The following is a 57,671-nucleotide window of genomic DNA, read 5'->3' as shown; positions in this document are numbered from 1 at the left end:
ACTTACCCCGAAACAGTTAGGATCTTTTTTCATATCCATAGCCGGGATCGTATTCCTTTTCTTAATGAATGGAGATGCCGGGGATTTCAATTCCTCAGGCGTGGTTTTCACCCTTCTGTCCGTGGTCTCCACTTCTCTTTACATAATTACGGGCCGGAAGCTTTCAAAAAGTTTTGATCCCATGACCCTTACCTTCGGGATGATGGCAAACGGGGCTTTCGTGTTCTTGCTGCTGGCCCTCGGGCTTGAACATTTGACACTTCAAGATACATTATCCCTGCTGTACAATTCGGAGTTCATTTTCGGGATACTTTATCTGGGTCTCTTTACCTCGGTTGGAACATCTTTCCTGACCATTTACAGCCTTGGGGAACTGGAAGCTTCTAGGTCAGCCGTGTTCATGAACCTCTGCCCGGTTATAGCAGTTGTTGCAGGGGTCTTTGTGCTGCATGAGGAATTCGGGTATTACCATCTTATAGGGAGCTTCCTCATTATTTCCGGGGTCCTGATAGCCAGTTTTTCGGAGAAAAACAATTAGGGAGATATGGAAAAAAGAGCTGAAAAAAGAGCTGAAAAAGAGGACATTAAATTTGTTGAATAACAGGTTCAAATAAATGGAAGTACACACAGCACTTTCATGATTAAGAAGTTCACTGCAATAACTGAACACAAATGGATTTGATCCAGGAAATAGCAAATGGGTTAAGGAGTTGCGAGGTGAATGCATTAAATGGTGACTTACTTTTCCCATCGCTATTTCTTGATTTCAAGGTCAACTAAGGAATTTTCTGGTCCGGTCTGAAGTTTTGGTCAACTAAGGAATCTTTTGTCAGATCTGAAGTTTTGATCAGGTCTGATTTTTGGTTAGGGGCTTCTTACTCTTCGTCTCCTGCACAGCCGCAGGAAACGTTTCCTTTCAAAATTTCTTTCCAGTCCCCGATAACGTCATGGGTCCAGCAGTCGTCGGCGCCTGCGGCTTCCCGCATGACCAGGGCAAAGATGTAGGAAAGTTCCTTGACCGTGGCCCCGGCTTCGAGGGCACCTTTGAAGTGCTTCAGGACGCAGGGTTTTGACCTGCCCTTAATCGAGAGGGCAAAGCAGATGAACTGGTAGGTCTTTTCGTCAATCGTCCGTTTTTCTGTGTAGAGCTGATCGATTTCGTCAAGTTTCTCGGTGAATTCCGGGAAAAATTCTTCCAGCATTCTCATTGGGTTCGCTCCTTTTTTATGTTGGCTGCTCTGATGTTAACGGTGTTAAGTAGGTTTCTTATTCACTATGGCATTTTTGCTATTTAAGTTTATTTCAAATATTTTTGAAATATCTTTTTTTCAAACAGTTTGAATTTGCAAAGATAATATTATATTTCTTTTTGTATTTCCTTCTCAGTTTTTTTTTCAATTTGTAAATATCTGCATATCTTACTTGAATATATTTGCCCATAGTTTTAATTTTTTTATGATTTTTCTGTGCATCTGTAGTTATGTTTAAATTATATAACTTGTTTTTTTTATATCAAAAGTCATCTTGGATAATTTCTGGGTGAATGGGTAAGATCGTGGTAGACGGACGGCAGGCAGAAGACTATAAGGTGAGGAAGTAAACCGGACATGTTGATAAATGGAAATTTTGTCTTTTCAAATCTAAGCAATATCTCTCTCACCCGGCCCTGTTATTGTTTGGAAATGCCGCTGTTTCTTTGCTTTTCATCCAGAATAGGTATTGTGACTATTAAGAGGCGATTCTTCTTGGAAAACAGAAAAAAGCATAACTTTTTAAAAATTTCTATTGCAATTTCTTTACTAATGTTTTTCATTTGTACCGCTGCGGCAGAAGCTTCAATCGAGTTTGCTGCTGAAGATTCCCTGACTCATTACGTTAATGAAAGTGGATCCATTCAGGAGACCATCAACGCCGCCAGTCCCGGCGATACGATCATTGTGGAGAGCGGGACATATTATGAAAATGTGGATGTGAACAAAACCGGGATTATCCTGCAGGGCATGGATACGGATTCTGGCCTTCCTGTGGTTAACGGAACTGGAGGAGATTTCTGCATCAAATTGAGCGAAGATACCTGTACGCTTGAGGGGTTCAATGTGACCGGTGCGGACGAAGTCGGGGTCTGGGTGGCGTCGAGTGGTAATACGGTTTCAGACAATATCGTATGTTCCGAAACCTATGGTTTTTATGTGGATGCCTCTGGGTATGACTTTTTTGAAGGCTATGATTCCGGTCTCGAATACAACGCTTCCGACAATACGTTTACCGACAACAAGGTGTATAATAACGGTGATTCCGATTACGACTGTTACGGAATTTTCCTGTATAAATCAGGATTTAATGAGTTTACCGGCAACATGGTAAGTAATGATGGGAATTCCGATTACGACTGTTACGGAATTTACCTTTACGATGATTGCAACTCCAACGTGTTTACCGGCAACACTTTGAGCAATGCCGGTGATTCCGATGAAGATTGTTATGGAATTTACCTTTACGAAGATTGCGATTCCAACGTGTTTACCGGCAACATGGTAAGTAATGATGGAAATTCCGATGCCGAATGTTGTGGAATTTACCTTGATGATTATTGCAACTCCAACGAGTTTACAGGCAACATGGTAAGTAATTATGGGAATTCCGATTACGACTGTTACGGAATTTACCTTTACTATGAATGCAATTCCAACGTGTTTACTGACAACACTTTGAGCAACGACGGTGATTATGATGCCGAATGTTGTGGAATTTACCTTGATGATTATTGCAACTCCAACAAGTTTACAGGCAACATGGTAAGTAATTATGGGAATTCCGATTACGACTGTTACGGAATTTACCTTTACTATGAATGCAATTCCAACGTGTTTACTGACAACACTTTGAGCAACGACGGTGATTATGATGCCGAATGTTGTGGAATTTACCTTGATGATTATTGCAACTCCAACGAGTTTACAGGCAACACTTTGATCAATAACGGTAATTCGGATTCCTATTGTTATGGAATTATCCTTTACGATTATTGTGAGATGAACACTTTCTCCGGAAACGTTATTTGTGGAAACCTCACCTTACCCGTTTACGGCGGTGATTCGGACAACTCCTGGTGTATATCCGATCAATACTGCCTCAATGAAGCCGATTACCAGTGGATCAACATCACGCAGGAGGACCTGGACTGGAGTAATTCGAATGATGATTATTGTTCGGAAAGCGTTTCCATAGGTTTTGACTTCACTCTTGACGGAATGACCTATACCCGGATGGAAGTCGTGAGCAACGGTGTTATTCATCTCATCCCCGAAGGCGGGGTGGAACTGGATGATGACGATTATGATTACGCTTCGCAGTGGGCAGATTGGTACCCTGAAGAAACGTTCATATTCGCCCTTTCCGACGACCTTTATGCAGGAGATGATGGTTGGTACGGTTATAAGAGCTATTTAACAGGAGATACTGATTCCGGGGGCATTGCGATCCCTTGCAACATGACGGTGATAGATTATCATGTTTCTACCTATGACGACTACGGTTACAGTGAATACCCCAATGATTTCCAGGTAGTGCTGTATGAAGACGGGACCTTAAGGTTCAATTTTAAGAGGATTGACTATCTTTCTTTCGACTACTCCCTGGACAGCGGTTTGTATCTCGGGAACGATTCCTCCGAACATTCAAAGGAGCTTATGTATGTAGCCAGGGCCGGAGACTATGAAAATGAGACGTCTTTTAGCACTCCCATCTCCCTTGTTTCCAGCGCTCACATCGGAAACTACTACGGGGATGTTTACCGTGAATACTCTTTGACTGAATCCGCTTATCAGTGGTTCAACACTACCAGGAACGATGCAACCTGGAATGATACGTCAGATGACGATTATTCAGAAAAGGTTCCCATAGGCTTTAATCTCACTCTTGATGGGGTTAACTATACCCACATGCAGGTAGTGAGCAACGGCGTGATCCAGCTGATTTCGGCAGGGTCCGGGGAACTTAATGATTCTTCCTATGACGGTCACAAATACTGGGTTGAAACATATCCCGACGAAACGTTCATATTTGCTCTCTGTGATGACCTTAGCGCAGAAGGATCTGAAGAAGACTTACATCAATATACAGCCGCTTCAGAAAAACATGGGGTTGAAAGTACCTTCGTAGTTAACTCTGAAGAACTTGAAACTCTGAATGAAAAAGCTGTAACAGAAAAAGACAAGGACAAGGACAAGGACAAGGACAAGGTAAAGGATGTTCAGGTTACCATGGAATCCGGTCCAATTGAAACTGCCCTCATGGAAAGTACTTTCCCGGATGTTCAGTGGTATGGGTACACGAGGTATTTGGCAGGAGACAATGATTCCGAAGGAAATGAAATCCCCGTTAACCTGACGGTGATCGATTATCACTTGGCTACATACGAGGATTCGTATTATAACGGTGGTTATGGCGAATCCCCCCTCGAATTCCAGGTGTTGCTGTATGAAAACGGTACCATCAGGTTTAATTTTAAGAGGATTGAATATTCTTACTTTGATGCTTCCCTCTACAGTGGTTTGTATCTGGGCAACAACTCGTCCGTACACGCAAAGGAGCTTGTCCATGCTGCAAGGGCAGGACAGTACGTGAACGGAATCTCGTTCGGCACTCCGGTTATCCGAACTCTTTCGAGCAGTTATGATGCTAACGGGGACGGCATTGCCGACAGTGCATATGACATTGCCAGCTATGATGAAGACAGTGAATACGGCATTGCCAGCTATATTTCCTCCATTTCCAGTTCTTATTCGGGAGATCGGCAGACCGATTCCTACCCGCTTGTTCTTCTTTCCGAGGCAAATGCCCCGTCCAAAGCCAGCAGTGAGGGCACGGTCTCATTTACTGTAAGTACCAGGTTTACCAACCCGGCAAGTGTCGGTGTAGACATGGTTGAGCTCTATTACAGACAGGACAGTGGGGACTGGAGCAAGTACGGAGAGTGCAGCACTGGCACTTTCAAGTTCTCTACCAGTGAAGCAGGTGACTACTATTTCTACACCGTCGCCACGGACGTCTACGGAAACGTTGAAGGACTGCCTGATGACTACGATTCCCACACAGCAGTGAGCATCAGCAGCAGAAGTAACAGTAACGGCCCTTCACATTACCAGCCTCAGCCTTCCGAATGGGAAGAAAAGGGTGTTACCTTCAGGGAACCGGCTGATTCAGCAAACGTCAAGTTCGATAAAGAACCCATCTATGCTATTGAGGTCAATTCCAAAAACCCCTTCTCCAATGCCCGTTTCAGGACAAAGAACCATGCAGGTCAGCCTTCAGGGGTCCCACAGCCGGAAGGCACTGTCTACAAATACATGGATATGGAGTTCGTTTCAGGGGACTGTGACATTGAAGGAGCAAGTATCTTCTTTAAAGTCGATAAAGCCTGGTTCGAAGAAAATGGTCTGGACGCCGAGGACGTAAAACTCCTGCGCTACCACGACGGGGAATGGGTGGAACTCGAAACCACAGTTGAAGACGAAGACGCAGATTACTTCTACTTCAGTGCTCTGACGCCCGGCTTCTCCACTTTTGCCATTGTCGCAGAAGGCGGGTCCGGTACGCTTGATCTCGAGCCCTCAGTCAATGGTGAAGTTCCTGCGGAAGAAACCGCATCAGAAGTTGAAAAACCCGAAGAAAATAAGGAAAAATCTCCCGGCTTCGGCATCTTTGCAGGTGTTATCGGGCTTGCAGTCGGTTTTTTCATGAGAAGAGACTGAATGCCGGATGAGGGTGTTTCCCTCTTCTTTTTCCCTTTTTTTTCTTTTTTCTTTTTTGTGAATTTTTTCAGGATCAACTGGTGACGGGTTCACTGGTGACGGATTAATTTTTCCCGGGCAATTCTCTTTTAAGCTCTGCAGAAAGTAACTTCTCTTTTGAAGTATAGATAACCAGTTCGACTACTCGGGAAACCTGTTCTGGCGGCTTTTGAAAACTCCTTCTGCATCAGGATGGGTTTCAAAGATCAGGTTTTTTCCTGGAGTTTTCCTGATCTTCATTTTCTTCACCTTATAAAGTGTGTCATCGGTTCAAATGAATAAGAAATAAAAATGATGAGCTATTTTAAGGGATGGATTCAGTAAGAAATGGATTTAGCTTTGTTAATTTTTATTGAATTAGGTTGCAAAGTACATATCATTCTTTGATACGCAATATCATTCTCTGGTACGAAGCTTTGGTTCTTAAATAAATCCCAAATGAATTCCCAAATGAATTCCCAAATGAATTCCCAAATGAATTCTTTAATAACACATTTGATTCACCCCATTCGGAGACGAAAAATGAAACGAATTGTCTTAGGTTTTCAACACGTCCTGGCGATGTTCGGGGCTACCATCACCGTTCCCCTGGTGGTAGGCTCTGCCATTGGGCTGCCTATTTCGGACATAGCGTTCCTTATACAGGCGGTGCTGCTTGCTATGGGCGTTGCCACACTTTTACAAACAGGTATCGGTTCAAAGTTCCCAATCGTTCAGGGTTCGAGTTTTGCCTTTATTCCGGGGCTGATTTCCATCGGTTCCGGGGCTGCAGGGCTTGCTGCGGTTGAGGGGGCTCTGATCGTCGGAGGTATTCTTGAAGGTTTGACCGGGGCTCTTGGCCTGATCGGAAAATTAAAAAAGCTGTTCTCTCCCCTCGTGACCGGGATTACCATCATGCTTGTCGGGTTTTCTCTGGCCAACGTTGCTGTTATGTATACGTTCAACTTTTTTGCGGATGCCGCCGGGACCACCCTTCTTCCCTCTTCCATTGTCGCACTTATTACTTTTGTCACGACGATTCTTGTTGCCCTGAAGGCTAAGGGCACTTTCAAGGCAATGCCTGTGATTGCCGGGGCTGCTGTCGGGTATCTTGTAAGCATCGGGTTTGGGCTTGTGGACTTCGGGCTGGTGAATGAAATGAAATTCTTCAGCCTTCCGCATCTGCTTCCCTGGGGCACTCCGGTCTTTGACGCAAACGCTATCATCATTATCCTTTTTGCCTTCATGGTCAGCATAATTGAGAGTGTGGGAGACTACCATGCAATCACAGCTATTGCAAACCTCCCCATTGACAACGAGAAGATCAACAGGGGCATTGCCTCCGAAGGGTTTTCCTGTTCTATTGCAGGACTCTTCGGGGCTTGTGGCACCACCAGTTATTCTGAAAATATCGGGCTTGTGGCTCTTACCAGGGTTGCAAGTGTCCAGGTGGTCCAGATCGGGGCCGCTATCCTTATCTGCATGTCCATGATCCCCAAGTTTGCCGGGCTTCTTGCTTCTATCCCCGCCCCTGTGCTGGGTGGGCTTACAACTGCTCTCTACGGCATGATCGGGGTCACCGGACTCAAGCTGATCAAGGACAAGGTTGAATTAAATGACCGGAACACATTAATCCTTGCGAGTTCCCTGGTGCTGGGGCTTGGTGCCCCGCAGCTGTCCCCCGAACTTCTGGCTCATTTCCCCCAGATCATTGCGAGCATCCTTGAATCAGGGATGGCAGTCGGCGCGATTTCGGCCATTATCATGGATCAGTTACTGAAATAAATAAGAACGGTTATTTTGTGTTTATTATTTACAATTTAGCTCGACAAAAAAGGCTATTTGAAGAAATAAATTTGAAAAAAAGGCTATTTGAGGTATAATACATGATCAAAGATGAACGGTGGGAAGGGGTGTACTCCTTTGAAGATTCCCCTTACCTTATGGAAATTTTATCTAATCTCAGGGACAAGGAAACAGGCACTATCAAGTTCAGAAAAGGGCTCGTAAAGCTCGGGCGCTACATGGGCTACGAATTCACCCGGACTATGGACTACGATAAGTTAAGAGTCGAGACCCCCCTGGAAACGACCGAAGGGGTCGCAGCCGGGGACCGAAAGCATGTCCTGATCATTACCGTGCTCAGGGTTGCAATCCCGCTGATGGAAGGGCTGATCAAGACTCTGGAATGTTCGCGTGTCGGGATCGTCTCGGCATCCAGAGGACATGCCCCCGAGTTTAACATTGAGATGAAATACATAAAAGTCCCTCAGATCAAGCCTGAAGATACTCTTATCATTGCCGACCCCATGATTGCAACGGGTTCCACCCTGATCAGGACAATCGAAGGGATCAAGCAGTGCGGGAAACCCAAACGTGTGGTGATCATGGGCGTCCTTGCAGCTCCCGAAGGGATCGATTCAATCAAGGAACTTCACCCGGATGTGGAAATCTTTGTGGCAAAGATCGACCGGGAACTGAATAAAAAAGGTTACATCCTGCCTGGTCTGGGCGATGCCGGAGACCGGGCTTTCGGGGAGCCTTTGAATTTTTCCATGCTCCCTTTAATGCATAATCTGGAATAAAATTCGAATTTGCATCAAAAAAATATTTCAGGAAGTAATCCGCAGAAAAATGTGTTTTTACTTCCTGAACTTTTATTAAGGAAGGATATTTTGTCAAAAGGCTTATTTTATTGAAACGATTTCTCGTTTTTTCATTTAGAGGATTACTGGAATTAATAGAAAATTTTCTAAACGTTTCCCCGGAAGTCTTTTACTTTTTGAATTTCAGGAAGCAAAATTCCTGGAGCACGGAATTTTAACTCCCTTTTCATATATGGCTTTTTGATGAGATCTTTGCTTTTTGATGTGAGTCGGGTGGTTTGTTCGGTCAGAAATTTTTGGTTAGAAATCCAGAGAAGCGTCTAAATAATTTTCTATGCACTCCCTGTTTTTTATTTGCATGAGGGTATTCCAGGAAGGAATACTCAGGAATTAGGGATCCTTTCACTTCCTGGAATTTTATTGGGTGGAGATGTTTATTAGAATTTTTCCGTGGTTGTTTCAGAGTAGAGAGGCTGTTTTTTTAGGGGTTGTTCCGGGGGATGTTTTTACCCCGGTTTTTGAGAGAACGTCTTTACTTTACCATTATTGTGGATTTTATTTCCGGCTTGTCTTTGAGGCTGATTGTGTAGGTTCCCGGCTCTTCGAATGTGTATGAGAAGCTTCCTCCGTAGTGAAGGAACGTTTCTTCCCACAGGCTGTCTTCACTTACCAGTTCCGCAGGAGCTTTCGGCCTCCTGAAGTTGATCCATGTAACAGTGTCGCCTGCCTTTATCTCGGTGACTTCCGGTACGAATGTGCCGTATATTACCAGCTTTTTCTCGTCATTCCGGCCGTTTTCTTCATTCTCATTGTTTTTCACGAGCTTTTCCCCGGCTGACGTTTCTGCTCCTCGGGGCTGGGGTTCGGCTGCAGAAATCCCGGTTTCCGTTGCAGTTTCATAACCGGTCTTTTGTGTTTTAGCGGAATTTACGTTGACCGTGAGTTTTATTTCGGGGGTCTCTTCAAGGGTGAAGGTATAGGTCCCGGTCTCTTCGAATGTGTATGAGAAGCTTCCTCCGTAGTGAAGGACCTCTTCTTCCCACAGACCGTCCTCGCTAACCAGTGTTACAGGCCCTTTAGGTCTCTGGTAATTGATCCAGGTAATACTTTCTCCGGCGTTGATGTCGACTGTCTCAGGAGTAAATGTATTGTAAATAACTATTTTGTTTGTGGGGTTTGCGGCATTAACGGAATGTACCGCCGGCCCTTTTGCTGCTGCCAAACCTGTTGACATTAGCAGGATTGACACCATAAGCAGGGCCAGAATTATGGGTTTATTATAGTTTTTCATTTCAAGCCTCCAGTTTTCTGCATTAGGGATATAGGGGGATATAGGTCCACAAGTTTGGAATACCAGTATATATCTTAGGTCATGTCTGTATATAGCCCAACCGTTGCCTGTTTTTCTCCTTCCTACTGGAATGTTTCAAAGAGTTTTGCTGCGGCAAATATCTTTGGAATCTTCAAAAAGTAATGGCTTTTTTGAGCAGTCCGGGAACTTTATTTTTCTGGCTTTTTCCCTCTGTATTTGGGATTTTTGCTGAGGTTTCCAGTTTTTCAAGGACCTGATCATTTCTTTGAGCAGAAGATTGAAAACAAAATTCCGGGATGAATTGAACTCTCACAGGATAGGTTTCACTTTTAGAAATGAGGAATAAACCCTGTTTTTCGAAGGGAAGTGTCAAAAAATTTGGGGGCATCCAATCAAAAAGTTGAAAATCGTTAGCAAAAGAGTTGAAAACCGTTTGCAAAAAAGTTGAAAACCGTTTGCAAAAAAGTTGAAAACCGTTTGCAAAAAAGTTGAAAACCGTTTGCAAAAAAGTTGAAAAATATTTATGACCGGGTAGAAATATATTCCCGGAAAAATGAGGAATACTCTCCGGGATATATTCCAGAAAGCCTGGAACTTCATGCGCGCCGAAGTTTGCTTCCTGGAATATTTTTTTTGATGGAGCTGTTTCATTGTATGGAATTCTTTTGGAGCTGTTTTTCGGGACTCCCGACAAACAGGCTCTTTTTATTCATTATATTTTGATAATACATAGCCAAACCGATGGTGTTCTTTTACATTTTGCCTGGAATATTCCAGCAGCTTTTGCCCGGGCAAACACCGTTAGAACATTCCAGGGGCTTTCCAAGGTTTCAAACGATCGGGATTTTTCCAGTGGGTTTATATACATCCCTTTAAAGTATAATTTTAGTGAGATGAATTCCAGAGCAGGCAGTAAATCTTCTCTTCTTGATACGATTTTCCTTTCCGATAAAAGAAAGAACCTTCTCCTCCTCCTGAAAGAAGAAGGGCCAAAAAGCAGTGAAGAAATTAAAAGTGCATTTGATTTTCCCTGGAAATCGATGATCCCCCAGATCAGGAAGCTGATGGACTGGGACCTAGTGGTTCAGAAAGATGATATGTACGCACTTTCAGATATGGGGGGAGTGATTGCCACAAACGCCCGCTTTTTGCTGGAAAGCCTGGCGGTATACGAAGAAAACCGGGAGTTCTGGTCCGAACACGATCTGAGTTCGATTCCCTTCCACCTTCTGACCAGAGTCGGGGAGCTTGGTTGTTGCAAGGTCCTGGAGCAAGACCTTTCCCAGGCTTTCAGAATCCCGGAAGATATTTTGCGGAACATTCTGGATTCGAACCGGGTTATGACTTTTGTTTCGGTATTTCATCCTTCTTCTCCTCTCCTCTTTTCCGAATACCTGGAATGCGGGACTGATGTTACAGTGATTCTTACGAACCCCGTTCTGGAAATGCTTCAGGAGGAGTGCGGTTCCGGCCTTCCTCTTCTCAAAAGCAGTAATCCTATTTTTAAAAAGGCCCTGCTGGAGTATAAAAATGAAATCAAGCATATGTTAACAAGTGAGAATTCGAATCTTTTCGTGTACGAGGGCGATAAGATGCCAATGTCGATGATCGTGACTGATAAGGTCTTTTTCCTCTCCCTGCTTGACAAAAAGGGGCGGTCAACCAACAGGGTCCTTATGGCATCCGAAGCTCGGGCATTAAAATGGGGTGAGGAACTGTTCCTCTATTATAAGGAGAGGTCCAGGCAGTTGTCTACCTCTGAAACTCCCCTTTGAAACTTTTTTCCTTCAATCTTCTTTTCTTATTGTTACCAGGTACAGTTTCCTCGGCAGTTCTCCTTCCTCAAACTCCTCTACTTCGAAGCTCTCATACCCTGCGGCAAGCTGTTCAACCTTTTCCCTGCTGAAGAAGTGCACGATAAAACCGCCCTTGATCTCGTACATGTCCTCTCCCCGGAGGGTCCCTGTCCCGTAGTGGGCGTCCCCGGTGTGCCTTGCGGTGTAGATGTTCACACCCCTGGGGTTGAGCACTCTTTTGACCTCGCTGGAGAGGAACTCCAGTTCTTCGGTGGTAAGTGCCATGCAGTAGAGCATGTGGGAATAGCAGGCGTCAAATGTTTCGTCTTCGAAGGGGAGGGGGTCTCGGACGTCGTGCCTGAGGGCTTTAACGAACCCTGATAAGCCGGTTTCTTCAGCTTTCTCTTTTATCGACCTGACCCCGCTTTCGGTATAATCGAGCACGTGGACGGAAAAACCTTCATTTGCAAAAAAACAGCTGTCTCTACCCTGGCCGCCTCCAAGTTCCAGGATTTTTGTTTTTCCTTCCTTTTTGAAAAGTTCGGCTGCTCTCCGGGCCGGGTAGCTTGCTTCATCCCCAAACCTGGAAGAGCTGTTCGAAAAAACATTTTCCCAGTGCGGCTGCTGGCTGTTCAGGACCGTTTTTTCCATATTTTCAGTAGCTTCTTTATTCACGGCTTCACTTCCTTTTTTTACCTGCGTTAAAATACGTTCTTCTCTTCCGTCTTTAAATATATCCTGAAGTGTTTTTATGCGTTGTGGGCGGGGAATAAAGGTAGGGATAAGTAAAATGTAAGTGAAACTGCCGAGGGATAGGTGACTAATGCTGTAGCTAATTGGTAGAATCGCTGAATATGTAAAATTGTTGATTGATAAAATAGCTGAATAAGAAAGTTGCTGGTTGGTGGAGGAGCTGCATAAGTAAAATTGCTGATTAAAGTAGAATCCCAGAATAAGTCTAATTGATAGTAGCACAATTATTGGTTATAGCACAATTGCTGAATAAGCAGTAAGTTTGATTGGAGGTTCGCCCGGGAAGATGCTTCCCAGGCTTAGTTTTTGAACAGGGTCCTGTTCGTTTTTAATTTTCTGTTTATCAGATAATTAATTTTTATTCATCATCTATTGCACTGTCATACTTGGGAAACAGGAGCATGTAGTTCTCACAATATGTTTTCCCGTCTTCTTTGATGTCAACTGCCCACACGACTTCGGGCTTTCTGCCAACTTCTTTTGCTTGAATCATGTTTAGTTCTCCCAATTCTTCTTTCATTTTGTTCGGTTTGTTTTTCAGGGATATTTATAGGTCCCTGGAGCGATGTTGGATTTGAAAAGTGCCTTTTGTATCAAAGGTCGGAGGTCTCGGGAATTCTATCCCATTTAAATAAAAATTGAAAATTATGTAAGGTTGTGGATTCGGATAACGGATCTTAGTTTACGAGCTAATATGGAGTTGACATGTTGGTTATCCTGGCTGAATAACAGGGATCTTTTTCTCTTCTTATTTATGCAAGTTTTTTCGATTTTTTACTCTATTCATTTCTTTGGTGTTCCACTCTATCTATTCCTTTTACTTTGACTTTTTGAATTCCGCTGTTTTTATTATTTGCTCATACTTCCTGGCAGATTTATCCCGTTATATTTTTTTTTATTTTTTTCTTGTTTGAATTTCTCATACGATTGGCTTTTTATGTAAGAATTCGTAAAACTGGAGTTAAAAAATTTATTGAAAATTCAAATTTTGATGCAGAAATAAAGCTGATGTATATTCTCTCCAACTTTTTTCTTGTAAAAAACCCTGCCATTAGCCTGTTTTATATAGATGGGGTCGTGCAGGAAACCTTCATAGTAATAAAAATACTTTTTTTTTGACTCTTCCCGGTAATTTCCAGCTTATAGCGGGGAGATATTTTTTCATTCCATGCTATAATCCTGAAATGATGTATGAATGGATGCATAATAAATTATTTTTTAAAGATAACTACCTATTTATAAAATAGCTTCCAAGTTTGGCTTAAGAACAGAATGAAATTCAAGGGAGGCAGCATGTCCAAAAAGTTGTCTGAAATACATATTCATAATTATTCTCATGAAAATGACAGTAACATTGATTCAGAACATGCCGGTGAAACTAAATCCCACAAACACGGGCTTTTCCATTTCCACAAACATTCCGATCATTCCAATGAGCACTCTGGCAGCTCCTCTCAAGGGACTTCCAAAGGGCACAGTCATACCCACGGATCTGTGGACCCTTCCATCCTTGCTACTGAAAAAGGTATATGGGCAGTAAAGTGGTCTTTTGTCGGGCTGATGATTACAGCCATTATGCAGATCTTCATCGTTTACATCTCGGGCAGTGTTGCCCTCCTTGCCGATACCATTCACAACTTCGGGGATGCATCAACGGCAATTCCGCTTGCAATCGCTTTTTCTTTAGCCCGGAGAAAACCGAGTAAAAGCTTTTCCTACGGTTACGGCAGGGTAGAAGACCTTGCAGGCGTGATCATTGTTCTGCTGATCCTTTTCAGTGCCGCAGTGGCGGGCTATGAGTCAGTTCACCGCTTCTTTAACCCGCAGCCCATCGGGCATGTAGGAGCCGTGGCAATCGCCGCGATTATAGGTTGTATCGGAAACGAAGTCGTGGCCCAGTTCCGGATGAAGGTGGGAAAGGAAATCGGGAGTGCGGCTCTTGTTGCTGATGGATATCACGCCAGGGTAGACGGTTTCACCAGCCTTGCGGTCCTCATCGGGGCTCTCGGGGTCTGGTTTGGGTACCCGATCGTTGACCCGTTGATAGGGATTATTATCACTGTCGCCATCCTGAAGATTGTCCTTGATTCGAGTAAGCTGGTCTTCACCCGTCTCCTGGACGGAGTCGAGCCTGAGATTCTCGATAAGGTCAAAGACGTGGCCCAGTGTGCCGATGGGGTCTGTGAAGTGACGGATGTGAGGGTCCGCTGGATTGGGCATCGGATCCATGCGGAAATCAACGCTGCAGTTGACCCTTCCCTTTCGGTCGAGGACGGCCATGTGATTGCCGACGGAATCAGGCAGAGGCTTCTGGAAAATTTCTCCTACATCTCGGGAACTACCATTCATGTGGACCCCGCGACAGCCTCGGGAGAGTGCTGTCATATCAGACCTGAAAACGTGGGAAAAGACCGAACTATGGAGCAAAAGCAAAAACAGAAGCAAAAACTAAATGCTCAGCCTGGCTGAGGATCTCAACCCGGCTGAGGATCTCAACCCGGCTGAGGATCTCAACCCGGCTGAGGATCTCAACCCGGCTGAGGATCTCAACCCGGCTGAGGATCTCAACCCGGCTGAGGCCTCTGACCGTTTTCAGGCTTTTTTCCTGTTTTTCCATTTTCCATTTTTCATTTTTTAGTTCTTTCATTTTTCATTCTGTGAACACTACGTCAACCTTTTTCACGTCCCACAAAGACTCCAGTTTTTCTGTGATGTCCTCTTTGATTGCGGAGGCGAACTGATGATCCGAGGGCAGGTCAACCACCACTCTTACCACTCCGTCTTCCACGGTTGTTTTCAGGATCAGGTTTGTCCTTACGACGTCCAGGCCCGTAAGTGGGTTCATTACGTGTTTTAACCTTCTGCGGACCACTTCTTCGGTGGTCTCTTCCTGTTCTGTCACAAGCCCGTGCTTTTCTTCGTAGTCGCGGATTGCAGCCCTGAGACCTTCTACGGCAAGCACGGAACAGTGGGCTTTTATTGGGGGCAGTCCCCCCAGTTCTTCCGAAGCCTGTTTCCAGGTTATTTTCTTGGCTTCTTCCAGGGTCCTGCCCTTTGCAAGTTCGGTTATCACGGACCCTGTGGCTATGTTTGAGGCGCAGCCGTAGGACTCGAATTTTACGTCCTCGATAACTTTTGTTTCGGGTTCTACCTTAATGTAAACGGCAACCATATCCCCGCAGGCGGGACTCCCTTCCAGCCCTTTCCCATCCGGATCTTCGATTTTTCCCACATTTCTGGGATTTCTGAAGTGCTCAAGCACCTTTTCACTATACGGAAACTTCATTTTCTCACCTTTTCTCTCCGCCCTTCTTCCTCATTTTTCCTCTCATTTTTCCTTTCTTCCTTTTTCCCTATTCCTCTTTCCGATCTTCTTTTCCCGGCTTATTTCTCAGCCAGGGGGCTGATTTCGCGCAGCCTCGTTACCACTTCACTCATGGCATCAACTACGGAATCCGCATCTTTCATGCTGTTGTAGCGCCCGAAAGTAAAGCGCACCGAACCGTGTGCCCTCTCGTGGTCTCCTCCTATGCCCATGATTACGTGGCTGGCTTCCAGGGAGCGGGAAAAACAGGCAGAACCCGTGCTCAGGGCAAAGCCCCTCATGTCCATGTGCAGGGTAATAGATTCCCCTTCCACGTAGTGAAAGGTCAGGTTCGCGTTCTGGGGCAGGCGTCTCTCCCTGCTCCCGTTCAGGGTGACTCTGGGGATTTCGGCAAGTGCCCGCTCGATAACCCTGTCCCGCATAGCTTCGAGCTTTCGGGTTTCTTCCGGGGTTACCAGTTCGTCGGCTTTTGCAAAGCCAACGGCTCCCGGGATGTTCTCAACTCCAGCCCTCCTGTTCGACTCCTGGAACCCGCCGTCCATGAACTTGTGGATGGGGGTCCCTTCCCGTATGTAAAGGGCCCCCACTCCTCTCGGGCCGTGGATGGTGTGGGCGGCTGTGGTGACAAGGTCCACAGGTAATTCCTTTAAGTCCAGGGGAAGCCGCTTAAAGCTGTGTGTAGCGTCGGTGTGCAGGAGCACGTCCTTTGTTTCACATATTTCGGAAACGGCTTTCAGGTCCTGAACGGTCCCGATTTCCTGGTTGCCCTGCTGGACCGAGACAAGGATCGTTTCGTCAGTGATCGCCTTTTCCAGCTCTTCCGGGTTTACGAAACCCTCCGAGTCCACTTCCAGGAAGGTTACATCAAACCCCTGCTTTGTCAGGGCTTTTGCCGTGTTCAGCACCGGGAAGTCCTCGATCTTTGAGACGATGATGTGCTTCCCTTTTTTCTCCTTCAGGGCCGATGCCACTCCTTTTAGAGCCATGTTGCTCGATTCCGTAGACCCTGAGGTAAAGATAATTTCCCCAGGATCCGCACCCAGTCCGGAAGCGATGCCTTCCCTGGCCTGTTCAAGTCCTTCTTTTGCTTCAATTCCCATCGAGTACCCGAATTCGGACGTTGCCACCGCATAAGTATCAAAAAAGTACGGTTTCATTACCTCAAGCACCCTTTCGTCCAGCCGGGTGCAGGCGGAATTGTCAAGATAGGTTATTTCTTCAAATATTTTTACCCCTCCTCGGATATGATAAAGTTCGGATAAAATTAAGGTTAAGAGTAAATCTCAGATATTACCGGGATTATCGGAATACCGGAATTATTGGAATACCGGGATTATCGGAATACCGGGATTATTGGAATACCGGAATTATTGGAATGCCGGGACTATTGGAATACCGGAATTATCGGAAATTCAGGTTCCGGCTTCAGAGGCCCAAAGCTTCAGATAAAGAGCGTTATGCTGGCATCCCTTGCTTCATAGACATAGGAACCCACAGCCCCCCATTCATCTATCCAGTCCGTTCGAAGCTCTTCTTTCTTTATACCCATGATCTCCATGGTCATCTCACAGGCGATGATCTTTCCCCCGAGTTCCTTGAAGTCGTTCATGAGTTTTTCAAGGGGAGCTACGTTGGCTTTGTCCATCCTCTGTTTGACCATCCACTTCCCCAGGCCCAGCATGTGCATCTTGGAAAGTGGGCCTTTTTCAAGCCCTCCTTTTTTCAGCCGCATGAGCCCCCAGAAGGTGAAGTATATGGAAGCTTCCATGCCCATAGCCAGGGCTCCGTTTCCTATTATGAGTGCACTGTACACCTTGTCCATATCCCCGCTGTGCAGGACAAGGACTGCCTTTCCCCCCATGCTCACTCCCTATCCGGTTTTATCTCCGGATCTTTATCTCCCACTCTTTTCCTTTTTCCTTGTCTTCGATCCCCAGCACCTCAAGCCCCATTGCCTCGCAGGCCATGGGTATTTCTTTTTTGGATGCGGGATGCGTGCCTTTTACAATCACAAGGTCTCCGGGCGAGGCCTTTTTGAGCGCTTTTCGGCACTCTACCAACGGGACCGGGCAGGTCTCCCCCCTGACGTCGATTTCCATTTCTGCCATGCTCTTTCCCCAAAAGCAATGAAAAAAGGAAGGTTTGCAATAAGAATTCAGTTCCTCCCCTACATTCATTATATTTCAAAAAATATATTATGGTTTCGTAGTCAAAATCTTGCCAGTGAACAGACTGTCATACTTTCTAATGGATCATCTCCTCCGGAAAGCGGAAACATTCTAAAATAAGTTGTAGTTTTTCAGAACTCTTCCTGGTTCAATATGTTTTCTATTTCAGAACTCTTCCGATCTCAGAATGCTTTCCTTATTTTTTCAGCCATTCCTTCAAGATTGGCGGTATCTGGCTCTGTCCAGACGATGGATTTGATCCCTCTTCCTCCGTCTCCCTTCTTTCTGGGGATCACGTGGACGTGGACATGGGGGACTTCCTGTCCGGCAACCTCCCCGTTGTTGACCCCTATATTCATCCCGTTAGCCGAAAAAGCCTTCTCAAGGGCAAGCGTTACTTTTTTTGCAGCTTCAAAAAGTGCTGCAATGTCTTCCACTCCCAGGTCCGTGAAACTGTTAAAGTGCTTCTTTGGGGCAACCAGCGTGTGCCCTTCGCTTGCAGGATTTATGTCAAGAAATGCGTACACGGCTTCGTCTTCATAGACTCTGTATGAAGGTATTTCTCCTGATACGATTTTGCAAAAAAGGCAGTCTTCTGTCATGAATTGTACCCCCATAGAGTTTTGTGGGCTTCGTTTATATCAGGCTTCGGTTTCCTGGTAGGGTTCCTGCTAAAAGCTCTTTTTCAGCTCCTTTTGTAAGAAATAGATTTAACACATTGTGGCCAAAAATACCTATATCCGGAAAATAATGTCCGTACCCGGAGAATGAATCTGAAGATTGAGATAAATCTGGAGATTGAGAATAAATGGGTGAAAGCATAAAAGGTGCACTTGTCGGCCTAGTCTGTACCACTATCTTTTATTTCATTCCTGGCGTGAATGTAATCGCTCCTTTCCTCGGAGGTCTTCTTGGCGGCTATGTGGCCGACGGGGGCTTTGGAGGGGGGCTTAAATCAGGGGTACTGATGACTGTTTTTATGGTGATCCCGGGTTTCCTTCTGGCAGGGTTTCTCGGAGCCGTGCTCAGTGATATTCCCGTTCTGGGGGGATTTGTAGCGGTATCCGGCGTTATAATTACGTTGATTCTGGTGGCCCATACTGCCATAATAGGTATCATCGGTTCGGCAATCGGGGCAATTCTTGCAGAAAGAAAACTGGTTTGAGACAACAACCGTTTTAAATTGGTGAACAGGTTTAATTGGTAAACAGGTTTAATTGGTAAACAGGTTTAATTGGTAAACAGGTTTAATTGGTGAACAGGTTAAAAATGGTAAGCCTATTTGAAAGGATAAACTGGTTAAAGCCCCTGTACGGGAGGTCTTCAAATCAGTATTTTGTCCTTCTCTATCCCGAAAAGTTCTCCTTTTTTGTTCTCAAGTTCAGCGTTCCCCTCGTAATTCATCCCTGGTTTCCAGGCTCTTTTCTGAGAGGAGGGTCGTAAAGCGGGTTACCTTTTCCGGGTATGCTTTCAGCTAGTTTTAATTATTATTAAAATAATACTATAAGTCACTTGATGTTGATGATCAGTTTATGTTGATGATCAGTTTATGTTGATTATTTATACCCTCTGCATCCGGATTGCCTGCTATATAGGATTGGATACCGGATTTTGGGGGAAGGTGTTTACATGAGTAATTCCGCCACCAAAGAGCTGGCTTTTACCCATGCGGTTCTCGAAGGCACTTCTTACGAAGTCGGGTACCTGCAGGGAGCAGCGATCAAAGATTACCCGCAGGCTGTGGAGTTTTTCACTTCGGGGGAGGGTCTATTTTCCGACCTCGAGTTTGCAGGTGTAATTGATCTTTTTGATGATTTTTGTCCCGGGTTGAACGAAGAAATCGAAGGCTTTGCTGACTGCCTGGATGTGTCTCCCGAACAGGCCATTTACTATGCGAGTACTTACCTGAAAGCAGGACCTTCTCCCGAAGAAAGTGGGAACTGCAGCCATATGGCGGTCTTGCCTTCAATCTCCGAAAACGAGCATGTTCTGGTCGGAAGGAGTTACGAATTCAGCGACAGGATAGACGACTTGCGGCTCTGCACCACCCGCATAAAGGGAAAGGCTGATCATATAGGTTTTTCGACCTTCTTTTTCGGGCGGAGTGAGGGCATGAATGAGCACGGACTTTCCACGACCATGTCCTCGGCAAGAGTTCCGGTCGGGGTGGGGGAGGGGATGCAGCCGCTCCCACAAAGCGGTTTCCAGTCCTGGGCAGTTCTGAGGGCAGTGCTTGATTACTGCAAGAATGTGGAAGAGGCGCTTGCGCTTATGGATGAAATGCCTCTCTGTTGCAACCTTAACCTGATTGTGGCTGACCGGAGGGGAAAGGCGGCCCTGATTGAAATCTCGGGGACAGAGAAGGCTGTTAAGCTTCTCGACGCTTCTTCTGAAGAACAGTTCCTGTGCTCAACCAACCATCTTACTATCCCCAGCATGGTCCCGCACATCCCCTATGCGATGAAAAATTCTGCTTTAAGGCAGGAGATTCTCGAATCAAGCCTTCAGGAGGCATCCCCTGAAATCGGGCCGGGAACATTGAGCAGAATATTTACGCAAAAGTACCCTGATGGAGTCTGCTGTTCCTATTATGACGAATTTTTCGGAACCCTCAGGTCCCTTATCTTTGATCTGACCACAGGGGAAACCAGGATATGTTTCGGGCCTCCGGCGCTGAACAAATGGAACATTTTCAACCTTGAAAACCCTTCCACCTCCGGTGTATACCAGGCAAAAATCGTTAAGGAAAAGGCTGAACCCGATTTCTGGAAAATTGTAGCTCTCGATTGATTTAACTTAAGTTTTTCTTCGCTTTAAAATGAAAAAATTGAAAAGAGAATGGCTTTAGTCTCTTTTCTTCAAAACCAGGAATTGGACAAGGATCATGAATATGGGCAGGGAAATTGCCACAAGCACTTTTTTCATCCCGACTGGTTTCTTTTCTTCAGCATTTTCTTCTATTTCCGCACTCCCGTTAACGACTCCGTCTTCTCCTAATCCTCCGAGACTGCTGGGAACTCCTTTCAGCTCTCCTTCAGGGTCTCCGATTGTTTCTTCCTCTTCCCCCGTATACTCGGTTATTGCAAAGGGAGAGAAACCGGGAGTTGTAGCCTTAAAGTAGACGTATTGCTCGTTTTCTCCCATTTTCTCGGTTTCCAGAGGGTTCCATTTTTTGTCGTAGTGGAGCAGGGTTATCAGGGATTCGTTGATCCCTTTCTTTTCAATCCAGCTTTTTTCCACTCTGAACTCGATATATGCGTTATCGAGATATTCCGGAAGTCCGGCTCCTTTGTCCCCTACCCATATGTTCAGGTTTTTGTATATCCTTCCGGGTGGAAGGTTTGAGGCGAAGGCTGACTTTTCCTTAAGTACTTCTACAGTGGTGGTTGTCTTTTTAAAAGTCCTCTTTGGATCGAATTCTATAATGGTAATGCATGTGACGTTCTCAGGGAACTCATACCTTACATGGTAGCCGTTGATTATGTGCCTGGTGGAAAGTTCTTTTACTTCAACGTTCCGTGCAGGTTCTTTTGAGCCTCCTGAACTGCTTGAACTCGAAGAGCTTGAAGACCCTCCACCTCCTCCGCCTCCTCCGCCTGAACTAACTACGGTTTCTTTGGCGACAGTAATGGTCTTTGTGATTTCGTTGTTTGTTTCACTTCCTTCAAGCACCTCATTTCCGGTGTCTACAACTGCTCTGACTTCTATTTTTCCTTCCTCTCCTGCTACCCAGGAAAAAGTTCCTCCAAAAGTCTCCCCCGCAGAAAGTGCCGGTACTGTCAGATTCCCTTCACTTGCCCCGTCAATCTCGTATTCAAGAACGTTTTCTTCCGATCCTGCAGTGCCCGTATTTTTCACCGTTACCGTGAAAGTTACGCTCTCATTGGGTTCGGGCTTTTCCGGTGTCCAGGTAAGTGAATCTATAACCAGGTCAGGGTACTCAACAAGCGTTGTTTTCACGCTTACTTCTTTTGTAAATTCGTTGTTTGTATCATCGCCTTCAGGCACCTTATCCTCAAAGTCTAAGTGCACCTTTACCTCCATCACTCCTTCTTTGTCGGGGGTCAGGGAAAATTCTGCGTTTGTTTCCGACCCTGCGAGAAGTAGTGGGATGGAGATTTCTCCCACGGGAGTCCCGTTGATATAATATTTTGCAATGCTTTCCGGGGAAACTGCCAGCCCCTGGTTTTTCACCTTCAGGGTGAAATTTAACGGTTTTCCGGTTTCAGGGTCAGAAGGTTCCCAGGAGAGGTCTTCGACTACAAGGTCCGGATAATTCTGTCCTTCTACTCTTATCGATACCGTTTCTTCATTGTTCCCTTCGTCACTTTCGGTAACTTGCCCCTCTGCATCTGCCTGTACCCGTATATTCACTGTTTCTTCCGTCTCCGGTGTCCATGAAAATGATATTTCTGAACTCGATTCGGGTTCAAGATCCGGTATTATTCTCTCTCCAATATCACTTTCTGCAATATAGTACTCCAGGTCTGTCTCTGGGGATTTTTCTGTTCCCTGGTTTTTTACAATTGTTGTTAGAATTACCGTCTCTCCAGGTTCCGGATTGGGCAGGTCTGCTACGAAATCTTCGATTACCAGGTCCGGGAATGTTTGTTTTATTACATCGATTGATACTGTTTTTTCGTTGTTTTCTTCATTGCTTTCTTCAACCTGATTCCCCGCGTCTGCCTTTGCAAGGATATTCACTGGTTCTTCAGTAGCTGGGATCCATGCAAATGATATTTCTGAACTTGATCCCGGTTCAATCCCTGGAATTTTCCTTTCTCCAGTCCAGGTTTCATCAATATAGTACTCCAGGTCTGTCTCTGGGGATTTTTCCGTTCCCTGGTTTTTTACAATTGCCTTTACAGTTACTGTGTCTCCAGGTTTCGGATTGGACGGGTCTGCCGTGAGTGTTTCGATTATAAGGTCGGGAAATGTTTGTTTTGTTACTTCTAATGATACTGTTTTTTCATTGTTCCATTCATTGCTTTCTTCAACCTGATTCCCCGCGTCTGCCCATGCCAGGATATTCACTGTTTCTTCCGTCTCCGGGATCCATGGAAATGATATTTCCAAACTTGATTCCGGTTCAAGTTCCGGTACTATTCCCTTTCCTATCCCACTTCCTGCAATATAGTACGTCAGGTCTGTCTCATCGGATTTTTCGTTTCCCTGGTTTTTTACAATTGTTGTTAGAATTACCGTCTCTCCAGGTTCCGGGTTGGACGGATTTGCTGTGAAATCTTCGATTACCAGGTCTGGGTATGTTTGTTTTTCCACTACGACGTAATCTGATTCATCGTTGTTCCATTCATTGCTTTCAAAAACCAGGTTATCCTCATCTACCCTTGCCCTTATCCACTTGATTCCTTCGGTTTCCGGGACCCACTGGTAAGACCTGGAAAGGCTTGATTTTGCGGAGAGTTCCGGCAACTGGACCTCTCCGATAAACCCTTCATTAACGTAGAATGCGATATTTGTCTGCCCGGATCTCTCATTTCCCCGGTTTCTTACCGTTACTGCTATGTTTACTGTCTCCCCCGGTTCCAGGTTGTCAGGTTCCACCGAGAATGCTGTTATTATAAGGTCAGGAGACATTTTCTTTTTTGCAGTTATGTTCAATGTTTTCTCATTGTTTTCCTCATCGCTTTCAGGAACTATATCTTCGGAATCCACTACCGCTCTTATTTCAGTTTCCCCTTCGGTTTCCGGGGTCCATTCGAATGATATTTCTGAACTTGATTCTGGAGTTAGTTCGGGTACATCTCCTTCCTCTGCATAAGTTCCGAGATAACTACCTTTATCATAGTAGTTGAGGTCCGGGATCTCCTCTTCTCCCGTATAAACTCCATCAACGTAGAATTCAAGATTTGTCGGCCCCGATTTCTCTGTTCCCAGGTTCTTTACAGTCACTGTTACGGTTGCCGTTTGGCCTGGCTCCGGCTCGGTCGGGTTACTGGAAATTGTTTCGACTACCAGGTCAGGATACGTTTGTTTTTTCACTTCTATTGATGCTGTTTTTTCGTTGTTCCACTCATCGCTTTCGGAAACATAATTTTCTGAATCTGCCCATACCAGGATATTCACCTTTCCTTCAGTACTCGGTGTCCACGTTTCCGAGATCTGAGAACTTGACCCCGGATCAAGTTCCGGTATTTCTCTTTCCCCTATTCCTACTAAGTCAATATTATACGCCAGGTTTGTTTTAATCGATCTCTCAGTCCCCTGGTTTTTTACAATTGCCGTTATAGTTATCATGTCTCCGGGTTCCGGGTTCTCCGGTTCCGTTGTGAGCGTTTCGATTACAAGGTCCGGTAAGTTTTCTATGGACGAATTATTTCCGTCTCCGGAACTTATGTAATCCTCTTCTCCTGCAGATACTATTCCGGGTATCATTGAAATAAATACAAGAGTTACCAGCGTTACTATGATAGATGGGTACTAAATAGTGACCTTCATTTTCATTATCCCTTGCCCCCCTTAGCCAGAAATGGAAACGTCTGGTCTATCAATAACTTATAAATCTGGTAATTATATAAGTCATAGAAATAAAATTTCTCATTTTTTTTACTGAATAAAGTTTCAGGACATAATTCCCACCTGAAATTTTGGGAGTCTGCCTTGAAATGGCAGCCGGGAATCTCTCAAAACTCCTCTGTTTTGCTCCCGTATTTCATCCTCAGCAGTCCCAGAATAACTCCAAGCCCCGCCCCCAGTATGAGCCCGAGTTTTACATCTCCTAAGATGATTCCGATTCCGCTTCCGACTAACCATCCTCCTGCGAATGCAATTACTGCATCGTCCTTCCTTTGTTCTCCCTCTTCCTGCTCCCCCATGAAAGTAGATTGGCTTGCCTGAGATTTATATATGCAGGTCTTTATTTTTTTAATCGGTTTTGGATTTCAGGATTTTTGCCGGATGTCAGGGTTTTTTATATGAGTCCGGATATTCAGGTTCAGGCCTACGGGATATATTCGAAGTTCCATAGCGGTAGGCCCCGGACTTCCCCTTTTTCCAGGTGTTCAAGCTCATGTGCCGCACTGTATGCAGGGGTGCCCTTAAGTGAGATCTTTTTTTTCTCTATTTCCCGGATAAAGATCTTCTTTTTCCCGGGGTCCACCTGTGCAAGGACTATCTTCCTTGCCTTCAGGATCATGCGGTAAGGCCTTATAACAAGCTCTCGTTCCCCTTTTCGTCCGCATTTTTCGAGTCTGTATACGCTGCCTTCCTGCTTCAAGATTTCAGGGTCAATAAAAAGGTAAATCTCTTCAAGGGTATAGCCGGCTTTGTTTTCTTCGTCATAATAGGTTGTCACGTCCTTTACTGCAATGCTTCTGCTTTCCTCCGCGGCGTAACTCCAGGAACCGCCGGACTTCAGGGAAAGGAGCAGAGGCAGAAAAACGTCTTCCTGAATCCCGAAGCTCGAAAGGATTTTTCTTTCCTGTGCTGAGAACTTGAAAATCGCCAGAATATCTTCAGTTTCCATGAGCACCCCCAAATAACTGGAATATCGAAGTTTATTTAAGTTTCTTCCGGCGTGTGTATTTTAGTTCAATCATCTGAGGTATTTTGAGTTATGAGTCATTTTGAGTCATTTTAAGATATTTTTGAATTTTCACTCTTGAGGTCTTTTTGATGTATGAAGATAAAATGAAAACTTACATCTCTGCAAACGGTGTAGGGGCTGAACACCTGAGGTTCAATGCTTCCTGTCACTCGGTTGAAGAAGCAGCTGAAACCGTCGGGGCATCCCCCAAGGATTTTGTAAAGAGCATCTGCCTCCTTGACCCGGATGGGAACCTTATTGTAGGTGTTGTCAAAGGGGAGGACCGGGTCAGCACTTCAAGGGTCGGAAAAATCCTGGGGATCGAAAGGCCCAGAACCGCTCTCCCTGAAGAAATCCTCGAAAAAACCGGGTATCCCTGCGGAGGGACTCCTCCTTTTGGATTTGAAGCCCTTTTCCTTATTGACCCGAAGGTTACGGAAAAAGAGCTTGTATATGCCGGGGGAGGCTCTGAGACTTCCCTTCTCAGGGTCCCGCCAGAAGAACTACAGAGGGCAAATGGTGGGAAAGTCGTGAGGATAAGGAAATAAGACCTGCGGGGCGAAAAGATAGTAAATTACAGGAACACAAAGTGAAAAGTTGAAGTAAAAATGGTAACTTAAAAGCGGTAACTTAAAAGCGGTAACTTAAAAGCGGTAACTTAAAAGCAGTAACTTAAAAACTATAAATTAAAAGCGGGTGGCGGAGAAGAAGGGCTGGAAAAAAAGCAGTTGGAAAAGCATGGGGCAAAAATGAGCTCCATTTGAAGGGCAATTAAAAAAAATAGAAGCAAAAACCTGTTCAGACGATCAGGTATTTGCTTTCCTTGACCTGTGCCCTGGTGTCGACTCCCAGGATTCCGGCAAGTTCTACTCCTTCACTTCCTATTTCGGAAAGCTGGTTGTAGATTTCAGCTCTGGAGATGTATTTTTCTGTTCTGGTTCCGTCGGCTTCCTCAAGCTTGATCGTGATTTCCTCTTTGTTGTGCCCTTTTGTGAGGCATTCATGGACTATTGTCCCGTATTGTTCGGCAATCACTTTCAGGCAGTCAAAGACCTGGTTGTTGGAAATGGCATCTTCTTCGTCAATGAGGACCTTTGAGAGGGAATAGGTGCGGATGTTTGCTTTCAGGTAAGCCTGGATTTTTCCGGGGATCTTTGCAAGGCTTCCAATGTCAACCAGAGCTCCCAGTTCCTTGTCGGCTGTGATCTCCTTGTCTTCATCGTAGACAAAATACCTGTTATCTCCGCCTTCAATCCTGAACTTCCTTTTTGCTTTTTTGTCTTCGAGGCTCAGACGGATGTTTTTCTGGCTGTCATACTCCAGGGAAGTTACAAGCAGGGCAGAAAGCTCCTGCATTTTTATCTTTTCTTCCTTCCGGAGAAGCCCTGTCTTTGTCCAGCCCGGAAGGCTCAGACTGCCTATCAGTTTCTCAACGGTTAACCCTTCTTCTGCAAAGCCCAGTTTGTACCTGTACTGCAGCCCTGAAACCGAACCTTCCATCTGTCCGGAAAGAGTATTTCCTTTTGTGGAAAGTTCAAAACTTTTTTCGGCTCCGTAAACACCTGATATTAAAAACTTACTAAGTATATCGAGTATGTTGGTCTCAATTCTTTGATATTCAAGGGAGGCTCCACTCTCAACCTTTTTTGTTTCTGTTTCGAACACTTCTCGCTCTTTCCCGATATTTTCGTTGCACGTTGCTAGGACTGCGTCCACACAGGGGCGGGTCTCCTCTGTGTCGATTTCTTCGGCAAGCTTTTTCACCAGGGAATTGAAACGTTCTTCAAATAGATTTAGTTGTTCTATTTTGTTTTTCAGTGCAAGGAGTAATTCCTTGTTCTTGCACTTGATTTCTATTATGGAGTTCTCCAAAGGTATCACTCTGGCCGTAACCTCCATGAACGTTTTCAGATCCTCAATGAAATCTCGCTGCACAGGCAGTTCCGTAGAGTCCTGATATGTATATCTCATAAGAGCACCCTGAATATCTAAACAAACCCTTCAAATATTCTATGCGGTATGTCTATATAATATTTTATCTAAATGTTGTTGTTATTTTATGAAAGTATTTTCCTTCCCCGGGCTTTTATATTTTCCAGGAGTGTCCCGGGCCCACATCCTAACTTTTAAAAGCTGTCAGAGCAAAACTTTCCTTACAGGGTCCAGGATCTCGTTTATGTATTTTGCAGCTGAGTTTTTAAGGTCCATCGGGTGAAGGTCTTCGGCTGCAAAGGCGCTTTCCATTTCGGAGTAGCTGTTGTATTTAAGGTCCCCTCCGAACTTTTCCGGCCTTTCAATTACGATTTTCTCGTATCTCGGGAAGATGTGGTAGCGGAAAAGGGCAAGAATCGGGTTTTCTTCTGTATCTCCCATCTTGCAGAACGCTTTCTTGAATTTTTTGTATATGTCTTCTTCAGTGTCGTCCACAGAAATAAAGTTATCCTTTGAAGAAGCCATCTTGGTCCCATCGAGGCCCAGGAGAATCGGGGTGTGGATACAGACCGGAGTCGGGAAACCCAGAGCTTTGAGGTTTTCACGGGCAAGCATGTGAATCTTCCTCTGGTCAATTCCGCCAACAGCAACGTCTACTTCTAGCATGGCAATATCAATTGCCTGCATGAGGGGGTAGACCATCTGGGAGACCATGGGGTTGTCCATCGCACGCCCTACCTCATCCATGCTCCTCGTGGCCCTGTTAAGGGTCACTGCCTGGGAAAGCTTGAGCACGTTTAACATGTACTCGGATCCCAGCTGGTAGTCCGACCCGTATACGAAATCGGTCTTTTCTTCATCAAGCCCGAGAGCAATAAAACAGCGCTTGTTGTAATCCGCAACCTTCTTGACCTCTTCGAGTGTTCCCTTCTTGTTCAGGTAAGCGTGCACGTCTGCCAGCAAAACAGTAATCCTGAATCCCGCATTCTGCAAATCGATTAACTTGTTAACGGTAAGGACATGTCCCATGTGGATCTTTCCGCTTGGTTCATATCCAACATATGCGCAGGGGGCTTCTTTTTTCTTGAGAAGTTCTTCCAGTTCTTCCTCAGTTACGATTTCCTGAACATTCCTTTTTATAAGCTCAAGTCTGTCCATTGCCTCTACATTCCTGACGTTTATCTTGTAATTTTTTTCTAAGCCTTAATTCTAACCATTATTTTTTCCGGAATTCGGTATCCTGGATTCCCGGAACTCCTCTCATCCGTACTATACGGAGCGAATGGTCGTGAATCTTCTTCGTATTCAGAAAACTCAGTTTCTATTAATAAGTTTCTCTAATAGCGCTTTCCCTTCTTCGGATTTGAATTTCGGGATATCCCAATTCTGGATGATTTTTGTGCGCAGGGACCCTGTTTCCCTCCCGAGCACGGGGTTGAAACCGGAAATCTCATACTCTGTCCTGTAAATAAGGATTCCTCTCCGCTGCCAGGCAGGAACTGCCGCAATGTTGGTTCCCCTTTCGAAAAGCAGTTCGTGGATGTCCCTTTCTCTTTTCCTTCTCAGGAATTTCGAGGCTTTTGCCCCTCCCATGCCTTCTTTCCTCAGGGTATAGTACCCGTAGGAGAAAACACAATTGCGCCAGGCTTCAAGCTGCCTCCAGTGCAGGTATTCCTGAATTTCTTCTTTTTGCAGGGCAACAACCCTTGCGTCAAAAGCCAGGGGTTTTTCAAGTCCCAGGGATAACGTAAGTGCGCTTCCCAGATAGCTTGCCGTGACCGAATCAATTTTTTCGACTCTTCCGCCAAAAGGGGGGTCAAAGAACAAAAGGTTAACTTCATCCGAAAAAGTGTAGGCAAAAAGGGGGCTTATGCCGCTTTTTTTAATAAATAGTTCTGCAGTATCCGCCATTGCCCTGGCAAACCTTTCGTCATAGGGCTTTCTAATGTCCAGGTTCAAAAGCGTATTTTTGAAATTTCTACCGTCAGCGCGCACAATCACGGGAGATACACAGCGCATCTCAGCATAGATTTCCCGGTTTTTCATAGAAATTTTGTAAAAATTACTTCAGTCTTCTTTCTGTTTTTTGTATCTCTGGATGACATCCCGGATTATGATGATATCTGCTGCTGTTATTACCCACCTGTAGGGAATGATTACGCCTTTGCTGCTCAGGTCAAAGAGGTCCCTGTTGATGTCCGAAACCGCAAGCCCGCTGATTTTCTGACTCTCAACATCAATCACAACGTCCTGCAACTTCCCTACATAAACACCAGCGTTGGTGTATATGTTCAAGCCAAAGAGTGATGTAAGTTCTGCGCGCATTATATCCCTGCTTTGTAAATTAATTTCAATATTTCTCTCTTATTCTATATGAAACACATACTTATATATGTTATAGTTTTGCCAAATTTTCTTCTACATTTATCCCGGAACTGAAGAGTCTTCTGTATTTGTGAGTATTTTTACTCAGTTGTTGGTGAATCTTTAGTTGTTTATTATAATTATTATGTATTTAACTTGACGCAGGGCCGAACAGGGAAATGAAAAAAAAGCAGGTAAAGATGGGAAATCTCAGACCCCCAGCCCTGAGATTACCTTCCTTATGGTTTCTGCTGACTTCCTGAGGATTTCATACTGTTTCTCGCTGAGTTCGAGTTCCAGAATTTCTTCAACTCCCGATGCCCCGAGTTTTACAGGAACTCCGAAGTAGATCCCCTCCTGCTCGTATTCCCCTTCAAGGTAAGCGGAAGCGGGAAGTATCCTCTTTGAATCCTTCAGCACCGCCTCTGCCATCCGGGCAACGGCTGCCGAAGGCGCGTAAAAAGCACTTCCCTGTTTGAGCAGGCCCACTATTTCGGCTCCACCATTCACGGTCCTGTCCACCAGCCGTGTGATCTCTCCTTCCGGAAGAAGTTCTGTGAGTGGGATCCCCGAGACCGTGGTGTACTGGGGAAGCGGGACCATCAGGTCTCCGTGCCCTCCTATAACCATGGCTTCAACATCTTTTTTAGAACATCTGAGTTCCTCTGCAATGAAACTTGCAAAACGCCCCGCGTCCAGGACTCCACTCATCCCGAAGACTTTTTCAGGCTCAAAGCCTGTCGCCTTTAAAGCAGTGTAAGTGATTATGTCTAGCGGGTTCGTAACATTCATCACGATGGAGCTCGGTGCATATTTCGCAATATTCTTCGAAACTTCATTTATTATTTTAGTATTGGTACTGATCAGGTCTTCCCTGCTCATACCAGGCTTCCTGGCGATCCCGGCCGTGATGATCACGAGGTCCGAGTCGGCAATGTCTTCGTAGTCATTGCTGCCTCTGATGGCGGTATCATAGCCAACGATGGCTCCCGCCTGCATGAGGTCCAGGGCTTTTCCCTGGGGCAGCCCCTCTACTATATCGGTCATGACAATTTCGCCAAGTTCCAGTTCGGCAAGCCGCTGAACTGTGGTCGCACCAACATTTCCTGCACCAATCACGGAAATTTTAGCCATTTATTTGAACACCTGTGGTTTGAAAATATTTTTGTAGGACGCCTTTCTGGAATCCATTTTTTATGAATATTTGTAATGTTTCCCCGAATCCGGTTAAAGGATATCAACAATGTTTCTTCTAATTCCGTTTAATAATATTATCTATGTTTTTCCTTCTTAAATTTGAAGATATCATTAATTTTTTCTTAATTCGGGTTATGTGTATCAACAATGTCTTTCCAATTCGGTTTAAGGATATCAACAATGTTTTTCCAATTCGATTTAATAATATTATTTATGTGTTTCCCAATCCAATTTAATAATATTATTAATGTCTCCCCAAATCCGGTTTAAATTCTCTATAATGTGTTTTTTCGAATTATCAATCTGCTAGACTATTATTTTGATATTTATCTTTTTGTTATTATTTTCTTTGGGGTGTTTATAATAATCGGGCAACAGAGGAAGTTTAATTATGCTGATCACGGCTATTTTTTTGGAATTGTCTAATTGTTAATTATGATCAGGTTGCTTAATTATGATCGGATTGCTCAATTATGATCAGGTTGCTTAATTATGATCAGGTTGCTTAATTATGATCAGGTTGCTTAATTATGATCGGATTGCTCAATTGCGATATTACGCACCCTAACACTTTCAGTCCCCATACAGTATTTTTATTAAACATTAATCCCAATGGTTCAGGTGAAAAACATGTTAAAGAGTACGTATATCCATATTCCCGGCGTAGGGAAGACGGTGGAGCAGAAAATCTGGGCTTCGGGGATTCGAAGCTGGGAAGAATTTCTCGAAAAGCAGGATCTTGTCTCCATTTCCCCTGCCAGGAAGGAGAAGATCCTTGAAGGGATCAGGCATTCTTCGGAGCGGCTGGAGGCAAACGACTGTTGCTATTTCTCAAAGTGTCTGCCTTCTTCCGAACACTGGCGTGCATATCCCTTTTTTTCGGATTCCGTGGCATTTGTGGACATAGAGACAACCGGCCTTTCCTCGGACAGGGACTACATAACCGTTGTGGGGATCTATGATGGCAAGGAAGCCAAAACCTACGTTCGAGGGATAAATCTCGATGAGATCATGGAAGAGTTTTCAAAATACAAGCTGCTGGTTTCCTTCAACGGAGCCCGGTTTGATCTCCCCTTCATAAAATCTGAGTACCCGGATCTAGAGTTCAGCCAGCTTCATATTGACCTTATGTATCCCCTCCGGCGCATCGGGTACAGTGGGGGGCTCAAGCATATCGAAAAGGTCCTCGGGATCTCCCGGAGTGAAGACACGGAAGGTCTAAGCGGATTCGATGCGGTCAGGCTTTGGAAACAGTATGAGAAAGGAAACCGGGCTGCTCTTGACACACTTCTCAATTATAACAAGGAGGATATAGTTAATTTGAAAACAATTATCGAACTTACTTACCCGAAAATGGTTGAAAATGCTCTTGGATCCTGCAGTCGTTGAAGCTTTTCCAAAAGGAGGTTAAACAACAGGTTATGCTATTTGTTGGACAACAGATTTGACAAACCGGCCATCCATCACTTTAAAGAGCAGGTTAGACATCACATATATATTCTAATCAAGTAAATTATGTATCGTTATTAGATTGAGACAATTCACTTTTATTCGCATATTTATATCGATGATAAGGGGAATTCAATGGAATTGACACTCAAGTTTGGGGAGAATGCCACTACTGCGGATGTAAGAAAGCTCCATGATATGGAATATGTCATATTTGATCGGGAATGGTTTGACAAGGCCGAAGAACGGAACCTGGACATGTACTATATGTTCCGGGACCTTTCAAAAAATGATACGGACCATGAGCTAATAAAAGCTAGTGGGCTCAGGTACGATATTACCCGCATCCCTCCGGACATGCTCGGTTCGGAGTATATCAAAACCGTAGGGCATTACCATCCTTACGTCCCTGGTACGGACATTACTTACCCTGAGGTCTATCAGGTACTTGAGGGGTCTGCAACCTATCTCCTGCAAAAAGTGGATCCCGGGGTGGAGGACAGGGTTCTGGATGTGGTGGTGGTCGAGGCAGAAGAAGGGGATTGCGTACTCGTTCCTCCTGGCTACGGACATGTGACCATAAACGCTTCGGAGAAAACCCTGGAGATGGCAAACTGGGTCTGCAGGGACTTTTCCTCGGTTTATGAGCCGATCAAGAGGCTTTCAGGGGCTGCTTACTTTCTCCTTAAAACCGGTTTCCTCCAAAATCCCCTGTACAGGGACGTGCCCCCTATCCGCTACCTGAAGCCCCGTGACCTGCCCGAATTTGGGTTGTTTTCCGGAAAAGAAATGTATGAACTGGTTCATGATATTGAAAAGCTCAGGTTTTTGACAGCCCCTCAGGACTTTAGATATTCTTTAGAAAGAGTGTTTTGAAACAGGGACGAAACAGGTCTGGTGGGTTTGTTTTCCTTCTCTTCTTCCTTTCCCCTGCACTTACAAGGCCTCAGAGTGTTTTCATTGTCGAGCATAAGGGAATCGGCTACTAGCACATAAATTATAATAAGTATAAATGCTTTGAATAACCCGGAGGGATGAAATGCAAAAAAATGGATACCGTATTCAGTTCACATCATCCAGAATCAAGGACCTCATGTACAAGACAACCTTTGATCCGAAGGCAATGGACGGGGATGTCATACTTAACCTCTCGATCATCGACAAAAAAGACCTGGACGACGTGCTGGGGATCTTCAAGATGGTTATCTCCAGCGGGCTTTCGGTGACCCCTTACATAAAAATAGTTTCGGAAGGGGAATCCATCGGAAAGATGACCATAGGGGAAGGAAAAGTAGGGGTCGGTACCGTTTGCAGCATAACCATTGACGGCGTGCTCCTGAAGGCGGGAATTCCCATAAACCCCAAGCTGGGGGGAGTTGTCCAGATCCGGAACGGGACCCCTGTCCGCTTTACCGATGTGCTGACTTACGTAAGCACCACTGTGGACCCCCTGGAACTCCTGATGTCCCAGGGAGTCACTTCCGTGTCGGATATGCTCAGGACAGGCTCTGGTAAGATCCTTGCAAACCTCAGGGAAGCCCCCATGGTTGCCAGGGACGAGATCGAAAGCCGTCTTTCCGATTTAATGGATGCTGGCTTTAGCGGAATCCTTGAAGTCGGGGAACCCAATACCCGTGTTCTGGACGTTCCTATTGAGAGGGACCACCTGGGGATAGTTGTCATAGGCGGGACAAACCCGATGGCTGTGGTCCAGGAGTACGGAATTTCGATTGATACCAGCGCAATGTCCCAACTCATCTCTTTCAGGGAGATGAGCAGGATCGAAGACCTCGTTTGAGTTCTTTTTGCCTAATTCTTTTTTGGTTTTCAGGGCAAGCAGGGCTATTTTTTACCTGGCATTTGCCCTCTCCTTCAACTGCCCCCCGATAAAGAGGTCCAGTTTTCGGGTAAATTCTTCTTTTGAACTCTCCGGAATCGTTGCCCCGGCTGCAATGTCGTGTCCGCCCCCGGCCCCGCCGACCTCTGCAGAGATTTTTGTCATGGCTTCCGAGAGGTTAATCCCCCGCCGGATCAAATCCTGGGTGCCCCTTGCCGAGACCTTGACGCCTCCTTCGGTGTTTGCAAAAGCAATAATAGGCAGGTTCCGGTTCCGGACAATGGTTGAACTCATCCCGGCAATAATTCCTACGATTGTTTCCTTTATCTCTGAGCCTGCGTCGAAGTACTGGATGTTTTCAAGTTCAGTGATCCCCTTCTCCTTGACAAAGACAAGCCCATTCACGAGGTTTTGCCTGTGTTCCGCAAGCAGTTCGCGGGCTTTTTCGTAGGCTTCTTCCCTATCGCCCATGCAGACCGCAAGCCCTATTTCGGCATGGTCGTAGCGGGCTGTGGCGTTGAGGAGGGTGGAAAACTCGGAAGCATCTCTCATTTCCGTGCCTTCCCGCTCTTTCAGGAGGACATAGACCTCCCCAACCAGCCTTTCGATCTTGTAGGAGGGAATCCCGGCTTTCAGGCAGTACTGGATAAGCCCTGAGACGATTTTTTGCTTTTCAGGGGTTTCCAGGTCGATCCAGCGTCTCCAGCGCTCGTCCTGGCTGAAGCGGATATTCAGGTCGTGCAAAAACCCGATGCAGCCTTCCTCATTACCTGTAAGCCCGGGGAGGTAGGGGTCTGAGGAATACTGGAGCAGCTTGAAGATCGGGCGGGTCTGTTTTCCAAAAAGGGTCAGGTCTTTCATGAACTTAAGGCAGCCTCCTCCAACTCCCTCTTCCAGGATTTCCCGGTTGATCCCTACAAGCTGGCCCATTTTCATGTGCTGCATGTCCCCGATTGCCCCAACTATTGCGAGTGTGGATAAGTCGCGGTTTTTTCCCAGGGCCGAGGCCAGGAGGTAGGTACTGCCCGAGCCACTCAGTTCATAGGAGCCGTTTGCCCCGAAGAGGTGTGGGTTCAGGTGGAACTCCAGGTCTCCCTGGGGCTGGTGGTGGTCTGAGACAATAGCCTGGATCCCGCGGGCTTTTATCTGCTCGCACATCCCGCTGCCCAGGTCAGTAAAGACGACAAGTTCGTGGTTTTCGTCAGCAATCTCATCCAGGGCTGCTTCGTTGAGCTGTTTTACAAAGCGGGCACTGTACTCGAATCCTCCCCTCTCAAGGGCAGTGCAGATTATACCTGCTGAGGTCAGCCCGTCGGCGTCGATATGGGATACCACATGGACTGCCCTGTGTTTTTTTATTTCTTCAGCGCACTTCTCGGCTCTTTTTCGGAGTACTTCCATTTGCTCAGACATCGTTCCTCTCAACTCATTCTTTTTGCCGTTTTCTTTTTGCCGTTTTCTTTCTGGTATTTTTCTTTTTGCTGCATTTTTTATGGGGTTTTTCTCTGGATTTTGTTATTTTTTGTTTTTCATCTTTGATATATTTTTTCTGTTGTGCTCTCTTTGCTATTTTTCCTCTGCATTTTTCTGAAGGGTTTTAGTCCTCTTTTTAGTGAGGCCTTTCAGGTCTCTTTCCTCTCCCATTCCAGGGGTTCGATTCGGTATTTTTTCCCCTCTCTTTTTATTTCCGGGAACTCCTGGATTTCCCGGACAGTGAGTTTGAGTTCTTTCGCCAGGAAACGCTTTTTCAACTCTTCCCAGGGGATCATGTAGGCTTTCCTGCCTTTCCCTGCCCCGAAGCGTAGTTCTACTGCAAGGTATCCCCGTCTTCCGGATTTGTTCAGGTAGTCGGAGATCCTCTGGATCTGGTGGGCCCCATTTTTATCCACTGTAAAATGTTGAGAAAAGTAGAGGGCGTTTGCTCCCTTCTCCACGGAGATACTCTTGCATTCTATCCCCAGGTAATAATCCGGGTTAAGGGAATCTACAAGTACGTCCAGAAACTGAGAGGTGAACCTGTGCTGCTTAAGCCGGTAAGAAATGGCTCTTATGCCTTTCTCTTCGATAAAAGTATTAAATGAATGTACAAGTACGCGTTCGAACTCTGTCATAAAATTCCCTTTTTTGTTTTGTACTATCCTACTTAGATTTTACTTATTCAGGGGCTATTTATTCAGGAGTTACTTATCCAGAGGCTACTTATTCAGGGGCTATTTATTCAGGAGTTACTTATCCAGAGGCTACTTATTTAGGAGTTACTTATTTAGGAGTTACTTATCCAGGGGCTACTTATCCAGGGGCTACTTATTCAGGAGTTACTTATCCAGAGGATACTTATTTAGGAGTTACTTATACTCTGGGTATCCGTTTCCTGTATGCCCGTGTCATCATGAGGGAGTTTCCTGCCTTTGTCATCCGCTTTATCGTTTTCTTTATTGCTTGCTTTATCAGTCACTCTATTATATGTTTCATTTTCTTCTGTAGATTCTGTCTTTATCATCTGTACGAAAAGAAGGGACGTCACGCTCAGTACTGCGCCGATGATAAAGGGAATTTTCCAGTTTAGCATCCAGAGCATCCCCCCGAAGACGGGGATCACGACTGCGGAAATGTGGTTAATGGTGAAACCAACAGCCATCGAGGGGGCTATGTCTTTCGGTGCGGCGGTCTTCTGGAAATATGTATTGATTCCCATTGCGAAATGGAAGAAGATATTGTCAAGGACATACAGTAATGATATGACCCCCCGGTTTTCAATAAAGGCATAGCCGAGGAAGATAATAACCATGGAGGAGTACTCAATCGAGAGCATTTTCCTTTCTCCAAGCAGGTTTATCCCTTTCCCTATGTATGGGGTCAGCAGGTAAGTTATGATGTTGTTTATGATAAAAAGGACCGTGATATCCTGTACCTCAAAACCGTATTTTGTAACCAGCATAAAAATGGCAAATACTACGAAGATCTGTCTTCTCGCCCCGCTCAGAAAATTAAGTACGTAAAATAACCAGTACCTGCGTTTGAGCACTATTTTCTTTTCCTGGGGAGTTGTGGCTTTTTTTGCAGGATTTATGGAGGATGCGTAGACTCCTCCTGCAATCACGAGGAGCCCAAGAAGCATGAGGTTCTCTTTAATCCCGAGCTGGTTTGCGAGTAACCAGATGGCTGCTCCGACAGTGATGTTTGCGACAGCCTTGTAACTTCTTAGTTTCCCCATGACCAGTGGGGCCTCATTCATTGTAAAATATTGAAGCGAAAGGGAGTTGCTGGTAGTCTCAAAATAATGGAATCCGACGGACATCACGAATGTCGTGAATATGAGCCCATAGTACGAAGGAAAGATGCCTGTTAGAAAAATTCCCACTCCCAGGCAGGACACCGAAATAGCCGATAACCTGTGCTCCTTTATCACAAGAAGTACGTATATTACAAGAAAAGTCAAAAAGCCGGGAATCTCCCGGACCGACTGGATTACTCCTACCTGATAACCATTGATTCCAACCACATCAACTGCAAAATTATTAAAAATGGTTCGCCAACCCTGAAGCCCTATTGCCGAGAAAAGTGCAAGGAGAAGGAGGTAATTGTACATTGGATTTTTCTTAATTTCTTCCATATTCATGGGCAGGCAAACTCCAGTAGAAATTTTCCCGTAATGGACCCCTCGGGCATCATCGATAACTATGCCAATTCTAAATATTTCGGTTCCGACTTCAGACCGGACATGCAAACTTTTGAAATCGGGGCCTTAAATTGCATGTAAATCCAAACGAGATGTTAAAATACCTTTATGGTTATGTCTTTAAAAAATCCGTTTGAATGCAAAATTTAAACACAAAATTTGAACACAAAATTTGAACGCAATATTATATAAAATTTCTAAAGTTCCGTTTAAAAAGAGAAATAAGATGCCGATCAGGAATGACCGGCTTTATTTTTAATTTCGGAATTTAATTCTAACCTTTCATTCAGTTTGACATGATGAAGGTTACGAAGTCCGGGCTGAGCCTGGTTTCCCTGACAAGCCTCTCAATGGTCTCTTCGTCGGAAAGGCCTTCTTCCTTGAGCTCGCCGATGCGGTCAAAGACGTGCTGGGAAACTTCGGAGTATTCGTTGATGTCCTTCCTGTGGCCCCATACATCGCCTTCGAGTAACGAAATTCCCTGCATTGAGAGGTACATCTGTGCAGAGCTGGAGATTGTTCTCTTGTAAGAGCTGGGGATGTGGATCGCTTTTATTTCAGGACATTTCATGATAAGTTTGAAAATGTCCTTGTTGGACGGTCTGAATGCGAGGTGGACAATTTCTTCATCGTTTTTTAAGGTGTCAATTTCTTCTTTTGAACTTACAACTCTAATCTTCATTTTTATCACCGTTCTTTCCAGGATTTCCTGTTTTTTGGGTTTATTCAATTTTTTTGGGTTTTAGGGATTTTAGGGATTTATTGGGTTTTAGGGATTTTAGGGATTTATTGGGTTTTAGGGATTTTTGGATTTTTTAATGTTTTTTGAGCTATAAGGGTTTTAAGGGTTTAATAGCTCTTTCTTTTTATTTTGGGAGTTTTTAGGTTTTTAAGGACATTATGGGTTTTAATATCCTTTTTAGATTTGTTTTTAATTTTGGGGTTTCATAGGCCTGTTCCGGGTTTTCAGGTTTTGAAGTTCCGAGACCTCTTACCCATTTTTTACTTCTGTTTTTGAGAGATTGTAAAGTCCTAAACCGGAGTGCCCAATTCTCGAGTCCGCATTTTCACGTCTCGTTTCCTGAGATTTGTGGTCTTTTCCGGACCAGACTTCTAGTTTTTTTATACGGGAATTCCCATAAACTTCATAATTATTTTATATGATTTGTGAAAGTACGTCTACCATATCATATCATACTATTTAAGATTTTTCTGTACTGCTTTCTATTAAAGAAAGCAGTTATGATTTTGTGGGACGGGGAATTCTCTCGTGTTTAAGAATTGTTTCTGGTAAAGCTGCTTCGTGTTCTTTCTGACGCTTTTGTTCCACAAATGAGGGCTTCTTCTATCATTTCTGGAGCTTTCAGCAACTTTACTCGGGTTTCGAGGGCTTTTTAAGATCGTTTTTCAGATTGTTACTCAGGTTGGTATGCCCGCAGTAACCAGCATTGTACACTGGCGCAGATTTTTTCTCTATTTTTGTAATATTGTTGATATGTTGGCTTACTTTATTTGCAAAGTACTATTTATATTTTTACATCAATTATTTTTGATAAATCTTATATATTTGAAATTTTTTTCAGTAAGTGGAGAGGCATTTCTCCTCATTTCTCTGATTTATCCCTTCAACAGGTGTTGGTTTTTTAATCCTTTGAATCTTTGGAATGAAATTCTTTTTATTCCTGAGACTTTTTCATCTTTCCACAAACTAAATAACAATTTATAGTTATAAAAATTACTTAATAAATTTTTTGGTAGGATTTTGCAGCAGAAAAAAGAAAAATGTATTCCAGTCAATAAACTATATATTGAAAATATGGGGGTGGAATCCCCTAAAGTTTGTGAAGTAAAGGCACAGGGGCCGGATTCCTCCGTACTGTTTCAGATTTTAAGATTTTTCGACATATACCTGCCTTCAAGGGCATATCCGAATTTCCTGTAATATTCCCTGGCTCCTATCCCGCTTATGATGGACAGTTTACGGTATCCGGCGTTATATGCGATTTCCTCTGCATGTTCGAGGAGCTCTTTTCCGTATCCCCTGTGCTGCCAGTCGGCCCCTTTTGCCCCTTTTCCCACGGGCACCATTGAGCCGTAGACGTGCAGTTCCCTGATCAGGGCAGCATTTTCCAGTTCCGAGCGATGGGGTGCCGCAGGGAAACGCAGGCGAGTAAAACCTATCAGGACGTCAGCTGTCAGGTCTTCGAAAGCTATGAAGTGCTCCTTGCCTCCGCAGGCTTCATAGGTTTCCACTGTAAGTTCTATGTCTTTCTCATGTACCTGCTTTCCTTTCAGGATGTTGTGCCCGACTTCTCTGCAGCGGATGCAGCGGCATTTTCCACCCTTTTCTTTCAGCCGTTCTTCTGCAAGCTGCCGGATGTTGCTCTTCCGGACCCCTGCAAATATCTGTTGAGCGGGGATGTCGCGCTGGATGCGCTGGAGCCTTACCCATTTCGGGAGGACTGCTTTTATGTCTGCAATCAGTTCCATGGCCTCCTCGTCGGAAAGCGCCTCATATTCCCCGGCTTCCCAGAGCCTGTAAAGAGGCGTTCCCTCTGTTACAAGGGTGGGATAGATCTTCAGGTAGTCGGGCATGAAGCGCGGGTCTTCAAAGAGCCTTTTAAACCCTTTCAGGTCTCGCTCCGTATCCATCCCCGGCAGGTGCGGCATCATGTGGAAGCCGACCTTGAAGGCACTGTCTCTCAAAATTCGGTTTGCCTCTACGATCTCCGCAACGCCGTGCCCGCGTTGCATACGGGTTAACACGAAATCGTATACGCTCTGGACGCCTATCTCAACTTTCGTCCCTCCAAGCCTCAGGAACTCATCCACATGCTCTTCCTTTGTCCAGTCCGGGCGGGTTTCAAAGGTAATGCCCACGTTCCGGATTGCCGCAGTTTCATTTGCCTTTTGTACTTCCTCGAGCGGGATGTAAGGGACAGCCGTTCCGATGGCAGCTGCTTTCTCTCTCCATTCCGTTCCCATAAAATCGTTCATGGCTTCCAGGCAGCGTTTTGTGAACCATTCCTGGTAGTCGAGGCTGCGTGCCGAAAACGTGCCTCCCATTACGATTAGTTCTACTTTCTCCACGTCGTGCCCGATTTCCTTAAGCTGGGCAAGCCTGGAATGTACCTGCATGTAAGGGTCAAACCCATGCCGTATCGCTCTCATGGCGGCGGGTTCTTTGCCCATATAACTCTGGGGTGACTTAAATACGGAATTCGGACCCCCCGGGCAGGGCAGGCAGACTCCGTGCGGGCAGGGGGCGGGGGAAGTCATCACTGCAATCACCGCAACCCCTGAGATGGTCCTTACAGGTTTCCGCCTTAAAAATTCCTTTGTCACGGCCTGCTCTTCCGGCGTGCCCTGCACTATAATATCCCCGTTCCGGGGCAGGCTTGCCAGATGGTAACGTTTGCTGACGTCTTTTTTTGCCCTATTCAGCTGCTCTTCGTCTTTAATCCTGCCTGCCAGCACCATCTCAAGGACTTCCCGACAGGCTCTGTTAAAATCATTCTTTTTCGTTTCAGATATCATCTTTCCGGTCTCCGGGATTCCCGGTTCACTCCTTTTTCGGTAATTGCCGTTTCAGGGGTACCTTCATATGAGTAGGGAAAGTGGGTCTTTTTTCCATTACCTTTCCCCTATTTTTTTACATCTTACTTTTGAGGAATTACTCTTCATGGATTAATTAGAAAAGTCATTTTGAAGCATTTATTTAGGAGTTATCGGTGATTCTGATTCCACTATTTAAGTCTCGAAAGTAAATATTTACACTTACTAACCACGGAAGATACGGAAAACACGGAAAACACGGGCGTATTGTGCCCCTATTTCCTTTATTCCGTGTTTTCCGTGCTTTCTGTGGTTAAACTTTCAATTGAGATTGGTGAAGGAATTTGGGTTTTTGACTATAGTACTTTAATGCCATTTATTCAGGTTCCTGGCTTAATATTCTGTTGACTTAAGATTTTGCTGACCGCTAATAAAAGTTGCTGGCTGCTAATATGAGTGGTTGCTAGCCAATTCTTGTATATGCCGCAAACAGCCCTACCGTTTTCCAAAAAAGCCAGGGTATTGTCCTTCCGGATGAAGGCAGTACCCCGTAAATGTGTAAATAAATCCAATTATGTACTCAATATTGTGTGTTCTGCAAATCTGCTGTTAATACCTGGATGTTTAACAGAAGTTGAACCCTATTATGAATGTGCCCTGTCCTTTTCCTGTCTGCAGGTTCATCTGCTCTCTTATGTATTCATCCGTGGGTGTGGAAGGCGATCCGAGTACAACATCGGTCACACCGCAGGCACACTCGACCTCCGGGCATTTCTGGGGAGGGAGGACCACGGTGAGGGGTTCTTTCTTTGCCTCTTTTGGTTTGGGGACTGCATTTCTGTAGAGCACAAGATTCCCCATTACCATCATATCTTTACATTTTTTGCATTCTTCAAGCTTTTCGGGGTCGTAAATGTCTTCTCCGACCTTTTCCCCGTACTGCATGAGCACAACGTTGGACCCTTCCGGCCAGACATAGTCCATGTTAGTTGTGAAAGCGATGATTACCTGGCGATTGAAGACCTCCTTTATTCCCCGGTTGTCTCCTATCCCGAGGCCCATCAGGACTGCTCCTTCGGCTTCCTTTTCAAGTGCGAGAATTTTATCCCTGTCCTTCTCCGTAACAATATATGTGTCCTCTACACCTTTAATGGCTTTTATTTTGCACTGGACATCTTCTATGATCTCTTTATTTTCCATATCTAGGTCCCCTTGTTTTTTTAACTTGGTTATGGATTCAGAGGTATACGATAACGGTATTCAATAGAGGTATACGATAACGGTATTCAATAGAGGTATTCAATAGAGGTATTCAATAGAGGTATTCAATAGAGGTATTCAATAACGGCATTCTAAATAGAGGTATTCGATATATGCTATTAATATAATTTTTGAATATATTAACATTAGGTTGCTGCACCTTTCGGTTACTGAAACTTTCGGTTACTGCATCTGGATGCATTGTGTTATACTACAGTTCTCATGATTTTATTATTACGAATATATTATATTTTTTCTCTCATCTTACCTCAAGTTCATCAACTTATTCATTTATTCATTTCTATAATATTTTCTCTGAACTCCCATATAACCGCATTAATTCGACAATTTCCGAAATTTTAACGACAATACTTCCAGTTCCAAACTGTGTAAATAATTGCATTTAAAACATTTTTTGTTTTTATAATCTGAATTCGGTTTTTTTCTCTTATCGTTTTTCTTTTTTTCAATTTATGCTATAAAATCCAAATTCAGTATGCTTTGATTTCAGGTTGTATTCCGTATATTTCGCCGGTTATTTCTACCGCATCTCGATAGTTCGGACCTGACCTGTCAAGGAATATTCAGAATAATGCAGTAATAATACAGACATAATACAGATATGATACAGACATAATACACAAAGAAGCACACTCATAGGCGGCATACTGTAATTACGTATGGGCATGCCCTTGATCTTCCGGATACTCTAATATCCAGTGTGCCGTTCCCGGTGTAATTATGGAGTGTACTCTGCAGCTCCTAATTTATCCCCGCAGGCCCATCTTCTTCAGTTCAGGTTTTGCCCCTTCACAGCATGAGAACTTTACAGCATAAGACCTTAACAGCATAAGACCTTAACAGCATAAGGTCTTCACAGCTTACAAATTTTAAAAACAAGTATATCCTCAAATTCTTTTGCTCTACTCCCCTCAAGCACACAACCTTTTTTCAATAGTATTTTATAAGTATTTCGAATTTAATCTGTATGTTTACCTCCTGAGATTATTCTATTTCGTTCCTTTCGACATTTACCGTCATTTGTATCGTTGTTTTGCGCTTTTCCTGTTTAATTTCTCATATATTGACCACAAAAGATTTAATAATGCAATTGTTTTATAGAACACTTGTAATCCAATTTGAAGGGATAAGGAGGGTAACGACTCCTCTTCGTCAATCGACGAATTCCTATCCGTCTAATTTGGTGAAGACTGATGAAACCCTTAAAATGTTAAATCCCAACACTTCTTCTTACATACAGTATATTTTAATAAATACGGAGGAAACAACAAATGAAGAGATTTGCAGCAGTAACACTGGCTGCCCTCATGGTCTTAGCTGTATTCGCATCTTGCGCAAGTGCAGCAGATTCCGTTGAGATCCGCGGTCCAGTGTACAACGGAACAAATCTTACAGATATTGTTCCTGTTACTATGGATGCTAACTCATTTGCAGCATTCTACTATGACCTTGACGAAGGTACCCAGACAGAAACCCTCTCGGTTTTATCCGCTGATGACAGCGACACAATCCCTGAAGGTGACCTTGTCTACAACACCACGATCACATTTGTCGATTTCGAATATGCTCCTGGCTTCACTGCCAGTGACGAAGACGATGCAACCACCCAGTTCCCTGTACTCGGCTTCTTTGCAGAGGCTTTCATCCCACTGGATGAAAACAAAGCAGACAAGCTCGCCAAGCTGGTCATGGATGACGACGAGAAGTACACCCTGAGAACCGGCGAAATCCTCGACCTCGGTGAGGGCTATGCCCTTGAAGCCAAGCAGGTCGATGTTGACGGTGAGAAAGTCTGGCTCGAGTTCACCAAGGACGGCGAATTCATTGACGACGAAATCATTTCCGTCGCAACCGCAGACGACACCGGTGACTGGGTCGTTGACCTTGACGACATCGAGGATGAAGACGATGTAATTGTCATGAGAATGCACGTGAACCAGGTCTTCCAGGGAGCTGTTGACAGCATTGCCCAGATCGAAGGTCTCTGGCTCATTGACTTCGAGAACGCAATGACCATCGAGTCTGACGATGAATTTGGAGAGCTCGAAGTAACTATCACTGGAGACACTCTCAACCTTGAGAGCACCGACGATATCACCCTTAACAAGGATGACACCGAAGAGATCGCTGAAGGCATGTCCTTCCTTATCGCTGACACTCCTGACGACGAATTCAGGTTCTATGTATTCAAGGAATTCACCGAACCCGGCACCTATGAGATCAGAGGTAGCGTCGTTGACAACAACAATAGCGTCAGCACCTGGGAATGGAACTCTTCCACCTTTGCTGGCTTCTACTACGACATTGATGACGATGTAGGTACCGAGGAGCTTAAGATTCTCTCTTCCACCGGAACCGACACCGTGGAAATCGGTGACAACCAGCTTGTCTACACCACCACCATCGAAATGGTTGACTTCGAATTCGCTCCCGGCTTCACTGCCAGTGACGATGACGTTGCAACCAAGGAGTACCCTGTACTCGGCTTCTTTGCAGAGGAATTTGTTGCAATTGACCCCGTCAGCGCTGACAAGCTTGCAAAGCTGGTCCTCGACGATGACGAGAAGTACACCCTGAGAACCGGCGAAATCCTCGACCTCGGTGAGGGCTATGCCCTTGAAGCCAAGCAGGTCGATGTCGAAGGTGACAAGGTCTGGCTTGAGTTCACCAAGGACGGCGAATTCATTGATGACGAAATCATCTCCGTTGTCGCAGGCGAAACCGGCGACTGGGTCGTTGACCTTGATGACGTTGAGGATGAAGACGATGTAGTTGTCATGAGGATGCACGTGAACCAGGTCTTCCAGGGCGCAGTCGACAGTATCGCTCAGATCGAAGGTCTCTGGCTCATTGACTACGAGAACGCTTTCACCATTGAGAATGACGATGAATTCGGCGAACTTGAAGTCACCCTCAAGGGCAAGACCCTCGAGCTTTCCAACGATGACTCTATCACCCTGAACAAGGATGACGACGAAGAAATCGCTGAAGGCATGTTCTTCAAGATGGCTGACAACACAGAAAAGTTTGTCAGGTTCTACCCATTCGTTGAGGTAACCATCGAAGGCGCTGAAGAAGACGCTGATGACGAAGAACCTGTTGACGAAGAACCTGTTGTTGACGAAACACCTGTTGACGACAACGTAACTGTTGACGAAGAACCTGTTGTTGACGAAGAACCTGTTGACGAAGAACCTGTTGAAGAAGAACCTGCTGAAGAAGAAGAAGAACCCTCACCTGGATTCGGATTCGCCTTCGGACTTGTCGGACTTCTTGCAGTAGTCTACCTCGTTAGGAGGAACAACTAAATCTTCTGAATGAAGGGTTTTCCTAACCCTTCTTTCTTTTACCTTTTTTTCATTGCTTTTTCTTAGATACCCTTAAATTCAGGCGCTTCTTTTAAATTGACCTCATCCATAGGATTCTATATTCCGATTAAGGATCAAGGTGAAATTATGAAAAAAAGTATGGTTTTATTATCTGTACTTGCGGTTTTGATGATGGCTTTTTCAGGCTGTGTGGATGGTAATGACCCAGCAGTCAATGGGACAGATACGAATACCTCGGAAGCAAATGTCAGCGTGGATATGGGCACTGCTGATATGAGCGCAATTGACCCCGCTCCCGCAGGTTTTGAATATCTCGCATCCCTTCCGCTCTCTGCTGAGGACATTAAACAGGATTATGAAGCCGACAATGTTTCGGGAGTCCTTGGTGGTTCCGAAGGCATGTACAAATATTCCGACGGGAATGATTTTTATGTAGATGTTCTCGAATTTGAAGACAGTACTGCCGCAGAGGAGCTTATCTTCGAATACAAATCTTCCTTCTCATCGTTGAGGACCGGCTCTCGGTTCGTTGAAGAGTCCTTTAACGGGCATTTCGCGACAAAAATTACCGAGTACTCCACAATAGGTGGGGAACAGGTTCCCAGATACTCCTACATCTGGCAGCATGAAAACTACGTGTTCGTTGTCTATGGGAACACCGATGATGCTTCGCTGGTTAAGGAACTGGCAGAAGCTACGGGATATTGAGTAATTATTGAGTGAGTTTACGGATATTGATCCCTTCTTTTTCGAGAATGGGGCTTAAATCCTTTCTCACTTTTTCTTTTTACTACCTTTTCAGACTCATTTTTCTTTTTTTGAGTTTTTTTCCTGATTCTTTTTTTATTGCTTTTTCTCGCCTTTTTTTCTTTTTTATTTTCCAGACTCATTTTTTTTATATGTCAAATATCGAAAAACTTGAGCGAAAATTCCATCTTTTTCAGCCTAATTTGAATCACATGTATGGAGAATCTTTCATAAAATGATTAACTGAATAATTCGGACTTGAGTAGAAGGTGTGAAGAAACTGCAACATTATCATGAACTGGAACTATTCAAAAAGAAGTTGAGTAAGTGTAATTTATTCAATGCAGAAAGAAAATGACTCTGGTCCAAAATCTAGTGATTTTTGCATTTTTTGATTGGAACAATGAATTTGCAGGAAGAATTCGTTCTTCAATCAAACTCAATATTCGGCATCTAAAGACTTCAATCAAGAGGCCGTGTTCAAAGGACCACAACAAATTTCAAAATCCAGTGATTTTTTAGTTTACATCAATCACTGGATTTTGGAACTGAGTCAAGAAAATGTGACAAAGTACAAAATCATATAAAAAAATACCAAAAACATAAAAAAAGTACAAAAGAAATGTAATAAAGAAAAGGACGTTAGAAACGCACTTTTCTGAATACATCTTTGCTGTGAGTTTTGTTTTCAATCAGGTTACTCTGATTAATTCACTTTCTGATTTACTCACTTACCAACTTTCCGGCTTACTCACTTTACCAGTAGCATTCCTTTTCCGCCTGCGTTGACATCGCCAACGAACTTGCGGTAGGTTATGCCTTCAACTTCCTCGGTTCCGTCTTCCTTGTAGGAGGGAAGCATATCCGAGATTTTGCCTTTGATGATTACGGTCCCGTTCTTCATCTCGCTTGCGGGCATGGTGGCGTTTCCTTCGATGACGATTGTGCCACCGTTGTTTGAGACTGCGGGAAGGAGGCCGACGTTTCCGGTCACGAGGATTTCTCCGCCGCACATGTGCTCGCCGAGGTAGTCCCTTGCGTTCCCGTTGATGGTGATCTTTCCTCCGCGCATGCCGCAGGCTTCTCCACGGTAGCCGGATCCTACATAGTAGGCTGCGCTTCCGTTGAGGATTATCTCTCCGCCTTTCATCTCGCAGCCGAGCCAGCTGTCAGCGTCGCCATTTATGACGATTTTCCCGCCTTTCATGCCGAACCCGCAGTGCATGTCCACGTTGCCGTTGATTTCGATTTCTCCGGTGCTCATGCCCTGTCCGATTCTCTTGACCCGGGAGACGTCTCCTTCAAACACGATTTTTGTGTTTTCTGCGGAGTCACTGCCCTCAACTTCAACCGTAAAGAAGTCTCCGAGCGGACACTGCCCGTTTCCGTACCAGACGAGAATGGCTTCGATTTCTTCCTTTGTCTTGCCTGCGAAGTTGTCCGGGGTTACCGTGTCGGCTTCGATAGGGATCTTGTTGGCTTTTTTCAGGGAAAACTTTACGACCTGCATTTAGAACTCCCCCTCCGTGCTGATTTCTACCGGATTTGGCAGGTATGAGTCCTCCACCATGTAGTTGGACTTGCTCACGGTGTAGTACTTCTTGAACTTGATATCAGTGTCCTTATTCATGGCACTGTCGATATCTGCCGGAACTTTTGCATTCACCCAATAGGTCCTGCCCATCGGGGTGGCTTCGATTTTTCCATCCTTGACGACGACCTTTCCATCTTTCAGGGTGTATGCAGCGCCGCTAAAGGCCTGCTTGACCTTCTCGTGCTCAACGGAGGGGTCAATGTCGCTGGTGATGATGTCATAGATGGCAACGTCTGCATCGGAACCTACCTTGAGGTTTCCTTTCTCAGGCCTGCTGTACATCTTCGACTGCATGCTCCTGGTCATAATCGCAAGTTCATAGAAACTCAGTTCCCTGTCGAGTCCGGGGAGCACCATTCTGTCCAGTGCCATCTTGCCGAAGCCGGAGATGACCTGCTCCCTCTTCTTTGCGCTCATCAGGTAGGTGAAAGCTTCAGGGTAGTTCACGAAGGAGCCGCCGTTCGGGCTGTCAGTGGTGAACATGATCTTCCAGGGGTCTTCTACGAGCAGGGCCAGTTCGATCCCTATTGCCCACTGAACTGCGTTTATGAAGCTCTTGGGGGAATATGAAAGGGGCACAACACCCGAAGCATCTTCCAGCTCGATATCCTGATTGCTCCACTTTTCGTGCAGCATCCGGGAGTTTGCATACTCCACAGGGCCGTCGGCAGTCATGGTTACTGCAGGGCCGAAAATGACCTGTCCAAGGTCGAAAGTCAGGTGGTTCGCACCGTTCAGGTAGTCTGCGACCATCGGGGCTCCCGTCTCGAAGTCCCGCCAGGAGGTCCCGGCGTAAGCGTTGAACTGGACATGGGTTACGTGGAGGGCCTGCCTGTCCACGACTGGCTTCACCTTCTCGAACATTTTCATGGTCTCGATGGTGGTCTCATAGTTGCCGGGCTTTCCCAGGTTGTTGCAGTGCACATGCACGGAGTGGGGGAGCTGCAGTTTCTCATTTGCTTCGGCAAGCCCCATCAGGATCTCTGCAGGGGTTACGTCGAAGTTCGGGACAGGGTCATAAAGTCCGCTTACGTTCTTACCCCAGCCCCAGGCTTCTCCTCCGCCTGCGTTTACGATCTTTACCCCATAGCCCCTGGAGGCTTTCAGGCCCCAGGCCACATAGGCTGCCAGCTTTTCCGGTTCCTTGTCCCGGATGTACTCCATTACCTGCCAGTTGCTCCCGAAAAGAGAGAGCCCCATTTTGTCCAGGATGGGGATTTCTTTGAATTCCTCGTGGGTGTGCCTTGCGGCAAGCATCGGGATTGCGGCTTCACAGATGGTTGTGTACCCGAGTTTTGCGTACCTGTACCCGATTGCATAGGTATTGGGTGTGTTGTACCCGACCTGTGCCCTTGTCTTTTCGGTCATTGCTTCTGGGCCTGAGAGTCCCGGCACCAGGGTTCTCCTTGCATCGTTAGGGTTCATAAAGCGCCCTACGTTGATCTTCCCTGCGCTGTGGGTGTGCCCGTCAAAGCCCCCTGCCATGGTGAGCCTGCCTGCGGCATCAATGACCTTTGCGCTTTCCGAGACGCTTTCAACTATTTTGCCGTCCCTTATGCAGAGGTCCATGGTTTCACAGTTAATGCCCTGTGCAGGGTCGCAAACGTTTGCGTTTTTAATAAGGATTTCCGACATTCTCATGCACCTTCCTTGAGTTCCCTGACCTTTGCAATCAGGTCTTTTGCGATTTGCTCGTCGGTCTTGAATTCCGTATCAATAAGTTTTTTCATGCGGAGAGGAATTGCGTCCATCCTGTAGGCTGTCCCCTCAGCTTCAATCCCTACAACTGCCGCAGGAATCACCACATCGGCAATTTCGGTTGTTGGGTTGGCGTACGGGTCGATCTGGATAACGGGGATTTTTGCCAGGTGCCTGACAGCTTTTTGTGGGAAGTGTGCTCCGGGGTCTGCGGCAGAGATTATTGCCGCATCCGCTTCTTCGCGCACCAGGACATCGTTTGCTCCGGTCTCTCCGGGGTTATAATAGGGGAAGCCCCTTGCAAAGTCAATTGCCATGGGGAAGCCGGTCTCCCAGGTTGCGACCTGTCCGAAACCGGTAACGTTGTAGTGTCCGCGCATTCCGATCATGACGGATTTGGTGTGCTGGTTCAGGTCTGAGATCAGGGAGGAGACCCCATCTCCGTTCTTGTACTTGGAGCGGGACTGTGTGACTCCCATGCCGAAGAAGATGCAGGAGAACTGGGCGTTTTTCAGGTTCTCGGCAAGTTCCAGGATTTCTTCTTTTGAAATGCCTGCGACGGTTTCGGGGATTACGTCTTCATGCCCGTTAACTGCGGACCTGAGTGCAGTGATAAGGAGCAGGTCGCTTCCCTGTTCGATTTCCACATATTTGTCGGCAAGCTTTGCGGTGTCGGTCTTCCTGACGTCGATAACCACCATTTTCCTGCCTTTTCTTCCTTTTGTGGAGAAGAAACCCTTTGAGAAGCTTGAATAGCGGCTCATGTGCCTGGGGTGGGCGTGTACGGGGTTGCAACCCCAGAAAACGATTAAGTCAGCCCGGTTCTTGATAACTCCCAGGGAAGCTCCTGGAGATCCTTTCTCCTGAGCTGCAAGGGCTGACGGGCCATGGCAGACGTTTGCGGTAGAGTCGATCAGAGATCCGGTCTCCTCAGCAAGCTGGATGGCTTTGGCGATGGCTTCACAGGAGGTGGAGCACCAGCCGTAGGAAAGGGTCCTCCTGGAATTTACGAGGATCTTTGCGGCAGCTTCAATGGCTTCTTCGTAGGGGACGGGGACCAGTTCCCCGTCTTTCCTGATCATCGGGTTTTCGATCCTGTCATGTTCGAACATGCCGACAAACTTGCTGTGCCCGAGGATACAGGCATTTTCGATTTTCGTGATTTTGTTATCTTCAACAGTAACCGTGATGTCGTCGCAGAGGGACCCGCATAGGGAACATACTGCGTCTTTTATTACTGGCATACTTTTTCCTCCAAGTTTTTCTGGATGTCTCCGGATTCTGGCTGGAAAATTAGTCTTTCCTGTGTGGCGTTTAATCTTCCCTGTACTGTTTCATAAGGGACTTCATGTCCAGAGGCTTCTCTTCTGTGGCTTCGATTTCTGCAGGGACACCTTTTAGCCCTGGCATTCCGCAACCGTGGGTGTCAGGGTCCAGGACTGTGTTTGCCCAGGGGCCCATGGGGATAAAGGCCAGACCGTCGGGATTTCCGTCGTTTGCCTTTGCAAACACCACTACTTCCCCAAAGTCAGTGGTGACCTTCAGGCTGTCTCCTTCGGAAACACCCAGTTTATCGAGGTCTGCAGAGTTCAGTTCACAGTATGCACAGGCATCAAAATAGCCCCTGTAAGTCTTTGCTTCCAGATGTGCGCCCTGGTCGGCGGTTCTTCCGGATATGAGATTTGCTTTCAATTTCATGGAAATTCCTCATCTGGGGTATAAGGTTTGGATATTATGAGCGGTATTTTATTCAAATATTCTATGGCATGTTCCCGAAGCAACACCTGCCAGCCCGAATCCCTCCGAGGCATGTGAATCCTGAAAGTTGGTTTCAGGGCTTGATTTCGGAATGCTTCTGACCGGTCTCCGGGATGCGGCAAATTTGATGAATACTTGATTTCTTCTGGAATGAATGATATAGGCTCACGAGGTCGTTTTCTTTTGATGCGGACCCGTTTGATGTGAGCCTTTTTGATACGACTTTTATGTATTGATCATTCATTATAATTTCGCCGTTTATATATATTTATGGCTATTTATATCTTTACTGCTCCTGCGCGAATGAAGGTGTGGGAAAGATGTGAGCGAAAACCCGGCTAAAATCGTTTTTTATCCGGCTTCCCTTCCCTTTTTTAAAAAACGGTCCGGATCTCAACAAAATTATCTTCTTTATTATATATTAAAACCTTATATGAATCATATTCCAATTATCAGTTGTATTATATATTACTATATTATGTCAATTCTAACATAACGCTCCCCTTTTCCGGATGGAGTCCCTCGAAGACTAGAGCAAGGTCCGCTTTTTCCTTCCTCCTCCTTTCTCCCTTCATCATCTGTCTATAAAAATTTGCTCCATATCTATATTTTTTCCATTTTCAATCGTTACCCTTTAATATACCTTCGTACATTTGTGTGTTGCAAGCCCGGATAGCCTAGTCGGTTGGGGCGCCAGACTCATAGGGACCTTTAATATGAGGCGTCTTTAATCTCCTGAGATATCTGGAGGTCGCGTGTTCGAGTCACGCTCCGGGCACTTTTATTTCTCATTTTTCTTCTGCTTCAACTTCTTCACTTTTGTTTTTAGTAAGTATTTTCCTTGCTTTTGTTAATAATGGCAAAATCGGCTGTATTCCGAAGGAAGATACTGTGAAAGGGGTAGATTTGTGTCACTCTAACAGATTTTAATTTTTATCTCCTAATTTTTCCGGGTTATTCTTTTCTTTTGGGCATTTTGCTTTTCTCAAATAAGTTTTCCAGGGCAGAAGTTGGGAATATTATGGGGTTTCAAGGTTTCAGGTAATTATAGGGAAAAGAAATCCTGAATATCTGGTGTAAAAACGCTAATGTAAAAAAGTGATGTAAAAAAGTAACGTAAAAACTTATTCGAAAAACTGTTTGGATGAAATATAGGTAGAAATGTTCTGTTGTTGGTTTCTTTCTCTGTCTTTATGCTTTTTTTTTGGATGGGTGCATCCCGCGTCAAGAATTCATTAAAAGGAGAGTAAGTAGTCAAATTTAAAAGGGAGGAATATTGGTTCCCTCAGATTTTTTCCTTAAATTTTCCTTTTGAAATCTTTTTTTACTGGGATTTATAATAATTAAAAGGTATATGCCAGGGAAATCTCCACCGAGCATTAAAGGGAGAATTGCCTTATCCGGTGAATAATTTCCCTTTTTGTATTGTCATTCAAATTCCGAGTTTTCGAATTCAGGACTTTCAAATTCAGGACTTTCAAATTCAGGATTTTCAAATTCTGAGCTTTCAAATTCCGGAATTTCAAATTCCGAACCTATAACTCTTATGCTGTCAAAAGGGGTTGCGGTTGCATGTTCTTTTTCTATGCTGCAGATATTGAATACCGCAGGAGGAATGAGACAGTCCTGGGTGCAGTCAAGGGCGCATTCCATGTTGCATTCCGTTTTTCTCGCCATCTCCAGGGCGAGTTTGTCCTGAGTCTCGTACATTTCCTGAAGAGGGAATTCCAGGTGGGAGAGATCCCTGAATTTTTCACAGGGGGTGTCGATTTCGATGATGATTTTGTCTCCTTCAACCCTTCCCATTATTGTATGGGTTATACCGCAGATGTAGGAAGATACTTTCATTTTTGTCATTTTTCGAACCCCGGTATGTTATTATTTTCCAGAGATTAGCCTTTCAGTAGACTTCCCCGCTAATATCGTTTCTCTGAATCTCTTTTGCGCTCAGGGATGAGATGTTCCTGAAATCGATTGCTTTCATCGGACAGGCGCGGACACAGCGTCTACAGCTTGTTCCCAGGCAGTCCTGGGTGCTGCACCTTGCAAACCTGACTCCGTTTTTCTCGATGGTCACAAGGGCATTTTCCGGACATTCTTCATTACAACGTTTGCAGAGGATACAGCCGTCTACCGGGACTTCGATGGTGGTCCCGATTTCCTCTACTATCTGGACAGGTATGCCGCCCGTTTCTTCGATATCTTTTGCAGCTCTCTTTTCCATCACTGCGTCTTCTACCGGTTCCGGGAAGGGAGGGTACTTGTACATTTTCATGAACTTTTTGTATAGTTTCATGGTCATGCCCTCGGTCCAGTAGGAAAGCTCGCAGGTGTAGATGTTCTTGAAAGTCTCGCTGGTGGCCATCATCAGGTGGTCGGCCGTAATGCTATTTGCAAGGGCAATGACTTCATCGAGCCTGGAATCGTCCAGAATAATTTCTCTTGCAAGGGCGATGGAAGTGTTCCCGAACTGCACGGCTTTCCTTGAGAAATCAGGGCAGGACCCGATTTTCCTGGCTTTCCTGCAGTCCACGTAAGTCCCTGAGGCCCCGGACATGTAGACGTTTTCGAGGTCTTCGAAAGAAACCCCTGCTTCCAGCATAAGGGTAAGCTGAGCTGCCCGGATTGCCCCGATGGCTTTTCCGGCTTCTGAGATGTCTTCTTCCGAGATTTCAATGCCTTTTCCAAGGACCAGCTTTCCGTTGGGGAGTTTGGGGGGCTGTTCCATCAGGCCGGTTTCTATGGCAACGGCAATGACGGCAATTACTCCTGTTCCGGTAATCCCCACAGCTTCATATTCTCCCTTTTCAATGACTTCTCCGGTGACGGGGTCTATAAGGTTTCCTGGCTTGCTTTCCATGCTGTTGTCCAGGACTGAAAGCCTCCAGTAGTCCCCTTCGACGTTCACGTCTGCGATCGCTCCGGGGCTTGCAATCATTCCGCAACTGATCCCCTGCCCTTCAATGGCTGGCCCTGCCGCCGCACTGCCCGTGATGATCCGGTCCCCTACCTTTATTGCCATCTCTGCGTTTGTCCCGTAGTCGGTAACAATGGAAACCTCTTTCTGGTTCAGGAAGTCGGTTTCGATCATCATCGCCAGGGCATCGGCTCCTATTTCGTGGGCAATTGCCGGGGGCACTGTGACCTTACATTTCGGCATTTCCAGTACGCCTTTGAAAAGTTCGGATGCCGGGAAGACCCTGGCTCCCCTTTCCACATTTTCGACCCCAAGCCTTCTTTGCATATTCTTGCCGGCATAGGCCAGGTCCCTTATTTCCGAGTTCTGGAAGAGGGAAAGCTGGATTGGGTTTCCGCATACCACCAGTTTTTCGATGTTTGAAGGGTCCACGTCCAGGGTATCGATGACCTTTTTTACCGCATCCATAATGATGCCGTGTGCAATATCCTGTCCGACTTCAAGGGCGAAATCCAGGTGGTCGATGACGTTTCCCCCGGGAAGGGGGTGTCTCATCGTCATCGCAGTTCTTAATACTTGTTTTGTCTTCAGATCTATAAGCTGTGCTCGAAATCCGCTGGTTCCCAGGTCAAGTGCAATCCCATACATTTTTATACCTCAGCTTGCAGCGATTAAATAATTGAAAAAAATAAACAATACAACCGTGTGCTTTAAGGCTGCCAAAATCCTTTTTGAAGGAGTCTGTGAAATTCGCTACTTCTTGTTTTAGCTGGTTTGATTATTATTCTTTTTAATCTAAAATTTGGGATTGAATATATATAACATAATTCGGGGCCTCTTGTGAGGGACTTTGATTTCACATATGGCTTTGATTTTGCATAAGGCTTTGATTTTTCAAGGGGCCTTATTTTTTGAGGGATGTACTTTTTTGAGGACCTTTGACTTTTCAGATCTCCTCTTTTTTAGAGCCTCACATCGCAGGATGATCCCGGCAGCGGATGAAAAAAAGTATACAAAAATTGAATTCCAAAAACAGAGTTTATTATTTTTTAGGTTTTAGATTTTTCTCTGTTCTATTGCAAAAAAATAATTTTTTAATTTTCATTATAATAATCGGGGTGTAGTTCTTAAAAATATCTCCTGATTCCTCCACCAATTTTTCATGCAGTGCTCCTTTTGCCTGTAGATAGGGCTAAAGAGCACTGCTGGTTCAAAAAAGAGTTTTTCAGGGTTTTAGACACTCTTCCTCCTTTTAAATGGCAAAAAGGTTCCATTGAGGTCTATTTTCCTGATTTTTAAGGCTCAGGTGCCCATGTGGGGCCTGGAGGTATGCGGCTCTGGGCACCGAACTTTTTTTGCCTCATTTCCCGGCTGGCATTTCCTGGCAAAATGGCAAAGCCATGGTTTACTCGCTTGGTTTTGAGGCACTTTGTGGATATAGACTGTCCTTTTCCCGGCAGGTACCTTGAAATGGCAAATTTGTACCTTTCCGTGTAAGGTGTTGCAGGTCTTATTTCCATTGAGGGATAGATGAACAATGCCCATAGAGAGAGGGATTTAAGGCATTGTCATCAGCGTGATTGATTTCTTTAATTTTTTCTGATTACTTAAGCTTTCGTTCAGGCTTTTGGGATTATCTCGTCAATCCTGAGGACGTTTCTTGCGGTCTCTGTTGCCGAGATCAGGGCAAGTTTCTTGATCGTTGCCGAATCGTAGACTTTCGGCCCCTTATCCGTAACTTTCCTTGAGATATCTATCCTTGCCTCCACTCCTCTGGCGTAGGCGTTTCTCATCTCCACCATCGCATCGATGGTTTTCATTCCCGCATTTCTTGCCAGGGTTTCCGGGACCTTTTCCAGGGCTCCGGCGTATGCCAGGATAGCCAGCTGTTTCTTTCCTGTCTGTGTTGCCGCAAATATCCTGACCATGTGGGCCAGTTCAAACTCAATTGCGCCTCCGCCGTTTACTATCTCCCTGTTTTTTATGAGGAAAGCAGCATTGTTAAGGGCGTCATCCACTGCTTCTTCCACCTTGTCCAGCCCGTACCTTGTCGGGTCCCATATCAGGATCGTGGAAATCGGTTTTCCCTTCACGGTTATGAAGACGAAGTTCTCCCTGTTTCGTTTTTCAAGCTTAATCCTGTCGGCTTTACCGAGGTGCTGGGGCAGGATCTCGTCATTCTTGCTCATCAGGGTCGTACCCGTGGCTTCCGAAAGCTTTTCCAGGTCTTTCATTTTCAGTTTCTTGAAAGCCAGTATCTTGCTGTCCCGAAGCAGGGTCTCGATATAGGGGTCTATATCTCCCTCGCAAAAGAGGACGTTTGCGCCCGAATTGATTATTTTTCCCGCAAGCTCCCTGCACATCTCCTTCTTTCTCTCCTCAAAAAGGAGAGCCGTTTGGACAGAGTCCATTCTCAGGTTATGCTGTGGGTTGAGGTATCCGCTTTTAATCTTGAGGTCGTAATTGATAATGAGCACCGAGGGTTCTTCAAAGTCCCTTGGCATATCCGTCCTTGCCGGGTTTTCGTCCATTATCAGGCCTTCCAGGGCCACCATCCCCGGCCCTCCCATCTTCTTCAGGACCTTCACGTTCCGGTTGAGGTCGAGGCGGCCTTTCTGCGTCTCGCTCAGGTGGGCTATAACTCCCTGTACGACGTCCGTAATCTCCTCCGCCTGCTTTCTCTCCACCCCTTTTCCGGTGGCTGAGCACGCAATCGTTGTCCTGACGTCCTCTTCCCCTGCCTGCCTTATGTTGTACCGGAGCATCTCATAGGCTTTTTGCAGGGCAAGTTCGTAGCCTTCTATGATAATTGTGGGGTGTACTCCCGCTCTTATCAGCCCAATTGCGTTTTTAATCAGGTTGCTTGCCAGGATCACCGCTGTTTTCGTCCCGTCCCCGCAGGCTTTGTCCATTGATTCAGCAAGCTTTTTCAGGGTAGTTACGATCGGGTGGAGGACGTCCATTTCCTTTAAGATCACTTTCCCGTCGTTTGTTATGAACACGTCGTTCACCGGATTTACTACCATCTTGTTCATCCCTTTCGGGCCCAGGGATGAT

47 protein-coding genes and 1 tRNA gene (2 of these 48 only partly in view) are annotated in these 57,671 nt (G+C 45.4%); 16 read left to right on the top strand and 32 right to left on the bottom strand.

Going from position 1 to position 57,671, the window contains the following annotated elements; translation table 11 throughout:
* Positions 1-538, top strand: partial view of a DMT family transporter gene (locus tag MSMTP_RS14485; RefSeq protein ID WP_048180822.1) — the 3' portion only. 362 nt of this gene lie to the left of the window's left edge; only the last 538 of its 900 coding nucleotides appear in the window; its start codon lies beyond the left edge, outside the window; it ends in the stop codon at positions 536-538.
* A gap of 337 nt (positions 539-875) precedes the next feature.
* On the opposite strand, the gene MSMTP_RS14480 is transcribed toward MSMTP_RS14485, so the two are convergent.
* On the bottom strand, positions 876-1,208 hold the full coding sequence (locus tag MSMTP_RS14480; RefSeq protein ID WP_048180819.1) for a carboxymuconolactone decarboxylase family protein: 333 nt from the start codon (positions 1,206-1,208) through the stop codon (positions 876-878).
* 594 nt (positions 1,209-1,802) lie between these two features.
* Here MSMTP_RS14480 and MSMTP_RS14475 point away from each other — a divergent pair.
* The 3 genes from MSMTP_RS14475 to upp all read left to right on the top strand — a co-directional run bounded on the left by MSMTP_RS14475 (position 1,803) and on the right by upp (position 8,356).
* Positions 1,803-5,753, top strand: coding sequence for a PGF-pre-PGF domain-containing protein (locus tag MSMTP_RS14475; protein ID WP_197076096.1), 3,951 nt, complete (start codon positions 1,803-1,805; stop codon positions 5,751-5,753).
* A 561-nt stretch (positions 5,754-6,314) separates the two neighbouring features.
* The gene (locus tag MSMTP_RS14470) at positions 6,315-7,556 is read left to right on the top strand and encodes a uracil-xanthine permease family protein (RefSeq protein ID WP_048180813.1); all 1,242 of its coding nucleotides are present in this window, start codon (positions 6,315-6,317) and stop codon (positions 7,554-7,556) included.
* Positions 7,557-7,657: 101 nt separating this feature from the next.
* Positions 7,658-8,356 (top strand): uracil phosphoribosyltransferase, encoded by a 699-nt coding sequence (gene upp, locus MSMTP_RS14465; RefSeq protein WP_048180808.1) that lies wholly within the window; start codon positions 7,658-7,660, stop codon positions 8,354-8,356.
* A 553-nt stretch (positions 8,357-8,909) separates the two neighbouring features.
* Here upp and MSMTP_RS14460 read toward each other — a convergent pair.
* Complete coding sequence (locus MSMTP_RS14460; protein ID WP_052718418.1) at positions 8,910-9,668, bottom strand: cupredoxin domain-containing protein; 759 nt, start codon at positions 9,666-9,668, stop codon at positions 8,910-8,912.
* A 172-nt stretch (positions 9,669-9,840) separates the two neighbouring features.
* The gene (locus MSMTP_RS19450; RefSeq protein WP_156153850.1) at positions 9,841-10,383 is read right to left on the bottom strand and encodes a hypothetical protein; all 543 of its coding nucleotides are present in this window, start codon (positions 10,381-10,383) and stop codon (positions 9,841-9,843) included.
* Positions 10,384-10,582: 199 nt separating this feature from the next.
* On the opposite strand from MSMTP_RS19450, the gene MSMTP_RS14445 reads away from it, so the two are divergent.
* On the top strand, positions 10,583-11,464 hold the full coding sequence (locus tag MSMTP_RS14445) for a winged helix-turn-helix domain-containing protein (protein ID WP_048183715.1): 882 nt from the start codon (positions 10,583-10,585) through the stop codon (positions 11,462-11,464).
* A 12-nt stretch (positions 11,465-11,476) separates the two neighbouring features.
* Here the strand turns inward: MSMTP_RS14445 and MSMTP_RS14440 are convergent, their stop codons facing one another.
* Together MSMTP_RS14440 and MSMTP_RS20250 are read right to left on the bottom strand one after the other, a co-directional pair.
* Positions 11,477-12,160 carry a class I SAM-dependent methyltransferase gene (locus tag MSMTP_RS14440; RefSeq protein ID WP_231582801.1) on the bottom strand — a complete coding sequence of 228 codons (684 nt, stop codon included), beginning with the start codon at positions 12,158-12,160 and terminating at the stop codon, positions 11,477-11,479.
* 436 nt (positions 12,161-12,596) lie between these two features.
* Positions 12,597-12,731, bottom strand: coding sequence for a hypothetical protein (locus tag MSMTP_RS20250; protein WP_255350984.1), 135 nt, complete (start codon positions 12,729-12,731; stop codon positions 12,597-12,599).
* A gap of 800 nt (positions 12,732-13,531) precedes the next feature.
* Here MSMTP_RS20250 and MSMTP_RS14435 point away from each other — a divergent pair.
* Positions 13,532-14,707 (top strand): cation diffusion facilitator family transporter, encoded by a 1,176-nt coding sequence (locus tag MSMTP_RS14435; protein ID WP_048180798.1) that lies wholly within the window; start codon positions 13,532-13,534, stop codon positions 14,705-14,707.
* Complete coding sequence (locus MSMTP_RS19445) at positions 14,691-14,876, top strand: hypothetical protein (RefSeq protein WP_156153849.1); 186 nt, start codon at positions 14,691-14,693, stop codon at positions 14,874-14,876. Before MSMTP_RS14435 ends, MSMTP_RS19445 begins: the two co-directional genes overlap by 17 nt.
* Positions 14,877-14,888: 12 nt before the next feature.
* Here MSMTP_RS19445 and MSMTP_RS14425 read toward each other — a convergent pair whose 3' ends face one another.
* The 5 genes from MSMTP_RS14425 to MSMTP_RS14405 form a co-directional block, all read right to left on the bottom strand.
* Entirely contained in the window at positions 14,889-15,524 is a 636-nt protein-coding gene (locus MSMTP_RS14425; RefSeq protein WP_048180791.1) for an iron-sulfur cluster assembly scaffold protein, read from the bottom strand.
* Positions 15,525-15,622: 98 nt separating this feature from the next.
* Positions 15,623-16,789, bottom strand: coding sequence for a cysteine desulfurase family protein (locus MSMTP_RS14420; RefSeq protein ID WP_048180789.1), 1,167 nt, complete (start codon positions 16,787-16,789; stop codon positions 15,623-15,625).
* 215 nt (positions 16,790-17,004) lie between these two features.
* A complete protein-coding gene (locus MSMTP_RS14415; protein ID WP_048180786.1) occupies positions 17,005-17,424 on the bottom strand; it encodes a DsrE/DsrF/DrsH-like family protein in 420 nt (139 codons plus the stop codon).
* Between the two features lie 19 nt (positions 17,425-17,443).
* Positions 17,444-17,671 (bottom strand): sulfurtransferase TusA family protein, encoded by a 228-nt coding sequence (locus MSMTP_RS14410; protein WP_048180784.1) that lies wholly within the window; start codon positions 17,669-17,671, stop codon positions 17,444-17,446.
* A 242-nt stretch (positions 17,672-17,913) separates the two neighbouring features.
* On the bottom strand, positions 17,914-18,333 hold the full coding sequence (locus MSMTP_RS14405; RefSeq protein ID WP_048180783.1) for an HIT family protein: 420 nt from the start codon (positions 18,331-18,333) through the stop codon (positions 17,914-17,916).
* A 206-nt stretch (positions 18,334-18,539) separates the two neighbouring features.
* Between MSMTP_RS14405 and MSMTP_RS14400 the strand changes: the two genes are divergently transcribed.
* Both MSMTP_RS14400 and MSMTP_RS14395 read left to right on the top strand, forming a co-directional pair.
* The gene (locus MSMTP_RS14400; protein WP_048180778.1) at positions 18,540-18,896 is read left to right on the top strand and encodes a DUF5518 domain-containing protein; all 357 of its coding nucleotides are present in this window, start codon (positions 18,540-18,542) and stop codon (positions 18,894-18,896) included.
* A gap of 464 nt (positions 18,897-19,360) precedes the next feature.
* Entirely contained in the window at positions 19,361-20,521 is a 1,161-nt protein-coding gene (locus MSMTP_RS14395) for a C45 family peptidase (protein WP_048180774.1), read from the top strand.
* Positions 20,522-20,575: 54 nt separating this feature from the next.
* Here MSMTP_RS14395 and MSMTP_RS18130 read toward each other — a convergent pair whose 3' ends face one another.
* From MSMTP_RS18130 to MSMTP_RS14380, 3 genes are all read right to left on the bottom strand, one after another.
* Positions 20,576-24,127 (bottom strand): CARDB domain-containing protein, encoded by a 3,552-nt coding sequence (locus tag MSMTP_RS18130; protein WP_052718417.1) that lies wholly within the window; start codon positions 24,125-24,127, stop codon positions 20,576-20,578.
* A 248-nt stretch (positions 24,128-24,375) separates the two neighbouring features.
* Positions 24,376-24,567 carry a hypothetical protein gene (locus MSMTP_RS14385; RefSeq protein ID WP_048180772.1) on the bottom strand — a complete coding sequence of 64 codons (192 nt, stop codon included), beginning with the start codon at positions 24,565-24,567 and terminating at the stop codon, positions 24,376-24,378.
* 125 nt (positions 24,568-24,692) lie between these two features.
* Positions 24,693-25,217 (bottom strand): RimK/LysX family protein, encoded by a 525-nt coding sequence (locus tag MSMTP_RS14380; RefSeq protein WP_048183706.1) that lies wholly within the window; start codon positions 25,215-25,217, stop codon positions 24,693-24,695.
* 149 nt (positions 25,218-25,366) lie between these two features.
* On the opposite strand from MSMTP_RS14380, the gene MSMTP_RS14375 reads away from it, so the two are divergent.
* On the top strand, positions 25,367-25,825 hold the full coding sequence (locus MSMTP_RS14375; RefSeq protein WP_048180768.1) for an aminoacyl-tRNA deacylase: 459 nt from the start codon (positions 25,367-25,369) through the stop codon (positions 25,823-25,825).
* A gap of 250 nt (positions 25,826-26,075) precedes the next feature.
* Here the strand turns inward: MSMTP_RS14375 and MSMTP_RS14370 are convergent, their stop codons facing one another.
* From MSMTP_RS14370 to mdh, 5 genes are all read right to left on the bottom strand, one after another.
* Positions 26,076-27,248: a hypothetical protein gene (locus MSMTP_RS14370; protein ID WP_048180766.1), complete on the bottom strand. Its 1,173-nt coding sequence runs from the start codon at positions 27,246-27,248 to the stop codon at positions 26,076-26,078.
* 165 nt (positions 27,249-27,413) lie between these two features.
* Positions 27,414-28,367 carry a tyrosine--tRNA ligase gene (locus MSMTP_RS14365; RefSeq protein ID WP_048180764.1) on the bottom strand — a complete coding sequence of 318 codons (954 nt, stop codon included), beginning with the start codon at positions 28,365-28,367 and terminating at the stop codon, positions 27,414-27,416.
* 156 nt (positions 28,368-28,523) lie between these two features.
* Complete coding sequence (locus MSMTP_RS14360; protein ID WP_048180761.1) at positions 28,524-29,255, bottom strand: tRNA(His) guanylyltransferase Thg1 family protein; 732 nt, start codon at positions 29,253-29,255, stop codon at positions 28,524-28,526.
* A 21-nt stretch (positions 29,256-29,276) separates the two neighbouring features.
* A complete protein-coding gene (locus tag MSMTP_RS14355; RefSeq protein ID WP_048180759.1) occupies positions 29,277-29,534 on the bottom strand; it encodes a PRC-barrel domain-containing protein in 258 nt (85 codons plus the stop codon).
* 249 nt (positions 29,535-29,783) lie between these two features.
* Positions 29,784-30,707 carry a malate dehydrogenase gene (mdh, locus tag MSMTP_RS14350; RefSeq protein ID WP_048180756.1) on the bottom strand — a complete coding sequence of 308 codons (924 nt, stop codon included), beginning with the start codon at positions 30,705-30,707 and terminating at the stop codon, positions 29,784-29,786.
* Between the two features lie 693 nt (positions 30,708-31,400).
* Between mdh and MSMTP_RS14345 the strand changes: the two genes are divergently transcribed.
* The 3 genes from MSMTP_RS14345 to MSMTP_RS14335 all read left to right on the top strand — a co-directional run bounded on the left by MSMTP_RS14345 (position 31,401) and on the right by MSMTP_RS14335 (position 34,017).
* Positions 31,401-32,159, top strand: a complete 759-nt coding sequence (locus MSMTP_RS14345) for a ribonuclease H-like domain-containing protein (protein WP_048180752.1) — start codon at positions 31,401-31,403, stop codon at positions 32,157-32,159.
* A 195-nt stretch (positions 32,160-32,354) separates the two neighbouring features.
* Positions 32,355-33,095: a glucose-6-phosphate isomerase family protein gene (locus tag MSMTP_RS14340; protein ID WP_048180749.1), complete on the top strand. Its 741-nt coding sequence runs from the start codon at positions 32,355-32,357 to the stop codon at positions 33,093-33,095.
* 163 nt (positions 33,096-33,258) lie between these two features.
* Complete coding sequence (locus tag MSMTP_RS14335) at positions 33,259-34,017, top strand: DUF128 domain-containing protein (protein ID WP_048180746.1); 759 nt, start codon at positions 33,259-33,261, stop codon at positions 34,015-34,017.
* A 51-nt stretch (positions 34,018-34,068) separates the two neighbouring features.
* Here the strand turns inward: MSMTP_RS14335 and MSMTP_RS14330 are convergent, their stop codons facing one another.
* The 6 genes from MSMTP_RS14330 to MSMTP_RS14305 all read right to left on the bottom strand — a co-directional run bounded on the left by MSMTP_RS14330 (position 34,069) and on the right by MSMTP_RS14305 (position 42,490).
* Complete coding sequence (locus MSMTP_RS14330) at positions 34,069-35,469, bottom strand: DHHA1 domain-containing protein (RefSeq protein ID WP_048180742.1); 1,401 nt, start codon at positions 35,467-35,469, stop codon at positions 34,069-34,071.
* 209 nt (positions 35,470-35,678) lie between these two features.
* Entirely contained in the window at positions 35,679-36,167 is a 489-nt protein-coding gene (locus MSMTP_RS14325) for a hypothetical protein (RefSeq protein WP_048180740.1), read from the bottom strand.
* A gap of 227 nt (positions 36,168-36,394) precedes the next feature.
* Positions 36,395-37,675: an MFS transporter gene (locus tag MSMTP_RS14320; RefSeq protein ID WP_197076095.1), complete on the bottom strand. Its 1,281-nt coding sequence runs from the start codon at positions 37,673-37,675 to the stop codon at positions 36,395-36,397.
* Positions 37,676-38,021: 346 nt separating this feature from the next.
* Positions 38,022-38,417 carry a DUF1699 family protein gene (locus tag MSMTP_RS14315; protein ID WP_048183701.1) on the bottom strand — a complete coding sequence of 132 codons (396 nt, stop codon included), beginning with the start codon at positions 38,415-38,417 and terminating at the stop codon, positions 38,022-38,024.
* A gap of 1,199 nt (positions 38,418-39,616) precedes the next feature.
* A complete protein-coding gene (locus MSMTP_RS14310; RefSeq protein WP_048180736.1) occupies positions 39,617-41,272 on the bottom strand; it encodes a tRNA uridine(34) 5-carboxymethylaminomethyl modification radical SAM/GNAT enzyme Elp3 in 1,656 nt (551 codons plus the stop codon).
* A 642-nt stretch (positions 41,273-41,914) separates the two neighbouring features.
* Positions 41,915-42,490, bottom strand: coding sequence for a hypothetical protein (locus MSMTP_RS14305; RefSeq protein WP_048180734.1), 576 nt, complete (start codon positions 42,488-42,490; stop codon positions 41,915-41,917).
* Between the two features lie 1,352 nt (positions 42,491-43,842).
* On the opposite strand from MSMTP_RS14305, the gene MSMTP_RS14300 reads away from it, so the two are divergent.
* Positions 43,843-45,879 (top strand): S-layer protein domain-containing protein, encoded by a 2,037-nt coding sequence (locus MSMTP_RS14300; RefSeq protein ID WP_048180730.1) that lies wholly within the window; start codon positions 43,843-43,845, stop codon positions 45,877-45,879.
* Between the two features lie 147 nt (positions 45,880-46,026).
* The gene (locus tag MSMTP_RS14295) at positions 46,027-46,608 is read left to right on the top strand and encodes a hypothetical protein (RefSeq protein WP_048180727.1); all 582 of its coding nucleotides are present in this window, start codon (positions 46,027-46,029) and stop codon (positions 46,606-46,608) included.
* A gap of 17 nt (positions 46,609-46,625) precedes the next feature.
* On the opposite strand, the gene MSMTP_RS19440 is transcribed toward MSMTP_RS14295, so the two are convergent.
* The 5 genes from MSMTP_RS19440 to MSMTP_RS14270 form a co-directional block, all read right to left on the bottom strand.
* Positions 46,626-46,790 (bottom strand): hypothetical protein, encoded by a 165-nt coding sequence (locus MSMTP_RS19440; RefSeq protein WP_156153848.1) that lies wholly within the window; start codon positions 46,788-46,790, stop codon positions 46,626-46,628.
* Positions 46,791-47,398: 608 nt separating this feature from the next.
* A complete protein-coding gene (locus MSMTP_RS14285) occupies positions 47,399-48,157 on the bottom strand; it encodes a formylmethanofuran dehydrogenase subunit C (protein ID WP_048180723.1) in 759 nt (252 codons plus the stop codon).
* On the bottom strand, positions 48,158-49,882 hold the full coding sequence (locus MSMTP_RS14280) for a formylmethanofuran dehydrogenase subunit A (protein ID WP_255350982.1): 1,725 nt from the start codon (positions 49,880-49,882) through the stop codon (positions 48,158-48,160).
* Positions 49,879-51,183, bottom strand: a complete 1,305-nt coding sequence (locus tag MSMTP_RS14275) for a formylmethanofuran dehydrogenase subunit B (protein ID WP_048180718.1) — start codon at positions 51,181-51,183, stop codon at positions 49,879-49,881. Before MSMTP_RS14275 ends, MSMTP_RS14280 begins: the two co-directional genes overlap by 4 nt.
* Before the next feature lie 70 nt (positions 51,184-51,253).
* On the bottom strand, positions 51,254-51,637 hold the full coding sequence (locus MSMTP_RS14270; protein ID WP_048180715.1) for a molybdopterin dinucleotide binding domain-containing protein: 384 nt from the start codon (positions 51,635-51,637) through the stop codon (positions 51,254-51,256).
* Between the two features lie 726 nt (positions 51,638-52,363).
* Between MSMTP_RS14270 and MSMTP_RS14265 the strand changes: the two genes are divergently transcribed.
* Positions 52,364-52,475: transfer RNA gene (locus MSMTP_RS14265), tRNA-Met, on the top strand.
* A 650-nt stretch (positions 52,476-53,125) separates the two neighbouring features.
* Here MSMTP_RS14265 and MSMTP_RS18125 read toward each other — a convergent pair.
* The 3 genes from MSMTP_RS18125 to MSMTP_RS14245 form a co-directional block, all read right to left on the bottom strand.
* Positions 53,126-53,554 carry a DUF6951 family protein gene (locus tag MSMTP_RS18125; RefSeq protein WP_052718416.1) on the bottom strand — a complete coding sequence of 143 codons (429 nt, stop codon included), beginning with the start codon at positions 53,552-53,554 and terminating at the stop codon, positions 53,126-53,128.
* A 43-nt stretch (positions 53,555-53,597) separates the two neighbouring features.
* Complete coding sequence (locus MSMTP_RS14255; RefSeq protein WP_048180712.1) at positions 53,598-55,262, bottom strand: methylamine methyltransferase corrinoid protein reductive activase; 1,665 nt, start codon at positions 55,260-55,262, stop codon at positions 53,598-53,600.
* Between the two features lie 971 nt (positions 55,263-56,233).
* Positions 56,234-57,671, bottom strand: the 3' portion of a protein-coding gene (locus tag MSMTP_RS14245) for a TCP-1/cpn60 chaperonin family protein (RefSeq protein WP_048180705.1). The gene runs 170 nt beyond the window's last position; only the last 1,438 of its 1,608 coding nucleotides appear in the window; its start codon lies off the right edge, out of view — the gene reads right to left on this strand; the stop codon is at positions 56,234-56,236.

This window comes from Methanosarcina sp. MTP4, assembly GCF_000970045.1.
Taxonomy (GTDB): domain Archaea; phylum Halobacteriota; class Methanosarcinia; order Methanosarcinales; family Methanosarcinaceae; genus MTP4.
The sequence above is the reverse complement of the archived record's forward strand: the minus strand, read 5'-3'. Positions and strand labels throughout refer to the sequence as shown.

Coding starts and splice junctions, on each gene's coding strand:
- MSMTP_RS14480 (WP_048180819.1), bottom strand. CDS start 1,208: ATGAGAATGCTGGAAGAATTTTTCCCGGAATTCACCGAGAAACTTGAC.
- MSMTP_RS14475 (WP_197076096.1), top strand. CDS start 1,803: ATGTTTTTCATTTGTACCGCTGCGGCAGAAGCTTCAATCGAGTTTGCT.
- MSMTP_RS14470 (WP_048180813.1), top strand. CDS start 6,315: ATGAAACGAATTGTCTTAGGTTTTCAACACGTCCTGGCGATGTTCGGG.
- upp (WP_048180808.1), top strand. CDS start 7,658: ATGATCAAAGATGAACGGTGGGAAGGGGTGTACTCCTTTGAAGATTCC.
- MSMTP_RS14460 (WP_052718418.1), bottom strand. CDS start 9,668: ATGAAAAACTATAATAAACCCATAATTCTGGCCCTGCTTATGGTGTCA.
- MSMTP_RS14445 (WP_048183715.1), top strand. CDS start 10,583: ATGAATTCCAGAGCAGGCAGTAAATCTTCTCTTCTTGATACGATTTTC.
- MSMTP_RS20250 (WP_255350984.1), bottom strand. CDS start 12,731: ATGATTCAAGCAAAAGAAGTTGGCAGAAAGCCCGAAGTCGTGTGGGCA.
- MSMTP_RS14435 (WP_048180798.1), top strand. CDS start 13,532: ATGTCCAAAAAGTTGTCTGAAATACATATTCATAATTATTCTCATGAA.
- MSMTP_RS19445 (WP_156153849.1), top strand. CDS start 14,691: ATGCTCAGCCTGGCTGAGGATCTCAACCCGGCTGAGGATCTCAACCCG.
- MSMTP_RS14425 (WP_048180791.1), bottom strand. CDS start 15,524: ATGAAGTTTCCGTATAGTGAAAAGGTGCTTGAGCACTTCAGAAATCCC.
- MSMTP_RS14415 (WP_048180786.1), bottom strand. CDS start 17,424: ATGGGGGGAAAGGCAGTCCTTGTCCTGCACAGCGGGGATATGGACAAG.
- MSMTP_RS14410 (WP_048180784.1), bottom strand. CDS start 17,671: ATGGCAGAAATGGAAATCGACGTCAGGGGGGAGACCTGCCCGGTCCCG.
- MSMTP_RS14405 (WP_048180783.1), bottom strand. CDS start 18,333: ATGACAGAAGACTGCCTTTTTTGCAAAATCGTATCAGGAGAAATACCT.
- MSMTP_RS14400 (WP_048180778.1), top strand. CDS start 18,540: ATGGGTGAAAGCATAAAAGGTGCACTTGTCGGCCTAGTCTGTACCACT.
- MSMTP_RS14395 (WP_048180774.1), top strand. CDS start 19,361: ATGAGTAATTCCGCCACCAAAGAGCTGGCTTTTACCCATGCGGTTCTC.
- MSMTP_RS18130 (WP_052718417.1), bottom strand. CDS start 24,127: ATGATACCCGGAATAGTATCTGCAGGAGAAGAGGATTACATAAGTTCC.
- MSMTP_RS14385 (WP_048180772.1), bottom strand. CDS start 24,567: ATGGGGGAGCAGGAAGAGGGAGAACAAAGGAAGGACGATGCAGTAATT.
- MSMTP_RS14380 (WP_048183706.1), bottom strand. CDS start 25,217: ATGGAAACTGAAGATATTCTGGCGATTTTCAAGTTCTCAGCACAGGAA.
- MSMTP_RS14375 (WP_048180768.1), top strand. CDS start 25,367: ATGTATGAAGATAAAATGAAAACTTACATCTCTGCAAACGGTGTAGGG.
- MSMTP_RS14370 (WP_048180766.1), bottom strand. CDS start 27,248: ATGAGATATACATATCAGGACTCTACGGAACTGCCTGTGCAGCGAGAT.
- MSMTP_RS14365 (WP_048180764.1), bottom strand. CDS start 28,367: ATGGACAGACTTGAGCTTATAAAAAGGAATGTTCAGGAAATCGTAACT.
- MSMTP_RS14360 (WP_048180761.1), bottom strand. CDS start 29,255: ATGAAAAACCGGGAAATCTATGCTGAGATGCGCTGTGTATCTCCCGTG.
- MSMTP_RS14355 (WP_048180759.1), bottom strand. CDS start 29,534: ATGCGCGCAGAACTTACATCACTCTTTGGCTTGAACATATACACCAAC.
- mdh (WP_048180756.1), bottom strand. CDS start 30,707: ATGGCTAAAATTTCCGTGATTGGTGCAGGAAATGTTGGTGCGACCACA.
- MSMTP_RS14345 (WP_048180752.1), top strand. CDS start 31,401: ATGTTAAAGAGTACGTATATCCATATTCCCGGCGTAGGGAAGACGGTG.
- MSMTP_RS14340 (WP_048180749.1), top strand. CDS start 32,355: ATGGAATTGACACTCAAGTTTGGGGAGAATGCCACTACTGCGGATGTA.
- MSMTP_RS14335 (WP_048180746.1), top strand. CDS start 33,259: ATGCAAAAAAATGGATACCGTATTCAGTTCACATCATCCAGAATCAAG.
- MSMTP_RS14330 (WP_048180742.1), bottom strand. CDS start 35,469: ATGTCTGAGCAAATGGAAGTACTCCGAAAAAGAGCCGAGAAGTGCGCT.
- MSMTP_RS14325 (WP_048180740.1), bottom strand. CDS start 36,167: ATGACAGAGTTCGAACGCGTACTTGTACATTCATTTAATACTTTTATC.
- MSMTP_RS14320 (WP_197076095.1), bottom strand. CDS start 37,675: ATGAATATGGAAGAAATTAAGAAAAATCCAATGTACAATTACCTCCTT.
- MSMTP_RS14315 (WP_048183701.1), bottom strand. CDS start 38,417: ATGAAGATTAGAGTTGTAAGTTCAAAAGAAGAAATTGACACCTTAAAA.
- MSMTP_RS14310 (WP_048180736.1), bottom strand. CDS start 41,272: ATGATATCTGAAACGAAAAAGAATGATTTTAACAGAGCCTGTCGGGAA.
- MSMTP_RS14305 (WP_048180734.1), bottom strand. CDS start 42,490: ATGGAAAATAAAGAGATCATAGAAGATGTCCAGTGCAAAATAAAAGCC.
- MSMTP_RS14300 (WP_048180730.1), top strand. CDS start 43,843: ATGAAGAGATTTGCAGCAGTAACACTGGCTGCCCTCATGGTCTTAGCT.
- MSMTP_RS14295 (WP_048180727.1), top strand. CDS start 46,027: ATGAAAAAAAGTATGGTTTTATTATCTGTACTTGCGGTTTTGATGATG.
- MSMTP_RS19440 (WP_156153848.1), bottom strand. CDS start 46,790: ATGAGTCTGGAAAATAAAAAAGAAAAAAAGGCGAGAAAAAGCAATAAA.
- MSMTP_RS14285 (WP_048180723.1), bottom strand. CDS start 48,157: ATGCAGGTCGTAAAGTTTTCCCTGAAAAAAGCCAACAAGATCCCTATC.
- MSMTP_RS14280 (WP_255350982.1), bottom strand. CDS start 49,882: ATGAGAATGTCGGAAATCCTTATTAAAAACGCAAACGTTTGCGACCCT.
- MSMTP_RS14275 (WP_048180718.1), bottom strand. CDS start 51,183: ATGCCAGTAATAAAAGACGCAGTATGTTCCCTATGCGGGTCCCTCTGC.
- MSMTP_RS14270 (WP_048180715.1), bottom strand. CDS start 51,637: ATGAAATTGAAAGCAAATCTCATATCCGGAAGAACCGCCGACCAGGGC.
- MSMTP_RS18125 (WP_052718416.1), bottom strand. CDS start 53,554: ATGACAAAAATGAAAGTATCTTCCTACATCTGCGGTATAACCCATACA.
- MSMTP_RS14255 (WP_048180712.1), bottom strand. CDS start 55,262: ATGTATGGGATTGCACTTGACCTGGGAACCAGCGGATTTCGAGCACAG.